This window comes from Nocardioides sp. (genome assembly GCF_044226305.1).
Taxonomy (GTDB): Bacteria; Actinomycetota; Actinomycetes; order Propionibacteriales; family Nocardioidaceae; genus Nocardioides.
Genome location: NZ_JBGAHF010000008.1, coordinates 170,154 through 219,977 on the forward strand (window position 1 = coordinate 170,154; position 49,824 = coordinate 219,977).

Consider the following 49,824-nt stretch of genomic DNA (forward strand, 5'->3'; position numbering starts at 1 on the left):
TCCCAGGCGCGGGCGTCCTCGGGCAGGTCGCCGAGCGGGATGGAGGCCTCGAGCAGGTCCTCGAGCTGTCCGAGGAGCGCGAGCGTCGCCTTCGGGCACGGCGGCTGCGCGACGTAGTGGGGGACCGCCGCCCAGTAGGACACCGCCGGCACGTCGATCTGGATGCAGGACTCCTGGAACACGCCGACGATGCCGGTCGGACCCTCGTAGGTGGACTGCTCGAGCTTGAGCCGGTCGACCAGCTCGGGCTCGGTCGCGGTCCCGGTGACCGGGATCGGGCGGGTGTGGGGGGTGTCGGCCAGCAGGGCGCCGATGGTGACGACCAGGGTGCCGCCGAGCTCCTCGCAGGCCGCCAGCAGCTCGGCGCAGAACTGGCGCCAGCGCATGTTCGGCTCGATCCCGCGGATCAGGACGACGTCGCGGTCCAGCTCCGGAGGCGAGGCGATCGCGATGCTCGTGGTCGGCCAGGTGATCCGGCGGTGACCCAGGGCGTCGGTCCCGACGACGGGCCGGTTGACCTGGAAGTCGTAGAAGTCCTCGGGGTCCACGGCACCGATCGTGCGAGCGCCCCAGACCAGCATGAGGTGGTCGACGACCGCGGACGCGGCGTCCGCCGCGTCGTTCCAGCCCTCGAACGCCGCGATGACGATCGGGTCCACCAGGTCCGGGACGTCCTCCAGCTCGATCACCTCACCCAGCGTAGTCGGCTCCGCGATTTCCGCGGCCGGGATCGCCGGTGTCACGATCTGGGAAGCAGGTCCGGTACGTGGAACGGGTTCCTAGGCTGGGAACCACCGAGAGGAGACCCGTTGTCCCAGAGGCCGTCGTCATCGACCGGGTGGCGTCCCGACGCCACCGAGGAGCTCACGCGCGCCCTGCGCGAGCGGATCCTCGTCATCGACGGAGCGATGGGCACCGCGATCCAGCGGGACCGGCCCGACGAGGCCGGCTACCGCGGGGACCGGTTCCGGGACTGGCACCAGGACCTGGTCGGCAACAACGACCTCCTCACGCTCACCCGGCCGGACATCATCGCCGGCATCCACCGCGAGTACCTCGAGGCCGGCGCGGACCTCATCGAGACGAACACCTTCAACGCGACCGCGGTGTCGCTGGCCGACTACGGCATGCAGGACCTCTCCTACGAGCTCAACCTCGAGTCCGCGCGCCTGGCGCGCCACGAGGCCGACGCCGTCGCGACCGCCGACCGGCCGCGGTACGTCGCCGGGGCCCTCGGCCCGACGACGCGGACCGCCTCGATCTCGCCGGACGTCAACGATCCCGGCGCTCGCAACGTCTCGTTCGAGCAGCTGGTGGCGGCGTACCTCGAGGCCTCCCGTGGCCTGCTCGACGGCGGCGCCGACCTGTTGGTCATCGAGACCGTCTTCGACACCCTCAACGCCAAGGCGGCGATCTTCGCCGTCGAGCAGCTCTTCGAGGAGACCGGTCGCCGCTGGCCGGTCATCGTGTCCGGGACGATCACCGACGCCTCCGGCCGCACCCTGTCGGGGCAGACGACCGAGGCGTTCTGGAACTCGGTGCGGCACGTCCGGCCGCTCGCGGTGGGCCTCAACTGCGCGCTCGGCGCGAAGGAGATGCGTCCCTACATCGCCGAGATGTCGCGGGTCGCGGACACGTTCGTGTCCTGCTACCCGAACGCCGGCCTGCCCAACGCCTTCGGTGAGTACGACGAGGCCGCCGAGGAGACCGCGGCGGTCGTCGGCGAGTTCGCCCGCAGCGGGTTCGTGAACCTGGTCGGCGGCTGCTGCGGCACGACGCCCGCGCACGTCGCGGCGATCGCCCGTGCCGTCCGGGACCAGGCGCCGCGGACCGTGCCCGAGGTCGCCCCGGCGATGCGGCTGGCCGGTCTCGAGCCCTTCACGCTCGACGGGTCGAGCCTGTTCGTCAACGTCGGCGAGCGCACCAACATCACCGGCTCGGCGAAGTTCCGCAACCTGATCAAGGCCGGTGACTACGACAGCGGTCTGGCCGTCGCCGCCCAGCAGGTCGAGAACGGCGCGCAGGTCATCGACGTCAACATGGACGAGGGCATGATCGACGGCGTCGCCGCGATGGACCGCTTCCTCAAGCTGGTCGCCAGCGAGCCCGACATCAGCCGGGTCCCGCTGATGGTCGACTCGTCCAAGTGGGAGGTCATCGAGGCGGGCCTGCGCACGATCCAGGGCAAGCCGATCGTGAACTCGATCTCGCTCAAGGAGGGCGAGGAGAAGTTCCTCCAGCAGGCGCGGCTCTGCCGGCGGTACGGCGCGGCCGCGGTCGTCATGGCCTTCGACGAGGACGGCCAGGCCGACAACCTCGAGCGCCGCAAGGCGATCTGCGAACGCGCGTACCGGATCCTCGTGGACCAGGTCGGGTTCCCCGCCGACGACATCATCTTCGACCCGAACGTGTTCGCGGTGGCCACCGGCATCGAGGAGCACGCGTCGTACGGGCTCGACTTCATCGAGGCGACGCGCTGGATCAAGGAGAACCTGCCCGGCGCGAAGGTCTCCGGCGGCATCTCCAACGTCAGCTTCTCGTTCCGCGGCAACAACCCGGTGCGCGAGGCGATCCACGCGGTCTTCCTCTACCACGCGATCCGGGCCGGCCTGGACATGGGCATCGTGAACGCCGGCGCCCTGGTCCCGTACTCCGAGGTCGAGCCCGAGCTGCGCGACCGGATCGAGGACGTCGTGCTGAACCGGCGGCCGGACGCCGCCGAGCGGCTGCTCGAGATCGCCGAGGAGCACAACCGGACCGGCGAGGCCGTGGAGGCGACCGCCGAGGAGTGGCGCGCGCTGCCCGTGTCCGAGCGGATCACGCACGCGCTCGTGAAGGGCATCGACGCCCACGTCGAGCTCGACACCGAGGAGCTGCGCCAGGAGATCGCCGCGCGCGGCGGGCGGCCCATCGAGGTGATCGAGGGACCGCTGATGGCCGGGATGGACGTCGTCGGCGACCTGTTCGGCTCCGGGAAGATGTTCCTCCCGCAGGTGGTGAAGTCGGCCCGTGTCATGAAGAAGGCGGTCGCCTACCTGATCCCGTTCATCGAGCAGGAGAAGCTCGACAACCCCGAGCTCGCGACGGCCAAGGAGACCAACGGCACGATCGTCATGGCCACGGTCAAGGGCGACGTGCACGACATCGGCAAGAACATCGTCGGCGTCGTGCTTCAGTGCAACAACTACGAGGTCATCGACCTCGGCGTGATGGTGCCGGCCCAGAAGATCCTCGACACCGCCGCCGAGGTGGGCGCCGACCTGATCGGTCTCTCCGGCCTGATCACGCCGTCGCTCGACGAGATGGTCGGGTTCGCGACCGAGATGCAGCGGCTCGGGCTGGAGATCCCGCTGCTGATCGGCGGCGCGACCACCTCGCGCGCGCACACCGCCGTCAAGGTCGACCCGAAGTACGACGGCCCGGTCGTGTGGGTGAAGGACGCCTCGCGCTCGGTGCCGACCACGGCCGCGCTCCTGCACCCGGGTCGCCGGGAGAAGCTGCTCGCCGACGTCCAGGAGGACTACGACGCGCTGCGGGCCCGGCACGCCGCCAAGTCCGACCGCCCGCAGCTGTCCTACGAGGACGCCCGGGCCAAGGCCACCCCGATCGACTGGACCGGCTACGAGCCGCCGGCCCCGCGGCGGCCCGGGGTCCACGTCCTCGAGGACTACGACATCGCCGAGCTGCGTGAGTACATCGACTGGCAGCCGTTCTTCAACGCGTGGGAGATGAAGGGGCGCTTCCCCGACATCCTCAACAACCCCTCCACCGGCGAGGCCGCCCGCCGGCTCTACGACGACGCGCAGGCGATGCTCGACCGGATCATCGAGGAGCGGTGGCTCACCGCGCGCGGCGTCCTCGGCCTGTTCCCGGCGAACGCCGACGGCGATGACGTCGTGGTGTACGCCGACGACTCGCGCTCGGAGACGCGGGCGGTGCTGCACCAGCTGCGCCAGCAGGGCGAGCACCGGCCCGGCGTGCCGAACCGGGCGCTGTCGGACTACGTCGCGCCGGTCGGCACCGGGTTGCGCGACCACGTCGGCGGCTTCGCCGTCACCGCCGGGATCGGCCTCCCGGAGCGGGTCCAGCAGTTCAAGGACGACCTCGACGACTACTCGGCGATCCTGCTCGAGGCGCTGGCCGACCGGCTCGCCGAGGCGTTCGCCGAGCGCCTCCACCAGCGGGTCCGCACCGAGTTCTGGGGGCACGCGGCGGACGAGGAGCTGACCCAGGACGACCTGCTGGCCGAGCGCTACACCGGGATCCGGCCAGCGCCGGGCTACCCGGCCTGCCCCGACCACACCGAGAAGCTGACGCTCTGGGAGCTGCTCGACGTCGAGGCCAGCACCGGGATCCGGCTCACCGAGTCGATGGCGATGTGGCCGGGCGCGTCGGTGTCGGGGGTGTACTACAGCCACCCGCAGGCGCAGTACTTCGTCGTCGGACGCCTCGGCCGGGACCAGGTCGCGGCGTACGCCGAGCGCAAGGGCTGGACCCTCGCCGAGGCCGAGAGGTGGCTCTCGCCCAACCTCGGCTACGACCCCGATGACTGACCCGATGACCGACCCGGCGACCGGGCCGGCCGCCACGTCGCCGGAGCTGCCCCGCGCGGTCCTCTGGGACATGGACGGGACCCTCGTCGACACCGAGCCGTACTGGGTCAGCACCGAGTACGAGCTCGCCGAGCGCCACGGCGGGCGGTGGAACGACGCGGACGCCCTCACCCTGGTGGGCAACGACCTGCGGTCCTCCGCTGTCTACATCCAGGAGCACATGGGGATCGACGTCGGCGTCGACCAGATCGTCGACGAGCTCCTGGACGGCGTCGTGCGCCGGGTGGCGGAGGAGGTCCCGTGGTGCGCGGGCGCCCTCGACCTGCTCGCAAGACTCCGGGAGGACGGCGTCCCGTGCGGGCTGGTGACGTCGTCCCACGACCGGTTCGTCGCCCCGATCGTCGGTCACCTGCCGCCCGAGACCTTCCGGGTGGTGGTCACCGGCGACCGGGTCGAGCAGGGCAAGCCGCACCCAGAGCCCTACCTGACGGCCGCGGCCGCCCTGGGCCTGCACCCGGCCGACTGCCTCGCGATCGAGGACTCCAACACCGGGACGAAGTCGGCCGAGAGCGCCGGCTGCCTGGTCCTCGTCGTCGAGAACCACGTGCCCGTCCTGCCCGGCGAGCGGCGCGTCATGGCCGACACGCTCGAGGGGATCGACCTCGCCTGGGTGTGGTCCCAGCAGTAGTGCAGCCGGACTAGTCATGGTCCTAGTACCAACGGACAATGGCGGTCCACACGCAGGTGGAGAAGGATCGAGTCATCAGGGGGGCAAGTCGTCCCTGGTTCTTCAGGAAGCAGGTTCGATGATCGTCCGGCGCAGTCCCGCCATCGTGCTCATCCTCGCGTTGAGCGCAGCGGCCCTGTCAGGTGCTCCGGCCCTGGCAAAGGATGGCGGGACTGCGAAGGACGTCGACCGCGACACCTGCGATCCGGGATCGGCAAGCCACGCCAAGCTCCGAGTCGACACCCTCGACGACAACTCCTCGCGCCTCATGGTCGTCGGGACCGTCTGGAGCGACGACAGTGACGTGTGGGCCTGGCGCCTCAAGCACAACGGCGACCTGTCGGACGACGGGAAGGCCCGTGGCGACGAGGACACCGACCTCAGCTTCCGGGTCATCAGGTCGATGATCAACTTCAACGGCACGGACGACATCGTGTTCCGCGCCGAGAACCAGCGGACCGGTGAGGTCTGCCGCACGACCGTCTCCTATTGAGCCCTATCCTGGCGGGACCTCGTCGAAAGGTCCCACGGTTGAGATTCCTGAGAAGCCCGGTCACGGTCTTCCTGGTCATCGGTCTCATCACGGCCGCAGCGATCCTCGCCGGGACCAACATCCTGGCCGACCGTGCGGCCTCCGACGAGGCGATCGCGGAGGCGCAGGCGACGACCAAGATCATCGCGCAATCGGTCGTCGGGCCCGCGATCCCGCCGGCGATGGCGGACGCACGCTCGGAGAGCGCGGACGACTACTACGGCATGCTCGACGAGGCCGACCGCGAGATCCAGGCCAGCCTTCACTACACGGACCGACCGTTCCTCATCAACGTCTGGTCCCGTGATGGCCGGCTCATCTACTCCTCCAAGCTCCCCATCCTGCTGGGCCAGGACCAGATCCACCTGAACCTCGACGAGGACCAGCGGCGCGTCCTGCGCGAGGGCGGAACGGGCTACGAGCGCGCCGACCCCGCCCGTCCCGTGGACCGTGCCGCGGCAGGCACCAAGGGCATGGTGCGCATCTACGCCACGGCCGTCCCGTCGGGACCACGAGGAAAGCTCGCGCTCGAGAACACACTGACGAAGCCCAAGCACGTTCTCGTGGAGGCCTACTTCCCCAGCACCGAGCTGGGTGCGCGGAGGGCCCAGATCTTCGACTCGTTCCGATGGATCACGGTCGGCGGCCTCGTGCTGCTGATGATGGTCGCCACCGGCCTGCTCGTGGCGCTGACCCGTCAGGTCCGCCGCGGCGCTCGCGAGCGGGAGCGGCTGCTCCAGTCCGCGATGGACGCCTCCGACGCCGAGCGCCGGCGGATCGCCCGCGACCTGCACGACGGCGTGGTCCAGGACCTGGCCGGCACCGCGTTCTCCGTGGGGGCCGTCTCGCGCATGCCCGACCTGCCCGAGGAGGCCCGGGAGCCGTTGTCCGGGGCGGGGACCTCGCTGCGCGGCAGCCTCAAGTCGCTGCGGTCGCTCCTGGCGGAGATCCACCCGCCGGACCTGCGGGCGGACGGGCTCGCGGCGGCGCTCGGCGACCTGATCGCCCCAGCCGGCACCGTCGGCATCCAGGCCTCCGTCAGCGTCCACGGCACCGAGGGGGCGACCGACGAGCAGGCGGCGCTGGTGTGGCGGGTGGCCCAGGAGGCCGTGCGCAACACCATCCGCCACTCCGAGGCCTCGACGCTGGCCGTCACCGTGCGCGGCGACGGTGACCGGCTGACCCTCGAGGTCGTCGACGACGGGGTCGGGTTCGACCCCAAGGTCGCCCGGCCGGAGAGCTTCGGGCTGCGCGGCCTGCGTAGCCTGGTGGCCGACAACGGGGGCGTGCTCGAGGTGCGCTCCGCCCCGGGGGAGGGCACGACCGTGCGCATGGAGGTGGGGGCCCGATGACCGCGCCCGTGAGAGTGGTCCTGGTCGACGACCACGCCGTCATCCGCGCCGGCCTGCAGCAGCTCCTCAGCGGGACCGACGACATCGAGGTCGTGGGCACGGCGGCCAACGGCGCGGAGGCGCTCGAGGTGGTGCGCCGGATCCGCCCCGACGTGGTCCTCATGGACCTGCAGATGCCCGACGTGGACGGCGTCACCGCGACCCGCAACATCATGGCCCAGCAGCTGGGGGTCGACGTGCTCGTGCTGACGTCGTTCTCCGACAGCGAGCGGATCGTGGCCGCCCTGGACGCCGGCGCCGTCGGCTACCTGCTCAAGGACGCCGACCCCGAGGACGTGCTCCAGGGCATCCGGGCGGTCAGCCGCGGGGAGTCACCGATCCACCCCAAGGCCGCCCGTGCCCTCCTCGGTGTCCGGGCCACCTCCAACCACCAGGTCCAGCTGACCTCGCGCGAGACCGAGGTGCTCGGGCTGGTCCGGGAGGGGCTGGCCAACAAGCAGATCGCCCGGCGCCTCGACATCAGCGAGCGCACCGTCAAGGCGCACCTGACGTCAGCGTTCGCCCGGATCGGCGTCGCGGACCGGACCCAGGCCGCCCTCTGGGCCGAGCGCAACGGGCTCTGACGCGTCGCCGGCGGGCTGCGGCAGCGGCGGGGGAGTGCCGCCGAACGCGGGGCACAGCGCCTGGTGGGCGCACCAGTCGCACAGCCGCCCCGGGCTCGGCTGCCAGTCACCCGACTCCTCCGCCTGCCGGATGGCCCGCCAGATCGCCTCGACCTTGCGCTCGGTGGCCCGCAGGTCGGCCTCGTCGGGCACGTAGCGCAGCATCTCGCCGTTGCCGAGGTAGACCAGCTGCAGCATCGCCGGCACCACCCCGCGGGTCCGCCAGATGACCAGCGCGTAGAACTTCATCTGGAACAGCGCCTTGGCCTCGAACATCTCGCTGGGGCTCGCGCCCGACTTGTAGTCGACGACGCGGATGGCACCGTCGGGCGCGACGTCGAGACGGTCGATGAACCCGCGCAGCAGCAGCCGCGACTCCAGCAGAGCCTCGACGTACAGCTCGCGCTCCGCCGGCTCGAGCCGCCGCGGGTCCTCGAGGGTGAAGTAGCGCTCGAGGACGGTGCGGCACGACGTCAGCCACTCGGTCGCCGCGGCTCCCTCGTCGGGGCCGAACATGGCGCCGAGCTCCGGCTCCTCGGCCACCAGCGCGTCCCACGTCGGCTCGAGCATCCCGTCGGCCTGCTCGGGGGTACGGCGCTCGGCGGGCAGGTCGAAGAGGTCCTCGAGGACCTTGTGCACCAGGGTGCCGCGGACGGCGGCCGGCGAGAACGGCTCGGGCAGCCTGTCGATGGTGCGGAACCGGTAGAGCAGCGGGCAGCTCAGGAAGTCGCCGGCCCGGCTGGGGGAGAGCGCACCGAGGACGTCGACCCCGTCGACCGGGGTGCCGACCCGGGTCGCCGGTGACTCCTGCTCCACACTCACAGGGCCGACCCTAGGACAGCCCGCCGACAGTGCCGCCGCCACTCCCGGCGCACGCCGGTCGGATAGCCTCGAGGAGTGTCCGACAGCCCGCCCCGACCATCCCGGCCGCCCGGGACGCTCCGGGTCGGCTCGATCGCGGGCAGCGACGTCCTCGTCTCGTCGTCGTGGTTCGTCGTCGCGGCCCTGATCGCGATCATCGTCGCACCGGTCGCCGAGGTCGCCCAGCCCGGCCTCGGACCGTGGAAGTACGTCGCGGGGCTCGCGTTCGCCGTGATCCTCTACCTCTCGGTGCTGCTGCACGAGGCGTCCCACGCGATCGTCGCCCGCCGGCTGGGGTTCCCGGTCACCTCGATCACGCTCCACTTCCTCGGCGGGATGACCGCCATCGAGGGTGAGGCGCGCACGCCGCGCCAGGAGTTCCTCATCGCCGTCGTCGGGCCGCTGACCTCGCTCGCGGTCGGCGCCGTCGCCTTCGTCGTCCGCCCGTTCACCCCCGACGGCCTGCTCCTCATGGCGGTCGGCGGCCTGGCGGGTGCCAACCTGCTGGTCGGCCTGCTCAACCTGGTCCCGGGCCTGCCGCTCGACGGCGGCCGGGTCCTCAAGGCCCTGGTCTGGCAGCTCAGCGGCGACGTGCACACCGGGACCATCGTCGCCGGCTGGGGCGGCCGGCTCGCCGCGGTCGGGGTCGTCTTCTGGCCGCTGCTCCAGGAGTCGATCTTCGGGACCGAGCCCGACCTCCTCGACTTCGCGCTGGCGTTCATCGTGGCCGCGTTCCTCTGGGCGGGCTCGACCTCGGCGATGTCGACGGCGCGGATGCGCCGCCGGATCCCGCAGCTGGTCGCGCGCAACCTCGCCCGGCGGACCCTGGCGGTCCCCAGCGACCTCCCGCTCGCCGAGGCGGTACGCCGCGCGCAGGACGCCGAGGCCGGCGGGATCGTCACCGTCACCAGCTCGGGCGTCCCGGTCGGCATCGTCAGCGAGGCCGCCGTCGAGGCCACCCCGCCGGAGCGCCGGCCGTGGGTCGCCACGTCGACGGTCGCCCGCACCCTCGACCGCGGGCTCCAGCTCCCCGCCGACATCACCGGCGAGGAGCTGGTGATGGCGATCAGCCGGACACCGGCCGCGGAGTACCTCCTGGTCGAGACCGACGGCGCCGTCTTCGGCGTGCTCGCGACCGCCGACGTCGACCGGGCGTTCCGCGAAGCCGCCCACTAGGCCCTAGGCTCTCCCGCCGTGCCCGACACCCCCGAAGTCCCCGACGCCAGCGCCACCACCGACGCCCCCGACGTACCGCCGCAGGCCTGGTCAGGTGTCCACCGCGGGCCGCTGCGGGCGGGGGAGTGGGTGCGCCTGCTGGACGGGAAGGGCCGTCGGCACAACATCTGCCTGGAGCCCGGCAAGACCTTCCACACCAACCGCGGCGGGATGTCCCACGACGACCTGATCGGGCGCGAGGAGGGCTTCACGATCGTCTCGTCGTCGGGCGGCGAGTACCTCGTCTTCCGTCCCCTGCTCTCGGAGTTCGTCGTCTCGATGCCGCGCGGCGCCGCGGTCGTCTACCCGAAGGACGCCGCCCAGATCGTGGCGTTCGCCGACATCTTCCCGGGCGCGCACGTCGTCGAGGCCGGCGTCGGCTCCGGTGCGCTGACCTGCTCGCTGCTGCGGGCCGTCGGCCCGTTCGGGAGGGTGTCGTCCTACGAGCGCCGCGAGGAGTTCGCCGAGGTGGCGCGCAAGAACGTCCACCAGTTCTTCGGCGCCCCGGAGGGGCAGACGCACCCCGCCTGGGAGCTGACGGTCGGGGACCTCGCCGAGGCGCTGCCCGCCTCCGGGGAGCGCGCCGACCGGGTCATCCTCGACATGCTCGCGCCGTGGGACTGCCTCGAGGCCACCGCCGACGCGCTGCGGCCCGGGGGGATCGTGTGCGCCTACGTCGCGACCACCACCCAGCTGTCCCGGTTCGTCGAGACGGTCCGCGTGCACGGAGGCTTCACCGAGCCACAGGCGTGGGAGTCGCTCGTGCGCGACTGGCACGTCGAGGGGCTCGCCGTCCGGCCCGGGCACAAGATGATCGGCCACACGGCCTTCCTCGTCACCGCCCGCCGGATGGCGCCCGGCCAGCGGGCGCCGCTGAAGAAGCGCCGCCCCGCCCCCGGCGCCTACGGCCCGGACTACGCCGGGCCCCGGCCGCCCGGCGTCCCGGTCGACGCGCCGGTCGACTGACCGGCCGCCCGACCGCCCGACCGGCGGGCCGACGGACCGGGAAGCCGCCGTCGGTGACCGTCCCGCGTCCTCGCGTGCTGCCAAATCGTGACCAACACCGCGAGATGAGCCCTTCCCTCGGGGGCACTCGCGGGTAGGGTCGACCGCACAGGAGGTGGCGCTGATGTCGACATCGGAGAGCGTTCCCAGCACGGGCGGGTCGAGCCCGGAAGAGCTCGCGGACCAGGTCCGGCTCCTGGAGTCCGAGGTCACCGACCTTCGCCGTCGGCTGGCCGAGGGCCCCACCAGCTCGCGCACCCTCGAGCTGCGGCTCGCGGACGCACACCGCAGCCTCGCCGGGCTGAACTCGCAGAACGAGCGGCTCGCCCAGACGCTGCGCGAGGCACGCGACCAGATCATGAAGCTGAAGGAGGAGGTCGACCGGCTCGCGCAGCCGCCCGCCGGCTTCGGCACCTTCCTCAACCGCAACGACGACGACTCGATCGACGTGTTCACCGGCGGCCGCAAGCTGCGGGTCAACGTCAGCCCGAGCGTCGACCTCGACGACCTGCGCCGCGGCCAGGAGGTCATGCTCAACGAGGCCCTCAACGTCGTCGCCGCCCTCGAGTTCGAGGAGGTCGGCGAGGTGGTGATGTTCAAGGAGCTGCTCGCCGACGGCGAGCGGGCCCTGGTCATCGCCAACGCCGACGAGGAGCGGGTCGTCCGGCTGGCCGACCCGCTGCACCACGAGACCATCCGGGCCGGCGACTCGCTGCTGCTCGACGCCCGCGCCGGCTACGTCTACGAGAAGGTCCCGAAGTCCGAGGTCGAGGAGCTGGTCCTCGAGGAGGTCCCGGACATCGCCTACGAGTCGATCGGTGGCCTCGGCAACCAGATCGAGGCGATCCGGGACGCCGTCGAGCTGCCCTACCTGCACCCCGAGCTGTTCAAGGAGCACGAGCTCAAGCCGCCCAAGGGCGTGCTGCTCTACGGACCGCCGGGCTGCGGCAAGACCCTGATCGCCAAGGCCGTCGCGAACAGCCTCGCCAAGAAGGTCGCCGCGAAGACCGGCCAGGAGGGGAAGTCCTACTTCCTCAACATCAAGGGCCCCGAGCTGCTCAACAAGTACGTCGGCGAGACCGAGCGGCACATCCGCCTGGTCTTCCAGCGCGCCCGTGAGAAGGCGAGCGGGGGCACGCCGGTCATCGTCTTCTTCGACGAGATGGACTCGCTGTTCCGCACCCGCGGCTCCGGGGTCTCCTCCGACGTCGAGAACACGATCGTCCCGCAGCTGCTGAGCGAGATCGACGGTGTCGAGCTCCTCGAGAACGTCCTGGTCATCGGTGCCTCGAACCGCGAGGACATGATCGACCCGGCGATCCTGCGCCCCGGCCGCCTCGACGTGAAGATCAAGATCGAGCGGCCGGACGCGGAGTCGGCTCGCGACATCTTCAGCAAGTACCTCACCCCGAGCCTGCCGCTGCACGCCGACGACCTCGCCGAGTTCGGCAACGACCGCGACGCCACGGTCGGTGGGATGATCCGCGCCACCGTCGAGCGGATGTACGCCGAGACCGAGGAGAACCGGTTCCTGGAGGTCACCTACGCCAACGGCGACAAGGAGGTCCTCTACTTCAAGGACTTCAACTCCGGGGCGATGATCCAGAACATCGTCGACCGCGCCAAGAAGATGGCGATCAAGGACTTCCTCGACCACGACCAGCGCGGTCTGCGGATCTCCCACCTGCTCCAGGCGTGCGTGGACGAGTTCAAGGAGAACGAGGACCTGCCCAACACGACCAACCCCGACGACTGGGCGCGGATCTCGGGCAAGAAGGGCGAGCGGATCGTGTTCATCCGCACGCTCATCACCGGCAAGCAGGGCACCGAGCCGGGCCGCTCCATCGACACGGTCTCCAACACCGGCCAGTACCTCTAGGCCCCCGGGGCGCCGAGCACGTCACGTTTGCCCGCGCGACCGCGCGGGCACCGTGGACCCATGTTCTGGCTCGGAGTCGTCGTGGTCGGTGTCGTGTGCGCTGCGATCAGCTGGCGGGCGACACGTCGCGCCCTTCGGTGACGTCGGCGACCGTCGCACCCAGCGCTGCCAGGAGCTCGGCCGCGTCGACGGTCAGGGCCACGCCCTGGCTGCCGCCGCCGATGCTGACCAGACCCGAGATCGAGGAGTCCGCCACCACCGCGAGCGGCGTGCTGCTGCCCAGCGGCGTGATGGTGCCGCGCCGGTAGCCCGTCACCGCGTGGGCGGCGTCGGCGTCCGGCATCGACAGCCGGTTCACGCCCAGCAGCGCGCGCAGCTTGGGCCAGGCGATCTCCCGGTCGCCCGGCACCAGGACGAAGCGGTGGTCGCCCTCGCGCACCCGCACGACCATCGTCTTGAGCAGCTGGTGGGGCTCGATGCCGCGGGCGGCCGCCGCCTCCTCGAGCGAGCGCACTGGACCGTGCCGGGTCACCTCGACGGCGAGACCGAGCGCCTCGGCGGCCGCGAGGACGCGGGCCGCCCCGTCGGCGTCGCCGCCGGGGCCCGCCTCGGTGCCCGTGCTCATGCCGCGCGGCCGACGTACACGTAGGTCCAGGGGCGCCCTGCGGACGGGCCCGGCAGGTACGACGCCGACACCTCGACCACGTCCAGGCCCGCAGCGGCGACCAGGGCCGGCACGTCGCGGCTGAGGTGGCACCCGCCCGCGACCCGGCGCTGCACCGGGTCGAGCCGCCGCTGCCAGCCCGCCACCCGGGGCTCGGGGGAGAGGCCGTGCTCGAGGAAGTGCAGCGCGGCACCCGGCCGCAGCACCCGTCGTACCTCCGCGAGGGCCCGGAGGGGGTCGGGGATCGTGCACAGGGTGAACGTCGTCAGGGCGGCGTCGTAGGTGTCGTCGTCGGCCTCCAGGCGCTGGCCGTCCAGCCCGACCCGCTCGACCTCGAGCGGCGCGCGGTCGCGGCGCTCCTGCGACATCCGCCAGCCGACGTCCGAGGGCTCGACCGCGTCGACGCGCTCGACCTCGGCGGGGTAGAGCGCGGCGTTCAGGCCGCTGCCGAACCCGATCTCGAGGACGCGCCCGGACAGCCCGGCCACCGCCTCGCCGCGCAGCCGCATCACCGGCCCGGACGAGAGGGACTTGTCGGCGAGCCGCGGGACGACGCGATCGGTCCACATGCCCATGACCCGAGGGTAGAGCGTGTCCGGCTCGCGTACGCTCGGCACATGAGCGTGCGGCGGGTCATGGGGACCGAGGTGGAGTACGGCATCGCCGTGCAGGGCCAGCCGCTGGCCAACCCGATGGTGGCCTCCTCGCAGGTGGTCAACGCCTACGCCTCGGCAACGGTGAAGGCCCGGCGGGCACGCTGGGACTTCGAGGAGGAGTCGCCGCTGCGCGACGCCCGCGGGTTCGACATGTCGCGGCAGGTGGCCGACCCCAGCCAGCTCACCGACGAGGACATGGGGCTGGCCAACGTCATCCTCACCAACGGCGCCCGGCTGTACGTCGACCACGCCCACCCGGAGTACTCCACCCCCGAGGTGACCACGCCCCTCGACATCGTGCGGTGGGACAAGGCGGGGGAGCAGGTGATGCTCGACGCCTCGCGCCGGGCCGGGCAGCTGCCCGGGGGCACGCCGATCGTGCTCTACAAGAACAACACCGACAACAAGGGCGCCTCCTACGGCGCCCACGAGAACTACCTGATGCGGCGGTCGACCCCGTTCGGTGACATCGTGCGGCACCTGACGCCGTTCTTCGTGAGCCGCCAGGTGATCTGCGGCGCCGGGCGGGTCGGCAAGGGGCAGGACGGGCGCGAGCACGGCTTCCAGGTCAGCCAGCGCGCCGACTTCTTCGAGGTCGAGGTCGGCCTCGAGACGACGCTGAAGCGCCCGATCATCAACACCCGCGACGAGCCGCACGCGGACCCCGAGCGCTACCGGCGGCTGCACGTGATCATCGGCGACGCCAACCTGGCCGAGGTGTCGACGTACCTCAAGGTCGGCACGACGGCCCTGGTGCTGGCGATGATCGAGGACCGGTTCATCTCCGTGGACCTGACCGTCGACGGTCCGGTGTCGGGACTGCGGGCGATCTCCCACGACCCGACCCTGCGGCAGACCGTGACGCTCACCGACGGCCGGAAGCTGACCGGGATCCAGCTCCAGCTGGAGTACCTCGACCTGGCGAAGAAGTTCGTCGAGGACCGGTACGGCGCCGACGCGGACCCGCAGACCGTCGACGTCCTCGAGCGCTGGGAGTCGGTGCTCGCCCGGCTCGAGCGCGACCCGATGCTGTGCGCCACGGAGCTGGACTGGGTGGCCAAGCTCAAGCTGCTCGAGCAGTACCGTCAGCGCGACGGCCTGGAGTGGGACGACGCCAAGCTCCAGCTCATCGACTACCAGTACTCCGACATCCGCCCCGAGAAGGGCCTCTACCACCGGCTGGTCGCCGGCGGACGGATCGAGCGGCTGCTCGACGACGCCGCCGTGGACGCGGCGATGCACGACCCGCCGGAGGACACCCGGGCCTACTTCCGCGGTCGCTGCCTGGAGAAGTACGCCGACCACGTCGCTGCCGCGTCCTGGGACTCGGTGATCTTCGACCTGCCCGGGCGTGAGTCGCTGCAGCGGGTGCCGACGATCGACCCGCTGCGCGGCAGCAAGGCCCACGTGGGCGATCTCCTGGACCGTTGCGAGACCGCTGAGGCGCTCTTCACGGCGCTCACCTCGTGAGTGGGCTCCTGCGGCTCCCGCCGAGTGGATAGGGTCGAGGCATGGCACAGGAGCAGAAGCAGCCGCGGAAGTCCTCCGAGGCCGACGAGGCCGTCCAGTCCGCCCCGGAGAGCGACGTCGCCGACCGCAAGGAGTCCCTGGACTCCGACGTCGACGACATCCTCGACGAGATCGACGACGTGCTCGAGACCAACGCCGAGGACTTCGTGAAGTCGTTCATCCAGAAGGGCGGCCAGTGAGCGATCCCCGTCTCCCGGCTGCGTTCCTGCAGCCGGGCACCTCGTCGTTCAGCGACTTCCTCGCCGAGCAGGCTCCCGACCTGCTCCCGGCGCGCCGCGCGGTGCCGCAGGGCCACGCCGGCGACCTCGCCCCGCACGGGACCACGATCGTCGCCGCGACCTACCCCGGCGGCGTCGTGATGGCCGGTGACCGCCGCGCGACGATGGGCAACATCATCGCCCAGCGCGACATCGAGAAGGTGTTCCCGGCCGACGAGTTCTCGGCCGTCGGCATCGCCGGCTCGGCCGGGATCGCGGTCGAGATGGTCCGGCTGTTCCAGACCGAGCTCGAGCACTACGAGAAGATCGAGGGCACCACGCTCTCGGTCGACGGCAAGGCCAACCGGCTCGCCGCCCTGATCCGCTCCAACCTCGCCATGGCGATGCAGGGGCTCGCCGTCGTCCCGCTGTTCGCCGGCTACGACCTGACCTCCGACCGGGGCCGGATCTTCAGCTACGACGTGACCGGCGGCCGCTACGAGGAGACCGCGTTCCACTCGGTCGGCTCCGGGTCGCTGTTCGCGCGCGGAGCGCTGAAGAAGCTCTACCGCGACGACCTCGACCAGATCGGCTGCGTCACCGCGGTCGTCCAGGCGCTGTACGACGCCGCGGACGACGACTCCGCCACCGGCGGACCCGACCTGACGCGGCGGATCTTCCCCGTCGTGCAGGTGATCACCGGCGACGGCGGCCGACGGCTGCCGGACGAGGAGGTCGCGGCCATCGCCGATGACGTGATCGCCGGCCGGATGACGCGGCCCGACGGCCCCTCCGCGCCGCTGACGGGAGGGAGCAGCCGATGAGCATGCCGTTCTACGTCTCGCCCGAGCAGCTGATGAAGGACCGGGCGGACTTCGCCCGCAAGGGCATCGCCCGCGGCCGGTCCGTGGTGGCGGTGCAGTACGCCCACGGCATCCTGTTCGTCTCCGAGAACCCCTCGCAGGCGCTGCACAAGGTCTCCGAGATCTACGACCGGATCGCGTTCGCCGCGGTCGGCCGTTACAACGAGTTCGAGAACCTGCGGATCGCCGGCGTCCGGCTCGCCGACATGCGCGGCTACGCCTACGACCGGCGCGACGTCACCGGCCGGGGCCTGGCGAACGCCTACGCGCAGACCCTCGGCACGATCTTCTCCTCCGGCGGCGAGAAGCCCTACGAGGTCGAGATCTTCGTTGCCGAGATCGGCGACGTCGCCGACGACGACCAGCTCTACCGGCTGACGTACGACGGGCAGGTCGCCGACGAGCACGGCTACGCCGTGATGGGCGGCGCCGCGGACGTGGTGGCGTCCTACCTGGCCGAGCGGTACTCACCCGGCCTGGAGCTCGCGGACGCGCTCGCGCTGGCGGTGGGGGCCCTCGGTCACTCCGCCGACGAGAAGGGGGCCAGCGAGGACCGGGTGATCGCCACCGACGACCTCGAGGTCGCCGTGCTCGACCGCACCCGGACCCAGCCGCGCAAGTTCCTGCGGCTGCGCCCGGCGCGGCTGGAGCAGCTGCTCGGCGACCGGGGCGGATCTGCGGCGGACCAGCCGGCGCCCGATGCCCCGGGCACCTCCGAGGCGGACGGGTCGCCCGCGGCGTCCGATGCCGAGGTGTCCGCCGTCGAGGAGTCGCAGGAGCCTGCCGAGCGCGACGGTCTGGGGCCCGCACCGGCCCCCGGCGACGGACTCGCCGGTCCGCCGGGCGACGAGCCGCCGGTCGCCCCGCCGCTCGGCTGACGTCGTACCTCCCCGACGAATCGTGAGATTCTCGGGCCACATCGGTCGCTGATGAGGCGCAGGCAACCGTGCTGCGCCTAGGCTGAGGCTGTGGACCGGCGGATCTTCGGCATCGAGAACGAGTACGGCGTCACGTGCACGTTCAAGGGCCAGCGCCGGTTGAGCCCCGACGAGGTCGCCCGCTACCTGTTCCGCAAGGTCGTCAGCTGGGGACGCAGCAGCAACGTGTTCCTGCGCAACGGCGCGCGGCTCTACCTCGACGTCGGCAGCCACCCCGAGTACGCCACCCCCGAGTGTGACGACGTCGTGGAGCTCGTCACCCACGACAAGGCGGGGGAGCGGGTGCTCGAGGGCCTCCTGCTCGACGCCGAGCAGCGGCTGCACGACGAGGGCATCGCCGGCGAGATCTACCTCTTCAAGAACAACACCGACTCGGCCGGCAACTCCTACGGCTGCCACGAGAACTACCTGGTGAGCCGCGCGGGGGAGTTCTCGCGCCTGGCCGACGTGCTGATCCCGTTCCTGGTGACCCGGCAGATCATCGTGGGGGCTGGCAAGATCACCCAGACGCCGCGGGGGGCGTCGTACAGCGTCTCGCAGCGTGCCGAGCACATCTGGGAGGGCGTCAGCAGCGCCACCACCCGTTCGCGGCCGATCATCAACACCCGGGACGAGCCGCACGCGGACGCGGAGAAGTACCGGCGCCTGCACGTCATCGTGGGCGACAGCAACATGAGCGAGACCACCACGATGCTGAAGGTCGCCAGCTGCGACCTGGTGCTGCGGATGATCGAGGAGGGCGTGGTGATGCGCGACCTCACGATGGAGAACCCGATCCGGGCGATCCGCGAGATCTCCCACGACGTCACCGGCCGCCGCAAGGTGCGCCTGGCCAACGGCCGGGAGGCGAGTGCCCTCGACATCCAGCAGGAGTACCTCTCGAAGGCGCGCGACTTCGTGGACCGCCGCGAGATCAGCACCCCGGTGATCGAGCAGGCGCTCGACCTGTGGGAGCGGGGCCTCAAGGCGGTCGAGTCGGACGACCTCGGTCTGGTCGACCGCGAGATCGACTGGGTGATCAAGTGGAAGCTGATCGAGCGCTACCGCGCCAAGCACGGCCTGCCGCTCGGCCACCCGCGGATCGCCCAGCTCGACCTGGCCTACCACGACATCCACCGTGGCCGTGGCCTCTACTACCTGCTCGAGAAGCGTGGCGCCGTCGCGCGCGTCACCACGGACCTGAAGATCTTCGAGGCCAAGTCGGTGCCCCCGCAGAGCACCCGGGCCCGGCTGCGCGGCGAGTTCATCCGGCGGGCCCAGGAGCGCCGACGCGACTTCACCGTCGACTGGGTGCACCTGAAGCTGAACGACCAGGCGCAGCGGACCGTGCTGTGCAAGGACCCCTTCCGGGCGTACGACGAGCGGGTGCAGCGGCTCATCGACGGCATGTAGCCGGCCCTGCCCACCCCGCGATCAGGGTCCCCTCAGGCACGCCGGTTATGGTGACGGCGCTGAACACGAACCCTCGACGAACAGGTGAGTCCTCCGTGTCCCGACGTCTCCGACGCCTCCCGCTCCTCCTCCTCCCGATCGCGCTGGCGACCTCGCTCGTCGCGTGCGGCAGCAGTGACGGAGGATCCTCGAGCGACGCGAGCGACAGCAGCGACGCACTGCACGGCATCACGATCAGCGGCGACCTGGGCAAGGAGCCCGAGGTCGACTGGAACGGCAAGCTCGAGGTCGACAAGACCGAGACCACGGTCGTGGAGGAGGGCGACGGCGCCGAGATCAAGAACGGCGACCAGGTCTCGGCCTTCCTGTGGATCGGCAACGGCTACGACCAGAAGAAGGCCTACAGCGACTTCGACGGCGGCGAGCCGGAAGCGGTCACGGCGAGCGACAGCCTCGCGCCGGTGTTCAAGGCCGCGGTGCTCGGGCAGAAGCTCGGCTCCCGGGTGGCCGTGACCACGACCGCCCAGGAGGCGTTCGGCGAGTCCGGCAACCCCCAGCTCGGGATCAGCAACGGCGACAGCGTGCTCATCATCGTCGACCTGATGGGTCCCTACGAGACGCCCAAGCCGAAGACCGTGCCGTCCTCGCAGCTGCCGTCGGTGATCGAGAAGGGTGGCGTCCCCACGGCCCTCGACTTCACCGGGGTACCGAAGCCGCAGGCCGACGGTGACCTGGAGCGGGCGATCCTCAAGCAGGGTGACGGCGAGACCGTCACCTCGGACATGACCCTGACCGTCAACTACCTCGGTCAGGTCTACGACGCGCCCAAGCCGTTCGACGAGAGCTACTCGAAGAAGCCGGCGACCTTCTCGCTCTCACAGGTGGTCAAGGGCTGGACCTACGGCCTCACCGGCGTCAAGGTCGGCAGCCGCGTGGTGCTGGCGATCCCGCCGGACCTGGGCTACGGCTCGAGCGAGCAGTCGGGCATCCCGGCGAACAGCACGCTGTACTTCGTGGTGGACGTCCTCAAGGCGGAGAAGGCGGCACAGTAGCCTCCTCCAGAGCACTCGGGACGAGGGAGGCGGCATGGCGGTGCAGAAGAGCGAGCGACTGCTCAACCTGCTCATCATGCTGCTTGTGCAGCGGCACTACGTCTCGAAGGACCGGATCCGGGCGATCCTCTACCCGGACTCCAGCACGGACGCCTTCGAGAAGATGTTCGAGCGGGACAAGGAGGAGCTGCGCAGCCTCGGCGTCCCGATCGAGGTGGGCAACATGGACGCCTACTTCGACGACGAGCCCGGCTACCGGATCCGTCCCGACGAGCTCGCGCTGCCCGACATCGCCCTGACCTCCGACGAGGCGGCCGTGATCGGCCTGGCCACCCGGGTGTGGGAGCACGCCCGGCTGGCCGAGGCGACCACCGAGGCGGTCCGCAAGCTGACCGCGCTCGGGGTGCCCACCGACGTCAGCGCGCTCGACATCGCCCAGCCCCGGCTGAGCGCCGACGAGCCGTCGTTCGACGTCTTCTGGGAGGCCGTCCAGGAGCGCACCCCGGTCGAGTTCGGCTACCGGCGCTCCGGCGCCACGAGGTCCGCGACGCGGCACCTCCAGCCCTGGGGCGTGGTGCGCTACTCCGGACGCTGGTACGTCGTCGGCTTCGACACCGACCGCGGCGAGGAACGGGTGTTCCGGCTCTCGCGGGTCCAGGGCGACGCGCGCAAGGTGGGCCGTCCCGGCTCCTACGAGGTGCCCCCCGGCACCGACGTGCGCGCGACCACCGTCCGGCTCGCGCCGGTGCCGACGACCACGAGGGTCGTGGTGCTCGTCCGCGAGGGCGCGGGGCTCGCGCTGCGCCGCGACGCGGAGTCGGTCGAGACCGGCGTCTCCGGGCCGGACGACCGCACCGCCTGGGACCGGCTGGTCCTCGACCGCCGCAGCGACGCCGCCGACGAGCTGCTCGGCTACGCCGACGACGTGTACGTCGAGCAGCCGGTCGCCTGGCGCGAGGAGATCGTGCGTCGGCTGACCGCGGTCGTGGAGCGTTCGGCATGAGCCCCCCACGACGTCCTTCGACCCCGGCACCGGCGTCCACCGTCGCCGGGGGCTCCGGGACCTCCCTCTCCGGGGCCAAGGACCAGGTCGCGCGGCTGCTCACCCTGGTGCCCTACCTCCACGCCCACGGGCAGGTCCGGCTCGACGACGCGGCGGCCGTCCTCGGCGTGACGCCCGAGCAGCTCCTCGGCGACCTCAAGGTGCTGCTGATGTGCGGGCTGCCCGGTGGCTACCCCGACGACCTCATCGACGTCGACCTGGACGCGCTCGAGGGTCCCGAGGCCGATGGCGTCGTCCGGGTCTCGAACGCCGACTACCTGGCCCGGCCGCTGCGCCTGACCCCGACCGAGGCGACCGCCATCATCGTCGCGCTCCGCGCCCTGCGCGGCAGCGCCACCGAGGACACCCGGGAGGTGGTCGACCGGGCGCTCGCCAAGCTCGAGGCCGCCGCGGCCGAGGGCTCGGCCGTCCCGCAGATCGACCCCGGGGAGGAGTCGCCGCAGCGCCTGGACCAGGTGCGGCTGGAGGACACCCTGCGCGACGCCGTGGCCCGCCGCCGGCAGGTGCTGCTCACCTACTTCGTCCCCTCGCGCGACGAGGTCTCCGAGCGCACCGTGGACCCCCGGGGCGTCGTCACCGCCCACGGCTTCCGCTACCTCGACGCCTGGTGCCACAGCGCCGAGGCGCCGCGTCTGTTCCGGCTGGACCGGATCCAGGCCGCCGAGGTCCTCGACCAGCCGATCGCGACCGCCCCGGAGCCCCCGCGCGACCTCGGCGACGGCCTGTTCACCCGGTCCGACGACACGACGCCGGTCACCCTGCTCCTCGACCGGGAGGCGCGCTGGGTCGTCGAGTACTACCCCGTCGAGGCGGTCCGCCAGCGTCCGGGCGGCCGCCTGGAGGTCGACCTCCTCATCGCCGACCAGCGCTGGCTCCAGCGGCTGCTGCTCCGGCTCGCCCCCCATGCCCGCGTCGGCAGCCCGGCCGACCTGGAACAGGCCTTCGTCGACTCGGCCCGGTCCACCCTCGGTCTCTACACCTGAGCGCGTACGATGGCCACGTCACCCACTCGCCCGTGAGGAACACCATGCTCCCGCTCATCGGCAGCCTCGGCACCACCGAGCTGCTCATCATCCTCGGCATCGTCATCCTGCTCTTCGGCGCGACCAAGCTCCCCGACCTCGCTCGGGGGAGTGGTCGTGCGCTGCGGATCTTCAAGGCCGAGACCAAGGGGCTCATGGACGACGAGGAGACCCCCGAGGCCACCAAGACCGTCGAGCAGCGCGAGCTCGAGGCGCGGCAGGCCGACCTCGAGCGCCGGCAGGCCGAGATCGACGCCGAGCGCGAGCGGTTGAACCGCCCCGACGGCGCCTGACGCGCCCGCACCCGCTCGGCAGCCTTGTCCCTCAGCGGCGTCTTCGACTACTTCTCCGGCCGACCCCAGCACCCGGTCGGGCCCGACGGGCGGATGGCGCTCTCCGACCACGTCCGCGAGCTGCGTGCCCGCCTGCTGAAGTCCGTGCTGTGCCTGGTCGTGGCGTTCTTCGTGGCGCTGGCCTTCTACGACCAGCTCTTCGACCTGGTGATGGCTCCCTACAACGACGCGCGGGAGATGCTGGGGGAGTCCACCGAGACCAAGGCGTACGTCGCGGGAGCGACCGGCGCCCTGATGCTGCAGCTCAAGCTCTGCGGCATCGCGGCGATCGTCGTGTCGAGCCCGTACTGGCTCTACCAGATCTGGGCGTTCGTGGTGCCCGGCCTGCACTCGAACGAGAAGAAGTGGACCCGGATCTTCACCGCGATCGCCGGGCCGCTGTTCATCGTCGGCGTGCTCACCGGCTACTACGTGCTGCCCCGCGGGCTCGAGGTCCTCATCGGGTTCACCCCGGCCCAGCTGGAGAACCTCGTCGAGTTCAACGACTACTTCAGCTTCCTCACCCGGATGCTGCTGGTCTTCGGGATCGCCTTCGAGATCCCGCTCTTCGTCATCATGCTCAACCTCGCCGGCGTCGTCACGGGCAAGCAGCTCGGCCGCTACCGGCCGTGGATCATCCTCGGGACGTTCGTCTTCGCCGCGGTCGCCACCCCCTCGACCGACCCGTTCTCGATGTGCTTCCTCGCCGCCCCGATGCTGCTGCTCTTCCTGGTCGCCGAGGTGATCGCCCGGCTGGTCGACCGCTCCCGCGGCCGCAGCGGCCGGCTCGAGGAGATCGGGGACGACGAGGTGTCGCCCCTGTGACGGCCGGAGCGATGCGGCGGGTCGACCCGTTCGACCTGCCCGAGTGGCTCGGTGAGGAGCAGGTGACCTGGGCCGCCGAGAGCGGCCTGCGCGGCGGTCACGCCGTCCCGGGCCGGCTGACCGGCGGGGCCCACGACCCGGTCCCGTGCGACCTCCTCGCCGTCGACGAGGCCTACCCGGTGCCGGTCGCGGAGCAGGACGTCCGTCACGACGCCCACCAGGCGTGGCGGCACGGCCAGGTCCTGCTCGTCGGGCCCGGTGACCGGCTCACCCTGGCGGTCCCGGGCACCCGGTTCACCGCCGACCTGGTCCTCGACGCGATGTCCCGGCTGGCCAAGGCCGTGGGCGCGTCGCCGGACCACTACTCCGTCCTGCTGCGGATCGGCGCCGACACCCGCTGAGACCCGGCTAGTCTCGCGCCGTGGACGTCCGCGAGATCGTGCTGCTCACCAACCCGACCGCAGGGAAGGGCCGTGGTGCCCGCGCCCGCGACGCGGCCTCCGCGAGGTTGCAGGCGGCCGGCGTCCGGGTCCGCACCATCGAGGGCCGCGACGCCGACGAGGCGCTCGACCTGGCCCGCTCGGCCGTCGCCGACGGCACCGACGCCCTGGTCCTGTGCGGGGGAGACGGCCTGGTCCACCTCGGCATCCAGGCGGCGGGTGGCACCAGCACGCCGATCGGCATCATCCCGGCCGGCACCGGCAACGACGTGGCGCGCTACTTCGACATCCCGCGCAAGGACCCGGTGGCCGCCGCCGAGCAGCTCCTCGCCGGCACCGGCCGGACCGTCGACCTGGCGCGCAGCGGGTCCACCTACTTCGTCACGGTGCTCGCTGCCGGCTTCGACGCGATCGTCAACGAGCGCGCGAACCGGATGACCTGGCCCAAGGGCCAGATGCGCTACAACATCGCCACCCTCGCCGAGCTGCGCACCTTCGAGCCGCTCCCGTACACCCTCGAGCTCGACGGGGTGACGCACACCCTGGACGCGATGCTCGTCGCGGTCGGCAACGGGCCCTCCTTCGGAGGTGGCCTGCGGATCACCGAGGGCGCGATCCTGGACGACGGCCTCCTCGACGTGGTGATCATCAAGCCGATGTCGAAGATGGGCCTGGTCCGCACCTATCCGAAGCTCTTCAAGGGCACCCACGTCACCCACCCGGCCTACGAGCACCACCGCGTCCGCACGGTCACCGTCGCGGCGCCGGGCATCGTCTCCTACGCCGACGGCGAGCGCTTCGGGCCGCTCCCGCTGACGGTGGAGTGTGCGGCAGGAGCGCTGACCGTCCTCGCGTAGGTTGGGAGCATGACGACCTCGGACGACCTGAGCCCGTCCGAGCGGTACGCCGACTACCGGCGGCACCGCCAGCACCCGGTCCTCCGCGACTTCGCGGCTCTCTACGACTTCCCGCTCGACGAGTTCCAGCTCGAGGGCTGCCGCGCCATCGAGGAGGGTCGCGGCGTGCTCGTCGCCGCGCCCACCGGGTCCGGCAAGACGGTCGTCGGCGAGTTCGCCGTCCACCTGGCGATGCAGACCGGCCGCAAGTGCTTCTACACCACGCCGATCAAGGCGCTCTCGAACCAGAAGTACAACGACCTGGTGGCCCGCTACGGACCGGAGCAGGTGGGCCTGCTCACCGGCGACAACGTCGTCAACGGCGAGGCGCCGGTCGTGGTGATGACCACCGAGGTGCTGCGCAACATGCTGTACGCCGGCTCACGGACGCTCCTGGGCCTGGGCTTCGTGGTGATGGACGAGGTGCACTACCTCGCCGACCGCTCGCGCGGCGCGGTCTGGGAGGAGGTCATCATCCACCTGCCCGAGTCGGTCTCCCTCGTCTCCCTGTCGGCCACCGTCTCGAACGCCGAGGAGTTCGGTGAGTGGCTCGAGACGGTGCGCGGCGACACCGCCACCATCGTCGAGGAGCGGCGACCGGTGCCGCTCTACCAGCACGTCATGGTCGGGCGGCGCGTGCTCGACCTCTTCGCGTCCTCCGACGTCGACGCGGCCGCCGGCTTCGTCAAGGAGGGCGCGCCCGTCAACGACGAGCTGATCAAGGTCGCCCGCGACGACTGGGCGAGCACCCGGGTGCGGGACCGGCGCTCGCCGCGCGACCGCAACCGCCGCGGGACCAGCAAGCACGCCGTCGGCAACGGCCGTCGGGTCTGGGTCCCGAGCCGTCCCGACCTGGTCGCCCAGCTCGACCGCCAGGGGCTGCTGCCCGCGATCGACTTCATCTTCAGCCGGGTGGGCTGCGACGCGGCGGTCACGCAGTGCCTGAGCGCCGGGATCCGGCTCACGTCCCCGGAGGAGCGGGACGCGATCTACGAGCACGTCGAGGCGGCCTGCGCCCACCTGCCGTCCGAGGACCTGCACGTGCTGGGCTACCACGACTTCCTCGACGGGCTCACCCGCGGCGTCGCCGCCCACCACGCCGGCATGCTGCCGGCGTTCAAGCAGGTCGTCGAGGAGCTGTTCGTCCGGGGCCTGTGCAAGGTCGTGTTCGCCACCGAGACCCTGGCACTCGGCATCAACATGCCGGCCCGCACCGTCGTCATCGAGAAGCTCTCGAAGTGGAACGGCGAGAACCACGCCGACATCACGCCGGGGGAGTACACCCAGCTCACGGGACGCGCCGGCCGCCGCGGGCTCGACGTCGAGGGCCACGCCGTCGTGCTGTGGCAGGCCGGCATGGACCCGCGCCAGGTCGCCGGGCTCGCCTCCACGCGGACCTACCCGCTGCGCTCGTCGTTCCGGCCGTCCTACAACATGGCCGTCAACCTCGTGCACCAGTTCGGGCGCGCCCGGTCCCGGGAGCTCCTCGAGCAGTCGTTCGCGCAGTTCCAAGCCGACAAGGCCGTCGTCGGCCTGGCCCGCCAGCTGCGCAAGGCCGAGGACGCGCTCGCCGGCTACCGGGAGGCGGCCACGTGCGACCGCGGCGACTTCATGGAGTACGCCGACCTGCGCCGACGGATCAACGAGGCCGAGAAGGGAGCCAGCCGCGCGCGGAAGGCGGACCGGCGCGAGGAGGCGGTGGAGTCGCTCCGCGCGCTCCGGCCCGGCGACGTCATCTCGGTGCCGACGGGCAAGTTCGCCGGCTGGGCCGTGGTGGTCGACCCCGGTTGGTCCCCCGAGGGACCGCGCCCGTACGTCGTCACGGCCGACCGCCAGGCCCGTCGGCTCGCGATGATCGACTTCCCGACACCGGTGGCGGCGCAGGCGCGGCTGAAGATCCCGAAGACCTTCAACGGCCGCAACCCGCAGATGCGCCGTGACCTGGCCTCGGCGCTGCGCACCCGCACCCGCGACCTGGACCCGGTGGTGCCCCCGGGAGCGTCGGACCGCGGCGACCGGAGCCGCGGCCACGTCGACGAGGAGATCTCCCGGCTGCGCGCCGCCCTCCGGGCGCACCCCTGCCACGACTGTCCCGACCGCGAGGACCACGCCCGCTGGGCCGAGCGGCACGCCAAGCTCGACCGCGACGCGCGCACCCTGCAGCGACGGGTCGAGCAGCGCACCAACACCGTGGCCCGGCAGTTCGACCGGGTCTGCGAGGTGCTGACCGCGCTGGACTACCTCGACGGCGAGCAGGTCACCGACCGCGGCGCCCACCTGATGCGGCTCTACTCCGAGCTCGACCTGGTGGCGGCCGAGTGCATCCGGGTCGGCCTGTGGGACGACCTGGACGCCTCCGGCCTGGCCGCGGCGCTGTCGGTGCTGGTCTTCGAGGCCCGCCGGCCCGACGACGCGTCGTCCCCGCGGATCCCGGGCGGTGCCGTCCGCGAGGTGATCGCCGAGATGGTCCGCCTGTGGGGGACCCTCGACGCCCTCGAGCGCGAGCACCGCCTCGACTTCCTCCGCCAGCCCGACCTCGGCTTCGCCTGGGTCGCCTACCGCTGGGCCGAGGGCGACGAGCTCGACGACGTGCTGATGGTCAGCGACCTGGCCGCAGGCGACTTCGTCCGGTGGGTCAAGCAGCTGATCGACCTCTGTGGGCAGGTCGCGGACGCCGCCGGCGCGACGCCGCTGCGCGAGACCGCGCGCGAGGCCGTCCGGCGGCTGCGTCGCGGCGTGGTCGCCTACTCCTCCCTCGCCGACGACGAGTAGGACGCCTACGCGAGCGCGCGCACGGCCTCGTCGACGGGCACCTCGCCGTTGACGAGGTTCCACTGCGAGCGCGACCCGGCCGGTCGCCGGCTCGTCGGTGAGCCGGCCCGGGCGGATGATCGTCCACGCCAGGTCGCTGGCCCGCAGCGCGGCGTCGGCGTCCCGCTTGGCCTCGACGTAGGCCCGCCACACGTCGCCCGTGTCGGGCGGCAGCGGGTCGTCGACGCCGATCGCCGACACCTGGACGAACCGCTCGATGCCGGCCGCGCGTGCACCCTCGATCGACTTCAGCGAGCCCTCGAGGTCGACGGTGCGCTTGCGCTCGATGTTGCCGTCCGGCCCGCCGCCGGCGGCGAAGACGACCGCCTCGCAGCCGGCGAACGCGGCGGCGAAGGCCGCGGCGTCGTCCCGCTCGATGTCGAGCATCCGCACCTCGGCGCCGCGCTCCTCGAGCTCGGCGCGGTGGGTCTCCCGGCGCACCAGCGCGACCACGTCGTGGTCGGAGCGGCGGAGGACGTGGATGAGATGGCGGGCGATCTGGCCGTGGCCGCCGACGATCGCGATCCGGGTGATGGGGGTGCTCATGCCTCCACCGTACGGACCGGCCGGAACCCACAGGGCCGGCCGTTGCGGCTGGATCGGCTGCAGCGCCCGAGTGCCGCGATCCGCCGCGGGAGCGCCGACCGGCGGGTTAGCGTGCCCCATGAGCACCGCTCGGAAGGATCTGCTCGTCATCGGCGCCGGGCCCTACGCGTACTCCGCGGCGGCGTACGCCCGCGACCGCGGCCTCGACACCACCATGGTGGGCCGGCCGATGTCGTTCTGGCGCGACCAGATGCCGCAGGACATGTACCTGCGCTCGGGACCGGACTGGCACCTCGACGCCACCGGCGAGCACACGTTCGCCGCGTTCTTCGAGGACCGCGGTCTCGACCCGGCCGACCACGACCCGATCCCCATCGGGCTGTTCCTCGACCACACCGACTGGTTCGCCGAGCGGACCGGTCTCGCCGTCGACGAGCGGATGGTCGAGGACCTGACCAAGCCCGACGGCGTGTTCGTGGCGAGCATGGCGGACGGCACGACCATCGAGGCGACCTCGGTGCTCGCCGCCCCGGGGGTCGGTTACTTCGCCCAGCTCCCGCCGTGGCACGACCGGGTCCCCGAGGACCGGCGGGCGCACACCGTGGACCTGGTCTCCTTCGACGACCTCGCCGGCGCCCGGGTGGCCGTCATCGGCGGCCGCCAGAGCGCCTACGAGTGGGCCGCGCTGCTGTGCGACCACGGCGCCGAGCGGGTCGACGTCGTGCACCGGCACCCGGTGCCGGCGTTCGACAAGGTGAGCTGGCGGTTCGTCGACGCGTACGTCGACCAGACCCTCGCCCAGCGCGGCTGGTGGCGCGCCCTCACCGCGGACCAGCGCGCCGGCATCGCCCGCGAGTTCTGGGAGGTCGGGCGACTCACCCTCGAGCACTGGCTGGTGCCGCGGCTGCGGCCGGAGGTGGTCCACCGGCACCCGGAGACGGAGGTCGTCGACGTCGCCGGGGACGGTCCGGTCACGCTGACGCTCTCGGACGGTGAGGTCCTCGACGTCGACCACGTCGTGTTCGCCTCCGGGTACCGACCTGACGTGGCGCGGGTGCCCTACCTCGCCGGGGTGCGCGACCGCATCGACGCGACCGACGGGTTCCCCGACCTGTCCGAGGGCTTCGAGACGAGCCTGCCCGGCCTCTACACGGTCGGCTTCCTGGCCACCCGCGACTTCGGCCCGTTCTACGGCTTCACCAAGGGGTGCCCGTCGGCGGCCCGGATCGTGGTCGACGAGATGCTGCGCTGACCGCCGTCGTCAGCCGGCGCAGAGCACGTCGGTCAGCCGCTGCACCGGGCTCTCGATGCCCCACCGGGTCCCGAGCTCGGCGACCCGGGCGAGGTCGCGCGGCTCCGCAGGCAGCCGCGTGTCGGGGGACCCGAGGTCCAGGTCCCGGGCGACCGCCACGACCTGCGGTGCGACCTCGAGGTACGCCGCGGCGGCCTTGATCTTGCCGCGTGGGCCCGGCCCCATGTCGGCGTCCGGGTCGGCGGCCGCTGCGATGATCGCGTCCATGTCGGGGAACCGGCCGAGCAGCGTCGCCGCGGTCTTCTCGCCGATGCCCGCGACGCCGGGGAGGCCGTCGGAGGCGTCGCCGCGCAGGGTCGCGAAGTCGGCGTACTGGCGGGCGTCGATGCCGTACTTGGTGCGCACCCAGTCGTTCGTGACGCGCTCGTGGTTGCCGACCCCGCGCGCGATGTAGAGGACGCGCACGTCGCGGTCGTCGTCGACGAGCTGGAACAGGTCCCGGTCGCCGGTGACCACGTCGACCGGCTGGCGCGCCTGGGTGGCGAGGCTCCCGATGACGTCGTCGGCCTCGTAGCCGGGCGCCCCCACGACGCAGATGCCGAACGCGTCGAGCACCTCGCGGATGATCGGCACCTGCACCTCGAGCGGGTCGGGCACCTCCTCGACGTCCGGCGCGCCGGCGCGCTCGGCGACCACCCGGTGGGCCTTGTAGGTGGGCAGCAGGTCGACCCGCCACTGCGGCCGCCAGTCGTCGTCCCAGCAGCAGACCAGGTCGCTGGGGCGGTAGTCGCCCACGAGCCGGGAGATGAAGTCCAGCAGGCCCCGGACCGCGTTGACGGGCGTCCCGTCCGGCGCCGTGATCTCGGGGACGCCGAAGAACGCCCGGAAGTAGAGCGAGGCGGTGTCGAGGAGCATGAGTCGTCCGGGACGTTCGGTCACAAACCCGATCCTCGCACGGGCGGACATGCCCTAGCCTGTGCGCGTGACCCCGTCAGAGCTCGAAGGCACCGATCGCCGGATCATCGAGCTGCTCGCCCGCGACGGACGGATGTCGTTCACCGACCTCGGCAAGGCGACCGGGCTCTCGACGTCGGCCGTGCACCAGCGGGTCAAGCGGCTGGAGTCGCGCGGCCTGATCACGGGCTACGTCGCCACGGTCGACCACGAGGAGCTCGGGCTGCCGCTCACCGCGTTCATCTCGATCCGCGCGATCGACCCCTCCCAGCCCGACGACTCACCGGAGCGGGTGCGCGGCATCCCGGAGATCGAGTCCTGCTGGTCGGTCGCCGGCGACGAGTCGTACATCCTCAAGGTACGAGTAGCGAGCCCGAGTGCCCTCGAGGACCTGCTCGCCCGGATCCGGGCCGCCGCGAACGTCTCGACCCGCACCACGATCGTGCTGTCCACGCCCTTCGAGGGGCGCCCGGTCAGCTGAGCCCAGCCGCGCGGTGCAGCACGGCGTCGCTCGCCGCCAGCAGCCGCGCCGCCTCGGCCAGCCCGGACCCCGGCGGCCCGCCCGCGCGTGCGGCGGGTGCCCGGTCCGGGACCGAGGGCGGGCGGGGGACCGCCGGCGCCGGCCCCTCGAGCCGCGCCGGCGCGACCAGCACGGTGCCGTCGACCCTCAGCACCCGGAGCCCCAGCACGCGCCCGAGGAGCTGGGCCTGCACGACGACGCCGTCGGAGAGGTCACTCCCGGGATCGCTGCGCAGCGGGGCGGGTCCACCCGTGGTCGACCTGCGCCGCCAGTGATCCGTCCGCGCCGTACGACTCCATTCGCTTCGCGGCCGCCTGGGCCACCGTCCGGATCTGCTCATAGCGTTCCCTTCCCGCCCGGGCACCGAGCACGTACGCGACCCCGATGGCGCCCAGGGTGGTGAGCTTCATCGCCGCTCCGCCCGCCGTCGGAGGGCGGAGGTCGCAGCGCTCGCCGCGGACATCGCCACCACGGTGGCCGCCGCGGTCACCCCGGTCGCCGCGATCCGGCGTACCGGCACACCCGCCAGCGGGGCCACCGGAGTCGGCGCCGGGACCGGCGCCTTGCGGAACAGCGCGGTCGCCTTGCTCATCGTGCTCATGACTGCTCCTGACGGTGCTTGCGGCCGTTGCGGTTGATCGCGGTCGTCAGCTCCTTCTTCGTCATCGACGTCCGCCCCGCGACCCCCTCGGCCGCCGCCAGGTCGAGCAGCTCGGCCTTGGTCAGGTCGGTCAGCCGGTCCACGCCCGGGCGCTCGCCCGTGCTCGCCGCGACCTCGGCCGCCGTCCGCGCCGTCGTCGCCTGCACGGCCTCGGCACGCTGGACCGCCGTCTCGGCGCTCTCGGCGCTCCGTCGGGCGTCCAGGGCGATCCGGTCGGCCTGCGCGCGAGCGCGCTCGGCCGCCTCCGCGGCCGCCGCGGCCGCCTCGTCCGCACGGTGGCGGGCCTCGGCGAGCTCCTGGGTGGCGTCGGCGTAGCGCTGCTGCGCGTCCTGCTGGGCGCGCTCGGCGGCCTGCCGGGCCTCGGCGACGCGGGCCTCGGCCGTCTGCTGCTCCTTCGCCACGGCGGCGTCAGCGCGCTGCTGCGCCGCGTCCTGCGCACGCGCGACGCGGGCATCGGCCTCGCGGCGGGCCTCCTCGACCTGGTCGCGGACCGCACGGTCCTGCTCGTCGCGCACCTGCTCGAGCCGGGCGCGCTCGGCCTCGGCGACCCCGTCGGCGGCCTCGGCGAGCTCGTGGGCCCCTCGGGCGGCCTCGAGCGCCGTCCGCTCGGACTCCTGCGCCCGGGCTGCGGCCGCGTCGGCGCGTGCCAGCCGGGCCTCCACCGAGTCCTGCCCGGGCAGCGCGTCCTGGACCGTGACGCGCGCGCCACGCAGGGTGTCACGCAGTCCGGAGCCGGGCGGGCTGCCGTCCGGTCCCTCGTGGTTCGACCCTGGTGCCAGGGCCCGGCCGATCAGCCACGACGCGTTGCGGGGGATGTCCTTCATCCCGCCGGCGAGCGTCGCGACCACTCCTCCTCGGCTGTCGCTCATCGAAGCTCCCTCCCTTGCCCGCCTCCCTGACGGGGTGACGTGCGTCACGTCACAAGGAGTCCACTACCCGATGCAGCGCCGGCCATGCCCCGACCGGGCCGTCCGCGCCCCGAGGACGGACGACCCGACTGAGTCCGTCTCAGGGCGCCGTCACCGTCCAGATGCCGTCGACGTACGGCTGGTTGCCGGTCACCGGGACGTAGAGGCCGATGCCCACCGAGACCGGGAGGTCGGCGTACGGGCTGCCGGTGCTGTAGCCGTAGATCTCACCCACGTTGGAGCGGGCGTTCGAGTAGAGGCACAGGTAGCCCGGGGCCGCCTGGCCGGGACTCGGGCAGTGCGCCGGGTCGGCGGTGTCCGCGGTGTCGATGATGTTGCTCTCGTCGATCGCCGTGGCGAGCGGCCGGGGGAAGTTGATGGCGAACCCGAGCCAGCCGCCGGCGGCGGAGTCGCCGGCTGCGGCGCTGAACGCGCCGGACTGGGTCTGGCCGGAGCCGAGCGTCGCGAGCTTCGCTGCCGACGGGACGGTGCCGAGGCTGCTCTCCTTGACGTCCTTCCCGGTGACGGTGTTGTCCTTGATCTGCTTGCCGGTGATGAGCTTGCCGGCCTCGGCGGCGACAGGTGTGGTCGACAGGAGGACGGCGGCCAGCACCACGGTGATGGCCACCACGATCTTCTTGCGCATGCTCGAACCTTTCGGAGTCGGACGCTCGGGGTATGTCCGCTCCTCGGATTCTGACCGCACCGGGCGGGCAGCGGGATGGTCCGGACGGGCCAGGTTCGAGGCGCATCCGGGGCAGCCCGTCGGTGCCAGTCGGCACTCGGGCCCACCCGACGGGGTGGGCCCGACTGCGTCACCAGGCCTGCAGGGCCGCCGTGCGCCGCGACGCCTCCGCGACCTCGGCCGCCTTCAGGGCGACGTCGTCGAGGTCGGAGTGGGCGGCCCACCACTCCTGCCCGGCGGCGGGGAGGGTGTGGATCGGGTCGTAGTACTCGTAGGTCCGCGAGAGGGCCTCGGCGTCCGCGGCCTCGATCGAGGTGCGGTAGTTCTTGGTCCAGTACGAGATGCCGCGCTCGGTGTCGTAGCCCGCCACCTGGTGCACCCAGCGCTTCCCGACGAACGGCACGTCGCAGACGATGCGCGGCGTCGCGAAGCCGGGGAGGTAGCCCATGATGTGGTGCTGGAGCCGCTGGGCATCGGCGACCGAGACCCGCCAGTGCTCCGAGAACGGGATCATGTCGCACATGTAGAAGTAGTAGGGCATGATCTGCGCGCCGTCGAGCAGCCGGAAGCACAGGTCCAGCAGCGCGTGCGGGTCGGCGTTGACGCCGTTGAGCAGCACGCCCTGGTTGCGCACGTCCCGCACGCCGGCCTCGAGCATCGCGCTCGAGGCGCGGGCCACCAGCGGGGTGATCGAGTTCGCGTGGTTGGCGTGGGTGTGGATCGCGATCGAGACGCCGCGCGAGCGTGCCGTGCCGGCGACCCGCTCCATGCCGGCGCGGACCTCGTCCTGGAGCCAGTGGTGGGGGAGACCCACGAGCGCCTTGGTGGCCAGGCGGATGTCGCGGATGTTGTCGATCTCCAGCAGTCGCGTCAGGAAGTCCTCGAGCCGCGGCCAGGGCATGTTCGCCACGTCGCCACCGGAGACGACGACGTCGCGCACCGACGGGGTGCGCCGCAGGTAGTCGAGCATCGCCCCGAGCCGGTCGTTGGGCTTGCCGACGAACTTGAGCTTGTCGACGGTCGGGGTCGAGTTGCCGACCAGGTCCATGCGGGTGCAGTGCCCGCAGTACTGCGGGCAGGTCGGGAGCAGCTCGGCCAGCACCTTGGTCGGGTACCGGTGGGTCAGCCCCTCGGCCACCCACATGTCGTGCTCGTGCAGCGAGTCGCGGGTGGCGTGCGGGTGGGAGGGCCAGTCGGTGCGCCGGTCGCTGAAGACCGGGATCATGTAGTGGCGCACCGGGTCGGCGTACAGCGCCTCGGTCAGCGAGCCCGGGCCGGCCGGGACCGCGTGCGGGACCATCGTGTTCATCATCTGGGGCGGCACGAGCATCGACATGGTCGCCCGCTCGGCCTGGTCGCGCTCGAGGTCGGCGTAGAACCGCTCGTCAACCAGGTCGCCCAGGAGGTCGCGCAGCTGCTTGACGTTCTTCACGCAGTGGGCGCGCTGCCACTGCACCGACTCCCACTCGGCGGTGGTCACGTGCTTCCACCCCGGGAACCGGGTCCAGTCGGGCTCGACCAGCTCGACCTGGCGGTAGGGATAGGGCTGGCCGGTCTCGCCTTCGACCAGCGAGGCGATGGACGTCTCGATGCTCATGGTGTGGTCCTCTCAGGGCGCGCCGGTTGTGTGGGTCCCGACGGTTCTGCCAGAGTAAGAGAAGATAATCCGGCCTGTCGAATGCCACACCGCATCATTTTCGGCAAAGGTCACCTTTCCTCGGAGGACGAACTGTGCACACCCCCAGCGATCCCACCGGCCTGCACCGCGTGCTCGACGGTGTGGTCCGGCTGCCCCAGGCCGCCGAGCGCCTCGACACGCGCCGCGAGCTGTGGCCCGACGAGGTCCGGGTCCGGGTGGAGCGGCTCAACCTCGACGCCGCCTCGTTCCGCCAGCTCGAGCGCAAGCACGACGGCGACGGCGACGCCGTCCGCGCCGAGGTCCTGGAGATCGTCCGGACCCGCGGCAAGATGCAGAACCCCGAGACCGGCTCGGGCGGCATGCTCGTCGGCACCGTCGAGGAGGTCGGGCCGGACTCGCCGCTCGGCCTCGCCGTCGGCGACCGGGTCGCCACGCTGGTCTCCCTCACGCTCACGCCGCTGGTCGTCGAGGACGACCTGGCGCACTGGGACGGCCGGGGGGAGCAGGTCCCCTGCGACGGGTACGCCGTGCTGTTCGGTCGCTCGGTGGCCGCGGTGCTCCCCGACGACCTGCCCGCCGAGCTCAGCCTGGCCGTCATGGACGTCTGCGGCGCGCCCGCGCTGACCGCCCGCGTCGTCGAGCAGTACGCCGACCCGGTGGTCGCCGTCGTCGGCGGAGCCGGCAAGTCGGGGTCGTTGAGCCTGGCCGCGGCCCGGCGGGCCGGTGCCAAGCACACCGTCGGGGTCGTCCCGCACGACGCCGAGGCGGAGCTGCTCCGTGCGTCCGGGCTGGCCGACGAGGTGGTCGTCGCCGACGCCCGCAACCCGATCGCGCTGCGCGACGCCGTGGTGGCCGCAGGGGGACCCGCCGACGTCACCGTCGTCTGCGTCGACGTCCCCGGCTGCGAGGGTGGCGCGATCCTGGCGACCGCCGACCGGGGCACGGTCGTGTTCTTCTCGATGGCGACCTCGTTCTCGGCTGCCGCCCTGGGGGCCGAGGGCCTCGCCGCGGACGTCACCATGCTGGTCGGCAACGGCTACGCACCCGGCCACGCGGCGTACGCCATCGAGCTCCTGCGGGAGTCCGCGGGCGTCCGTCGGCTCTTCGAGCGGAGGCTCTGATGGCGCGCGACCGGGGCAAGCTCGACCTCGACCCCGCCACCGTCCGGCACGCGCGCTCGCTGGCCCGCAAGGCCGGACGCCCGATCGTCACCATGGCCAAGCGGCACACGACGGTCGCCGTCGAGCGGGCCACGCTCCGGCTGGCCGGGCTCGAGGGCGCGGACGCCGAGGGGACCCCCTGGGTGAACCGGCTCCTCGACGTCGTCCGTGCCGACCTCGCCCAGGACGGCGGCCTCGCGCACGGTGTGTCGCTGCCGGTCTGGGACGCGCTGGTCCGCGGCGAGGCCGACGACCTCGCGACCCTGGCCCAGAAGGCGTCCAGCGGCTCGGTGCACTTCCGGCTGCCCGAGGGCAAGGACGCCGAGCGGGCCCGCCGCGCCGCGAAGCGGCAGGTCGGTCAGGGCATCCGGCTCATCGACGCCCGCCGTGCGGAGCGGGAGCGGCTGGTCAAGCGCATCGGCGACGCCCCGAGCAAGCCGTGGATCTACCTGATCGTCGCCACCGGCGACATCTACGAGGACATCCCGCAGGCGCAGGCGGCCGCCCGCGAGGGCGCGGACGTGATCGCGGTGATCCGGTCCACCGGCCAGAGCCTGCTGGACTTCGTGCCCGAGGGACCCACCCGGGAGGGCTTCGCCGGCACCTACGCCACCCAGGAGAACTTCCGGCTGATGCGGGCGGCGCTCGACGACACCAGCCGCGAGCTCGGCCGCTACGTGCGGCTGACCAACTACGCCTCCGGCCTGTGCATGCCGGAGATCGCGGCGCTGGCCGGGCTCGAGCGGCTCGACATGATGCTGAACGACTCGATGTACGGGATCCTCTTCCGCGACATCAACCCGGTGCGCACCTTCGTCGACCAGCGCTTCAGCCGCCAGGTGCACGCCCGGGCGGGGATCATCATCAACACCGGCGAGGACAACTACCTGACGACGGCCGACGCGCTCGACGCGGCGCACACGGTCACCACCAGCCAGCTGCTCAACGAGTACTTCGCCAAGGAGGCCGGTCTCGAGGACTGGCAGCTGGGCCTGGGGCACGCCTTCGAGATCGACCCCGACGTCCCGGACTCCTTCCGGCTCGAGCTCGCGCACGCCCTGCTCGCCCGCGAGCTGTTCCCCGACGCGCCGCTGAAGTGGATGCCGCCCACGCGGCACATGACCGGTGACGTCTTCCGGGGCTTCCTCCTCGACGGCTTCTTCAACCTGGCCGGCGCACTGACCGGGCAGGGCATCCTGCTCGTGGGGATGATGACGGAGGCCGTCGTCACGCCGTGGCTCTCCGACCGCGACCTCGCGCTCCAGAACGTGCGCTACGTCCTGAACGCGGCCGGCAGCCTGCACGAGGACTTCCGACCGGCGCCGGACGGCGTGATCGCCCAACGGGCGCGACAGGTCCTGGCCGAGACCATCGAGCTGCTGGACCAGATCGTGCACGACAGCGACGAGGCCGGCGACCCGCCGCTGCTCGCGGCGATCGCCGACGGCACGTTCGGGCTGATGAAGCGCCCGCCCGACGGCGGCCGCGGCCTGGACGGCGTGGCCCGGAAGTCGCGCGCCTACTACAACCCGGCCAGCGAGATCCTGGAGGCGCGATGAGCTCGATCGTGCGCCCGTACGGCGACACCACCGGTGACGGCATGGTGCAGGTGAGCTTCACCCTGCCGGTGCCGCACTCCAAGGTGGCCGAGGGGGCCGCCGCCCAGCTCGCCAACAAGATGGGGATCGACCCGGCGCTGGTGGTGCACGCCAAGCCGATGGGGCCGGACTTCACCTTCTTCGTCGTCTACGGGCGGGTCAACCACCTCGTCGAGCTGGACAAGGTCGAGGTCGTCGAGCGCGACTTCCCGCTGCTGACGCCGAAGGAGGTGAACGCGGCCGTCAAGCGGGCGCTGCGCCGCCGCCTCGTCGTCGTCGGTGCCTGCATCGGCAGCGACGCCCACACCGTCGGCATCGACGCGATCCTCAACGTCAAGGGGTTCGCGGGGGAGAAGGGCCTGGAGTACTACCGGGAGCTGAAGGTCGTGAACCTGGGGGCCCAGGTCTCGGTGCCCCAGCTGGTCGAGCGGGCCCGGGCCGAGAAGGCCGACGCCGTCCTCGTCTCGCAGGTCGTGACCCAGCGCGACGCCCACCTGCTCAACACCCGTGAGATGTCGGCCGCCTTCCGCGAGTCCTACCCCTCCGACCGGCGTCCGCTGCTGGTCGTGGGCGGCCCACGCTTCGACGAGACGATGGCGTCCGAGCTCGGCGTCGACCGGGTCTTCACCCGGGGGACGACGCCCGGCGAGGTCGCCTCCTTCCTGGTCCACCGACTCGCACCGACGGGAGCAGCACGATGACCCCAGCCGCAGGATCCGCACCGCAGTCGACGGCCGAGGTGGGCCTCACCGTGCTGCACCGCCGGTACGTCCCGTACTCGCACGCGCACTACGCCGGCAACCTCGTCGACGGCGCCTACAGCCTGGGCCTCTTCGGCGACGTGGCCACGGAGATGTGCATCCGCACCGACGGGGACGAGGGACTGTTCGCGTCCTACTCCGACGTCCAGTTCCGCGCCCCGGTGCGCGCCGGCGACGTGCTCGAGGTCAGCTGCGAGCTGGTCCGGGTCGGGACCCGGTCACGGGTGATGGACTTCGAGGTGCGGGTGGTCGCGCGGGGCGCTGCGACCGCCGACCGGCCGGGCGCCGCGGAGGTGCTGGCGGAGCCGGTCCTGGCCACGACCGCCACCGGGACCGTCGTCGTCCCCGGCTGACGGCCTCCCTTCCAGACCACCGGCGGCGCGTCGGGCGCGACACGCCGGTGCCGTCGGGAAAATCTCGGGACTTTTCGGCCCCGGGACGGGCGACCTGACCTGCACTTTCTCGCGTTCTCGCAGGTCATGAGGGGCTTGACGACAGCGGTCGGCCGGATCCAGTCTGTGCGCCGTTCGCCCATGCAGATCGTGGTCGGCGAACCGACGTCCGAGTGGCCGTGTCGGAGGGTGGGAGTGCCAGCCATCCGTCCGACCTGGTTCGCGGAGGTCGGTCCGCCCCCGAGGGTGGACTCGGGAGGGAACCGCGTCCCCTAGACAACAGCCCGGTCCCGGCAGCCGGCCGTGGGAGGGTTGGTCCGAAGGGTGCGGTTCCCTCCCGAACACCGCAGTCCTGCCTCGCCCGTAGGTGGCGCCCGGTATTTTCGACGTGTGCCGCTGCGTGTGCTCTTCGCCTTCACCTCCGGGGTGGCACTGTCGCTCGCGTTCGAGCCCGTGGCCCTGCCGGTGCTCATCCCGTTCGCGGTGGCCGGCCTGGTGCTGACCTGCCGCGGGCTGAGCGCGCGCACCGGGTGGATCCCGGGGCTGGCGTTCGGCGTCGGGTTCCAGTTCGTCCTGCTGTACTGGATGCGCGCCGTCGGCACCGACGCCTGGTTGGCGTTGGCCACCGGCGAGGCGATGTTCCTGGGTGTCCTCGGCTCCCTCGTCGCGGTGCTCACCCGGCACCGGTGGTGGCCGCTGTGGGTCGCGGCCGCCTGGACGACGGTCGAGGTCTGGCGCAGCGGCTGGCCGTTCAGCGGCATGCCGTGGGGCCGGCTCGCGTTCGCCCTGGTGGACACGCCGGTCGCCGGTGCGCTGCCGTGGATCGGCGTCGTCGGGGTCAGCTTCCTGCTGGCGCTCAGCGGCACGCTGCTGGCCTGGACCGTGGTGGCCCGGGGGAGGGAACGGCTGGTGGCCGCCGGTGCCTTGGCCGCCCTCGTCGTGGTGTCGGTGATCCCGCTGGCGGTGCCCTGGCAGCCGAGTCCGGAGTCGGAGGTGACGGTCGCCGCGATCCAGGGCGACGTCCCCGGCAACGGCGACGACATCCTCTACGACTTCCGGCAGGTGACGCAGAACCAGGTGGACGTGACCACCCGCCTGGCGGCCGACGTCGCGGCCGGGCGCGAGCTGGAGCCGGACTTCGTGGTCTGGCCGGAGAACTCCACCGCCATCGACCCGTTCCGCGACGTGCAGACCAACAGTGCGATCTGGGCGGCCAGCGAGGCGATCGGCGTCCCGATCCTGGTGGGGGCGATCGTCGACGCCGGTCCTGAGCACGTGCTCAACCAGGGCATCGTCTGGGACCCCGTCACTGGCGCGGGGGACCGCTACACCAAGCGCCACCCGGTCGCGTTCGGCGAGTACATCCCGGCACGGGCGATCTTCACCCGGCAGTTCGGTCGGCTCGCCGAGATCGCGCGCGACATGTCCAGCGGCACGCGCAAGGAGCCGCTCCAGGTCGCCGGCGTCCCGGTCGCCGACGCGATCTGCTTCGACGTCGCCTACGACGACGGGCTCTTCGACCAGGTCTCGCGCGGAGCCCAGCTGGTGACCGTGCAGACCAGCAACGCCACGTTCATCCACACCGACCAGATCCAGCAGCAGTTCGCGATCACCCGGTTGCGGGCCCTGGAGACCGGTCGCTGGGTCGTGGTCGCCTCCACGAACGGCGTCACCGGCGTGATCGCCCCCGACGGGTCGGTGGTGGCCAGCGCCGCGCCGCGCAGCCAGGCCGCGCTCGTGGAGCGGGTCGGGCTCGACTCGAGCATCACCCCCGCGGTCCGCATCGGGCCGTGGTCCGGCTGGTTCCTCGTCGGGCTGACCGCTGTCGGCCTCGTTGTCGCCCTGCGGGCCTCCGGGCTCCCGTATCGTCGGTCCCGGGAGCGGCAGCAGGCCGAGGACGGCTCGGCCGGCTCCGACCTCGCCGTCCCCGCCAGGTCAGCGAGCGAAGGACGGAACCCCGGTGAGTGAGCTCCCAGGCACCGAGCACCGCGTCGACGGGCTCGGGCGCGTGGTCGTGGTCATCCCGACCTACAACGAGGCGAACAACCTCGAGTGGATCGTCGGGCGTCTGCGCGCGGCGCAGCCGGACATCGACGTGCTCGTCGTCGACGACGCCTCCCCGGACGGCACCGGGGCGATCGCCGACCGGCTCGCGGCCGCCGACCCCGCGGTGTCGGTGCTGCACCGCACGAGCAAGGCCGGGCTCGGCGCGGCGTACCTCCACGGGTTCCGGGTCGCGCTCGCCGAGGGCTACGACGTGGTCGGCGAGATGGACGCCGACGGCTCCCACCGCCCCGAGCAGCTCGGACTGCTGCTGGCCGCCCTGCAGGACGCGGACCTGGTGATCGGGTCGCGCTGGGTGCCGGGCGGGTCGGTCGTGAACTGGCCGCTGCGCCGCGAGCTGCTCTCGCGGGGCGGCAACCTCTACGTGCGGCTGCTGCTCGGCATCCCCGTCCGCGACGCCACCGCCGGGTTCCGGCTGTTCCGTCGCGCGACCCTGGAGAAGATCGACCTGGACGCGGTGCGGTCGACCGGCTACGTCTTCCAGACCGACATGGTCGCGCGCACCCTCGCGGCGGGCCTGGTCGTGCGCGAGGTCCCGATCGAGTTCGTCGAGCGGGTCCGGGGTGACTCCAAGATGAGCGGAGCGGTGGCCACCGAGTCGCTCAAGCGGATCACCGCGTGGGGCCTGAGCGAGCGGCGGGCGCAGGTGCGCCGCGCCTGGCGGAGCCGTCGATGAGCACCCGACGACGGGCCGTCCCGGCCGTGCTGTTCACGGTCTTCGTCCTGCTGCCCCTGCTCGAGATCTACGTGATCGTCCAGGTCGGGCAGGTCATCGGCGCCTGGTGGACGATCCTGCTGCTCGTCGCCGACAGCCTGTTCGGTGCGTGGCTGCTCAAGCACGAGGGCGGCCGGGCGTGGCGCAACCTGCGCGACTCGCTGCAGGACGGCCGGGTGCCCTCGACGGAGATCGCCGACGGCGGACTCATCCTGGTCGGCGGGACGCTCATGCTGGCGCCGGGCTTCATCACCGACGTGCTCGGCATCCTGCTGATCCTGCCGCTCACCCGGCCGGTCTTCCGGGGGGTGCTGGCCGGTGCGGTCGCCCGCCGGCTGCTCGTGGACGTGACTCGCCCCGGAGCCGGGCCGCAGGGTCCGGTCGTCCGGGGCGAGGTGGTCGACGACTGAGGTCGTCGGCGGTCGTCAGAGCCTCAGGCCGAGGCCTTGCGCTTCTTCTGGTTGACCCGGTGCAGGTGCGCCGGGCCGATCTCACCGTCGCGCAGGAGCTGGAGCCGCTCCTTGAGGATGTCCTCGAGCTCCTTCTCCGAGCGCCGCTCGAGCAGCATGTCCCAGTGGGTGCGGGCCGGCTTCTCGGCCTTCACCTCGGGGACGATGCCGGAGACGCTGAGCGACTCCGCGCCGCAGCGCGGGCACTCCCAGATCGCCGGCACGTCGGCCTCGACCGACATCGTGATCTCGAACTCGTGCCCCTGCGGGCACCGGTATCCGACCTGCTGACGAGCCGCGAACTCGATCCCGCGCTCGTCCTCGAAACTCTGGCCCCCGAGCCTCGCTCCACGCAGCGTGCGCTCCGCCATGAGCCACCTCCCGATCTTGTGTTCCCCCGTGTGCCTGTCCGAGACGGACTCGCACGGCCTTCGTGACGGCCTTCCTGCGCGTCACGACACCGCATCCCGGTACGGGTCGTACCCGGATCGCCGGCGTCTCAATCCCTCCAACGGTAGGGACCGGTCGAAGATTCCGAGAATCCCCGGACCGTCCCACTTCACAGCATGCTCTCAGGAGCTGAGCTGGTTCAGACCACCGCCGGGACCTGGTTGCCGGCCTCCTCGATCCCACGTCGCGGGTCGACCCGCACCAGGAAGCCGATGCCGATCACGAAGAGCACCACCAGCGCGAGGAGGGCGGGTCGGTAGGAGTCGGTCCACTGGTGGACCAGGCCGAAGACCAGGGTGCCGATCCAGCTCGTGCCGCGCTCGCAGGCCTGGTAGAGCGAGAAGTACTCCGCCTCCCGCCCGCGGGGGATGAGCTGGCTGTAGAACGACCGGGACAGCGCCTGCGTGCCGCCGAGCACGACCCCGATCCCGATCGCCAGCAGCAGGAAGAGCGGAAGGCTGCCCTCGGGGGTGAGCCAACCCGCCACCACGACGAGCAGCCAGACGAACAGACCGACCAGGATCACCCGGTAGGCGCCCCGACGCCGGGCGACCCGCCCGAACCACAGCGCGCCGCCGATCCCGACGAACTGGACGACGAGGAACGCCAGCAGCACGGTGCTCTTCTCGAACCCGAGCTGCTTCTCGCCGTACACCGACGCGGCGTAGATCACCGTCTGGATGCCGTCGTTGTAGAACAGGTAGGCGACCAGGAACGTCAGCGTGACCGGGTAGCGGCGCAGGTCGCGCAAGGTGTGCCAGAGCTGGCCGAAGCTCGCCTGGAGCAGGCCACCGCTCTCGACGTCCGGGGCGACCGGCGGGCGAGCACGGATGCCGCGGACCGGGATGATCGTGAACACCGCCCACCACACGCCGGCGCTGAGCAGGCAGATCCGCACGGCCAGCTCGGTGTGGTCGCTCATCACGGTCAGTAGCACGAAGTTGAGCGCGAGCAGGATGCCGCCGCCGAGGTAGCCGAGCGCCCAGCCCCGCGAGGAGACCCGGTCCCGGTCGTCGGGGTCCGCGAGGTCGACGAGCAGCGAGTCGTAGACGACCAGGCTCGCGCCGAGGAAGAGGGTGGCGAGCAGCAGCAGGACGGCCCCGAGCTGCCAGCTCGAGCCGGCGACGAAGAACATCGCCATCGCCATCGCGCTGCCGGCCCAGGCGAACCCGCCGAGCAGCCGCGGCTTGTCGGAGCTGCGGTCGGCGATCGCGCCGACCACCGGGAGCACGATCGCCGACAGGATCGTGCTGACGGTGACGATGTAGAACACCAGCGAGCCGGCGGACACGCCGAGCCCGAGCACGTGCAGGTCGGTCGTGCACTTGTAGCCGGCGTCCTCGTCGGTCGCCCGGCCGCAGGCGGCCTTCTCCGCGACGGAGGTCAGGTACGGCGAGAACAGCACCGCCGCGGTGGTCGTGACGAAGGCGCTGTTGGCCCAGTCGTACCAGTACCAGGCCTTCTGCTCCTGCGCCCGGCGCAGGGGGCCCAGGTCGGCGACGCCCTCGACGCTCATCGGCTACCTCCCCGGGACCCGCCACAGTCCACGCCGGACCAGGACGTCCCTGAGTATGTCGGTCCGGTCGGTGAAGATCCCGTCGACGCCCCGGTCCAGCAGCTCGCCGATCTCCTCGGCCTCGTCGATGGTCCACACGTGCACCTGCCGGCCGGCCGCGTGGGCGCGGCGGACGAAGCCGGGGGTGACGATGCGCACCCGGGACCGCCGGTGCGGCACCTGGAACGCGGCGAACCCGCGTCCCGCGACCAGGGCGGCCAACCGGGCGCTCGGGAGCAGCCGGAAGGCGGCGATCTCCACGGGCGTCGCGCAGGTCGGCACCCGGCCGCCGGTCAGCGACCGGAACCGCGCCGTACGCCGCCGGGAGAACGAGCCCACCAGCACCCGGTCCCACGCCTCACGGGCGGAGATGAAGTCGGCGAGCACCGGCACCGCGCCCTCGGCCTTGAGGTCGATGTTGAAGCGGGCCTCGGGGAAGGCGTCGAAGAGCTCGGCGAGGGTCGGCACGGACTCGCGGCCGCCGACCAGGGCCTCCCGGACCTCGGCGAGGGTCAGGGCGGCGATCTCGCCGCGCCGGTCGGTCACCCGGTCGAGCACCGTGTCGTGGAAGGCGAGCAGCACGCCGTCGCGCGTGACGTGGACGTCGGTCTCCAGGTAGCGGTAGCCGAGCGAGGCGGCGTGCCGGAACGCGGCGAGGGTGTTCTCCAGGCCCTCGACCTCCGGGTGGTAGGCGCCACCGCGGTGGGCGAAGGCCAGGACGGGGCCGGGGTCGTCGAGGTAGGCGAACCCGGTGCGCGGCGTGACCACGGGTGCAGTATTCCCGCCGGTCGTCCGACCGCCCGCACCGGCCGGGCGGTAGCGTCGTCGCATGGAGACTCTGACCTGCCCTCGTTGTGGATCCGAGATGGTCACCCGGGCGCTGAGCGCCTCGCTGGGCGACGGCGAGCTCAGCCAGTGCCCGGACGGCCACGGGGTCTTCCTGGCCCGGGCGGACCTCGGTGCGCTGATCGAGTCCGAGAACGACTGGCACCGGCACGCCGGCCAGCACACCGCCCCGATGCCGCGCATCACCGCCGACATGACCGCCCCGCCGGCCGGCAAGGCGCCGGCCCGCGCGTGGGTGGAGACGCTGTTCGAGTAGGCGCTCCGGCGGGCCGCCGGCGCGTCAGATGTCTCGGAACGTCTCGATCGTCGCGCCGAGCTGGTTGAGGCGCTCGGCGAGGTCCTCGTAGCCGCGGTGGATGACGTAGGTCGACCGCAGCACCGAGGTGCCCTTCGAGGCGAGCATCGCGAGCAGGATGACCACGGCCGGGCGCAGCGCGGGAGGGCAGACCAGCTCGGTCCCGGTGAAGCTGGTGGGGCCCTCGATCATCACCCGGTGCGGGTCGAGGAGCTTCACCTTGGCGCCGAGCTTGTTGAGGTCGGTGAGGTAGATCGCCCGGTTCTCGTAGACCCAGTCGTGCAGCAGGGTCTGGCCCTCGGCGACCGCGGCGATCACCGCGAAGAACGGCAGGTTGTCGATGTTGAGGCCGGGGAACGGCATCGGGTGGATCTTGTCCAGCGGCGCGTGCAGCTCCGACGGCTTGGTCGTGAGGTCCACCAGCCGGGTGCGGCCGTTGCTGGCGACGTACTCCTCGGACCGCTCGTAGCGGAAGCCCATCTCCTCCAGCAGCGCCAGCTCGATCTCGAGGAACTCGATCGGCACCCGGCGGATCGTGATCGACGACTTCGTCACGATCGCGGCCGCGAGCAGCGACATCGCCTCGATCGGGTCCTCGCTGGGGGCGTAGTCGACGTCCACGTCGATGTCGGCCTGCCCGGTCACGGTCAGCGTGGTGGTGCCGACGCCCTCGACCTGGACGCCGAGGAGCTGCAGGTAGAAGCACAGGTCCTGGACCATGTAGTTCGAGGACGCGTTGCGGATCACGGTGGTCCCGGGGTGCAGGGCGGCCGCCATCAGCGCGTTCTCGGTGACGGTGTCGCCGCGCTCGGTCAGCACGATCGGGCGGACCGGCTCGATCGCCCGGTTGACGGCGGCGTGGTAGCTGCCGTCGGTCGCCTTCACCTCGAGGCCGAACGGACGCAGGGCCGCCATGTGCGGCTCGACCGTGCGGGTGCCGAGGTCGCAGCCGCCGGCGTACGGCAGCTCGAAGACGTCGGCGCGGTGCAGCAGCGGGCCGAGGAACATGATGATCGACCGGGTCCGTCGGGCCGCCTCGGCGTCGACGTGGTCGAGGTCGAGCTCTCGGGGCGGGACGATCTCGAGGTCGTTGTCGTCGTTGAGCCAGCGGCACTGGACGCCCAGGCTGGTCAGCACCTCGATGAGGCGGTTGACCTCCTCGATCCGGGCGACCTTGCGCAGCGTCGTCCGGCCGCGGTTGAGCAGCGTGGCGCACAGCAGCGCGACGCCGGCGTTCTTGGAGGTCTTGACGTCGATCTCGCCCGACAGGGTGGTCGGGCCGGAGATGCGCAGGTGCGTCGGACCGGCACCGAGCGCCACGATCTCCGAGTCGAGCGCGGCGCCGATCCGGGCGAGCATCTCCAGGGACAGGTTCTGGTGCCCCTTCTCGATCCGGTTGATGGCGCTCTGGCTGGTCCCGAGGAGGTCGGCGAGCTGGTGCTGGGTCAGACCACGGTGCTTGCGTGCGTCGCGGATCAGGTTCCCGATGCGGTTCTTGTAGCCCTCGCTCATGTCCGCCACGGTAACTCATATATGAGATAACGCAACTCAGCCCGGTCCGGCGCGTCGCACCGCGGGAGGACTGCCGGGGGAGCGGGCTGGCCCCGCCTGGGAGGATGGCGGCCATGCGAGCAACCACGATCCACGGTACCCGTGACATCCGCGTGAGCAACGTCCCCGACCCGGCCATCGAGGCCCCCACGGACGCGGTGGTCCGCGTCGTCGCCGGCTGCATCTGCGGCTCCGACCTGTGGCCGTACCGCGGCGAGAACCCGATCACGGCGGGCGACACGATCGGCCACGAGTGCGTCGGGATCGTCGAGGAGGTCGGGGCGGACGTGCGCTCCTTCCGGCCCGGCGACTTCGTCGTGGTGCCGTTCGACCACTGCGACAACACCTGTCCCCACTGCCTGGCCGGCGCCCACAACGCCTGCGTCAACCTCGGCTTCACCGCCAGCGGGCAGGCCGAGTACACCCGGGTGACCCAGGCCGAGGGCAGCATGGTGACGACCGGGGGCGTCCCGGACGCCGCACTGCTGCCGTCGGTGCTCTCGATCTCCGACGTGATGCCGACCGGCTGGCACGCGGCCGTGTCCGCCGGCGTCCGCGAGGGCGGTACGGCGGTCGTGGTCGGTGACGGCGCCGTCGGGCTGTGCGGCGTGCTGGCCGCCCGGGTGCTCGGCGCCGAGAAGATCGTCGCGATGTCGCGTCACGAGCCGCGCCAGGAGATCGCCCGCGCCTTCGGCGCCACCCACGTGGTCGCCGAGCGTGGCGACGAGGGGGTCGAGGCGATCATGGAGATCACCGGGGGAGTGGGGGCCGACGCGGTGCTCGAGTGCGTCGGCACCGGCCAGTCGATCGAGACCGCCTTCTCGATCGCCCGGCCCGGCTCGACGGTGGGCTTCGTCGGTGTCCCACACGGGGTCGAGCTGCCGGTGCGCCGGATGTTCCAGAAGAACATCGGGCTGGCCGGCGGCATGGCGCCGACCCGCCGCTACATGCCCGAGCTGCTCGCCCTGGTCCTGGACGGGACGATCGAGCCCGGCCGGGTCTTCGACAGCACGGTGCCGCTCGACGACGTGGCCGAGGGCTACCGGGCGATGGACGAGCGCCGGGCGGTCAAGGTGCTCGTCGAGCCCTGAGGCTCGTCCGAGGGGCGGTCGCAGGTCAGCGGCGGCTGCCGGCGCCGTACAGCAGGGCGCCGGCGATCAGGACCCCGCCGCCGACCAGCTCGGTCACGAAGATCGTCGTCGGGTCGTCGAGGAACACGGCGAGGAACACCATCAGCGCACCGCACAGGGCGATGACGCCGAGGAACGGCTTCGCCGGCAGCGTCGTGGGCAGCGCCATCGCGCAGACGAGCGCGATCGTGGCCATGAAACCGTCGCGGTAGCCGGCCCACATGCCGGTCGCGTCGATCGGGTAGAGCGTCCAGGTCGCGATGATGATCCCCACCGAGGCGAGGACGATCAGGACCAGCCCCAGCGGCGCGACGACCGGGACCGGCTCGAGCGGCGTGGCGGGTGCGACCGGGACGGCCGGGGTGCCGTCGGGACGCTTCACGGGAGTCGACATGGGAGAAGAGTATTAGGTTCTCACCATGCTTCTCCTCGGACCTCTCCTCCGGTACGTCGACGCCGACTCCGCCACCATCTGGGTGGAGACCGCGGACGCGGCGACCGTCACGGTGACGGCGGGGGAGCGGACCGGGTCGGCGCGCACCTTCGCCGCCCACGGGCACCACTTCGCGCTCGTCGAGGTGACCGGGCTCGAGCCCGGCAGCAAGCCGCCGTACACGGTCGCCGTCGACGGCACGCAGGTCTGGCCGTCCGACGATCCCGAGCTCGCGCAGCTCCCGCCGTCGGTGATCCCGACCCTGCAGCCGGGCAAGCCGCTCCGGCTGGCGTTCGGCTCGTGCCGCGTGAGCCGCTCCCACGACGCCGAGGGCACCGCCGACTTCGGCGTCGATGCCCTGCGTGCCTACGCGCTGTTCATGGCCGGGCTCACCGAGAGCGGCTCGGACGACGACGAGCGCTGGCCGGACCTGGTGCTGTTCCTCGGCGACCAGGTGTACGCCGACGAGACCAGCCCCAGGATGCGCGAGTTCATCGAGCGGCGTCGCGACCCCGAGCAGGCGCCGTGGTACGAGCTGAAGGACTTCGAGGAGTACGCCCACCTCTACTCGCTGGCCTGGTGCGACCCGGCCAACCGGTGGCTGCTGTCGACGCTGCCCAGCGCGATGATCTTCGACGACCACGACATCCGCGACGACTGGAACACGAGCTGGAGCTGGAAGCAGCGGATGGACGCGACCGACTGGTGGCGCGACCGGGTGGTCGGCGGGCTGGGGTCGTACTGGGTCTACCAGCACCTGGGGAACCTGGGCCCGAAGGCCCGCGCCGATGACGAGCTGTGGCAGCGGGTGGCGTCGTACGACGGTCCGGGCGAGCTCGACCTCACCGCGGACCTCGACGCCCTGGCCGAGCGCGCCGACCAGCACCCCGACACCTACCGGTGGAGCTACGCGCGCGACTTCGACACCCAGGCCCGCCTGGTCGTCATCGACTCCCGCGCCGCCCGGGTGCTCGAGCCGGACCGCCGGTCGATGCTCGACCCCGAGGAGCTCGCCTGGGTCGACGAGCACCTGCAGGGCGACGTCGACCACCTGCTGGTCGGCACCTCGCTGCCCTACCTCCTGGCGCCCGGGCTGCACCACATCGAGTCCTTCAGCGAGTCGATCGCCGAGGGCGCCTGGGGACGGCCGGGGATGTGGCTGGGGGAGAAGTCGCGCCAGATGGCCGACCTCGAGCACTGGGCGGCGTTCCAGCAGGGCTTCCGCGACCTCTCCGAGATGGTCCTCGAGGTGGCCTCGGGGCGTCGCGGCCGAGCGCCGCGGACGATCACGTTCCTCTCCGGCGACGTGCACCACAGCTACGTCGCCGAGGCGTGGCCGCGCGAGGGCGAGGTCGCCAGCCGCATCCTCCAGGCGGTGTGCTCGCCGATCCGCAACCCCCTGCCGAAGGTGATGCGGGGCTTCACCGCGGGTGCGGCGAAGCGGACGACCGGCCTGGTCGGCCGGCTGCTCTCCCTGTCCGGCCGGGTGCCGCTGGAGCCCGTGCGCTGGGCGGTCACGTCCGGACCCTGGTACGACAACAACCTCGCGGTCCTCGAGCTCGACCCCGAGGGCCTGCGCATGTGGTGGACCGCCGGCGAGGCCGACGGCGACCCGGAGCTGCCGGACCTCACGCGGGTCGCGACGGTCGGGCCCTTCGGCTGATATGTACCCCCGGTGTGTCAAGGGGCAGGGTGAGGCGCCGTCGGCACTGGGTGTGTCGGCGGCGCCTCTCTTGGCCTGGCGTCGCGGTGGTGCCTGTCGCAGCGTGTCGTTGTCGACGCGCGGTCGATGC

49 protein-coding genes and 1 pseudogene (1 of these 50 cut by a window edge) are annotated in these 49,824 nt (G+C 72.0%); 33 read left to right on the forward strand and 17 right to left on the reverse strand.

The genetic code is table 11. From position 1 onward, the window contains the following. Positions 1 to 689: the 5' portion of a PAC2 family protein gene (locus tag ACILQ5_RS10785; protein WP_395657999.1), read on the reverse strand. Its footprint begins 160 nt before the window's first position; only the first 689 of its 849 coding nucleotides appear in the window; its start codon is at positions 687 to 689; its stop codon lies beyond the left edge, outside the window. Between the two features lie 219 nt (positions 690 to 908). On the opposite strand from ACILQ5_RS10785, the gene metH reads away from it, so the two are divergent. The 5 genes from metH (at position 909) to ACILQ5_RS10810 (ending at position 7,787) form a co-directional block, all read left to right on the forward strand. Continuing rightward, positions 909 to 4,553 (forward strand): methionine synthase, encoded by a 3,645-nt coding sequence (metH, locus tag ACILQ5_RS10790; protein WP_395658049.1) that lies wholly within the window; start codon positions 909 to 911, stop codon positions 4,551 to 4,553. 4 nt (positions 4,554 to 4,557) lie between these two features. Then, the gene (locus ACILQ5_RS10795) at positions 4,558 to 5,241 is read left to right on the forward strand and encodes an HAD family hydrolase (protein ID WP_395658000.1); all 684 of its coding nucleotides are present in this window, start codon (positions 4,558 to 4,560) and stop codon (positions 5,239 to 5,241) included. 118 nt (positions 5,242 to 5,359) lie between these two features. Then, on the forward strand, positions 5,360 to 5,773 hold the full coding sequence (locus tag ACILQ5_RS10800) for a hypothetical protein (RefSeq protein WP_395658001.1): 414 nt from the start codon (positions 5,360 to 5,362) through the stop codon (positions 5,771 to 5,773). A gap of 38 nt (positions 5,774 to 5,811) precedes the next feature. Next, positions 5,812 to 7,164, forward strand: a complete 1,353-nt coding sequence (locus ACILQ5_RS10805; protein WP_395658002.1) for a sensor histidine kinase — start codon at positions 5,812 to 5,814, stop codon at positions 7,162 to 7,164. Continuing rightward, positions 7,161 to 7,787 (forward strand): response regulator, encoded by a 627-nt coding sequence (locus tag ACILQ5_RS10810; protein ID WP_395658003.1) that lies wholly within the window; start codon positions 7,161 to 7,163, stop codon positions 7,785 to 7,787. The genes ACILQ5_RS10805 and ACILQ5_RS10810 overlap by 4 nt, the downstream gene beginning before the upstream one ends. Here the strand turns inward: ACILQ5_RS10810 and ACILQ5_RS10815 are convergent. Continuing rightward, the gene (locus ACILQ5_RS10815; protein ID WP_395658004.1) at positions 7,716 to 8,648 is read right to left on the reverse strand and encodes a RecB family exonuclease; all 933 of its coding nucleotides are present in this window, start codon (positions 8,646 to 8,648) and stop codon (positions 7,716 to 7,718) included. The two genes, ACILQ5_RS10810 and ACILQ5_RS10815, sit on opposite strands and share 72 nt — an antisense overlap. 75 nt (positions 8,649 to 8,723) lie before the next feature. On the opposite strand from ACILQ5_RS10815, the gene ACILQ5_RS10820 reads away from it, so the two are divergent. From ACILQ5_RS10820 to arc, 3 genes are all read left to right on the forward strand, one after another. After that, positions 8,724 to 9,863: a site-2 protease family protein gene (locus ACILQ5_RS10820; protein ID WP_395658005.1), complete on the forward strand. Its 1,140-nt coding sequence runs from the start codon at positions 8,724 to 8,726 to the stop codon at positions 9,861 to 9,863. An 18-nt stretch (positions 9,864 to 9,881) separates the two neighbouring features. Beyond that, a complete protein-coding gene (locus tag ACILQ5_RS10825; RefSeq protein ID WP_395658006.1) occupies positions 9,882 to 10,868 on the forward strand; it encodes a tRNA (adenine-N1)-methyltransferase in 987 nt (328 codons plus the stop codon). 163 nt (positions 10,869 to 11,031) lie between these two features. Further along, positions 11,032 to 12,786, forward strand: coding sequence for a proteasome ATPase (gene arc / locus ACILQ5_RS10830; protein WP_395658007.1), 1,755 nt, complete (start codon positions 11,032 to 11,034; stop codon positions 12,784 to 12,786). 106 nt (positions 12,787 to 12,892) lie between these two features. Here arc and ACILQ5_RS10835 read toward each other — a convergent pair whose 3' ends face one another. Both ACILQ5_RS10835 and ACILQ5_RS10840 read right to left on the reverse strand, forming a co-directional pair. Further along, complete coding sequence (locus ACILQ5_RS10835) at positions 12,893 to 13,411, reverse strand: aminoacyl-tRNA deacylase (protein ID WP_395658008.1); 519 nt, start codon at positions 13,409 to 13,411, stop codon at positions 12,893 to 12,895. Further along, positions 13,408 to 14,025 carry a class I SAM-dependent methyltransferase gene (locus ACILQ5_RS10840; RefSeq protein ID WP_395658009.1) on the reverse strand — a complete coding sequence of 206 codons (618 nt, stop codon included), beginning with the start codon at positions 14,023 to 14,025 and terminating at the stop codon, positions 13,408 to 13,410. Before ACILQ5_RS10840 ends, ACILQ5_RS10835 begins: the two co-directional genes overlap by 4 nt. A 42-nt stretch (positions 14,026 to 14,067) precedes the next feature. Between ACILQ5_RS10840 and dop the strand changes: the two genes are divergently transcribed. The 13 genes from dop (at position 14,068) to ACILQ5_RS10905 (ending at position 27,428) form a co-directional block, all read left to right on the forward strand. After that, a complete protein-coding gene (dop, locus tag ACILQ5_RS10845; RefSeq protein ID WP_395658010.1) occupies positions 14,068 to 15,576 on the forward strand; it encodes a depupylase/deamidase Dop in 1,509 nt (502 codons plus the stop codon). A gap of 41 nt (positions 15,577 to 15,617) precedes the next feature. Beyond that, on the forward strand, positions 15,618 to 15,815 hold the full coding sequence (locus ACILQ5_RS10850; RefSeq protein ID WP_395658011.1) for a ubiquitin-like protein Pup: 198 nt from the start codon (positions 15,618 to 15,620) through the stop codon (positions 15,813 to 15,815). Beyond that, positions 15,812 to 16,657, forward strand: a complete 846-nt coding sequence (prcB, locus tag ACILQ5_RS10855; RefSeq protein WP_395658012.1) for a proteasome subunit beta — start codon at positions 15,812 to 15,814, stop codon at positions 16,655 to 16,657. The genes ACILQ5_RS10850 and prcB overlap by 4 nt, the downstream gene beginning before the upstream one ends. Then, the gene (gene prcA, locus ACILQ5_RS10860) at positions 16,654 to 17,574 is read left to right on the forward strand and encodes a proteasome subunit alpha (protein WP_395658013.1); all 921 of its coding nucleotides are present in this window, start codon (positions 16,654 to 16,656) and stop codon (positions 17,572 to 17,574) included. Before prcB ends, prcA begins: the two co-directional genes overlap by 4 nt. A 90-nt stretch (positions 17,575 to 17,664) precedes the next feature. After that, the gene (gene pafA, locus ACILQ5_RS10865; RefSeq protein ID WP_395658014.1) at positions 17,665 to 19,026 is read left to right on the forward strand and encodes a Pup--protein ligase; all 1,362 of its coding nucleotides are present in this window, start codon (positions 17,665 to 17,667) and stop codon (positions 19,024 to 19,026) included. A 95-nt stretch (positions 19,027 to 19,121) separates the two neighbouring features. Then, positions 19,122 to 20,078 (forward strand): FKBP-type peptidyl-prolyl cis-trans isomerase, encoded by a 957-nt coding sequence (locus ACILQ5_RS10870; protein ID WP_395658015.1) that lies wholly within the window; start codon positions 19,122 to 19,124, stop codon positions 20,076 to 20,078. 34 nt (positions 20,079 to 20,112) lie between these two features. After that, positions 20,113 to 21,081: a helix-turn-helix transcriptional regulator gene (locus ACILQ5_RS10875; protein ID WP_395658016.1), complete on the forward strand. Its 969-nt coding sequence runs from the start codon at positions 20,113 to 20,115 to the stop codon at positions 21,079 to 21,081. Further along, entirely contained in the window at positions 21,078 to 22,124 is a 1,047-nt protein-coding gene (locus ACILQ5_RS10880; protein ID WP_395658017.1) for a helix-turn-helix transcriptional regulator, read from the forward strand. Before ACILQ5_RS10875 ends, ACILQ5_RS10880 begins: the two co-directional genes overlap by 4 nt. A 32-nt stretch (positions 22,125 to 22,156) precedes the next feature. Beyond that, on the forward strand, positions 22,157 to 22,456 hold the full coding sequence (gene tatA, locus ACILQ5_RS10885; RefSeq protein WP_395658018.1) for a Sec-independent protein translocase subunit TatA: 300 nt from the start codon (positions 22,157 to 22,159) through the stop codon (positions 22,454 to 22,456). A 24-nt stretch (positions 22,457 to 22,480) separates the two neighbouring features. Further along, positions 22,481 to 23,320, forward strand: a complete 840-nt coding sequence (tatC, locus tag ACILQ5_RS10890) for a twin-arginine translocase subunit TatC (protein WP_395658019.1) — start codon at positions 22,481 to 22,483, stop codon at positions 23,318 to 23,320. Beyond that, positions 23,317 to 23,721 carry a hypothetical protein gene (locus ACILQ5_RS10895; RefSeq protein WP_395658020.1) on the forward strand — a complete coding sequence of 135 codons (405 nt, stop codon included), beginning with the start codon at positions 23,317 to 23,319 and terminating at the stop codon, positions 23,719 to 23,721. The genes tatC and ACILQ5_RS10895 overlap by 4 nt, the downstream gene beginning before the upstream one ends. A 20-nt stretch (positions 23,722 to 23,741) precedes the next feature. Further along, on the forward strand, positions 23,742 to 24,617 hold the full coding sequence (locus ACILQ5_RS10900) for a diacylglycerol kinase (RefSeq protein WP_395658021.1): 876 nt from the start codon (positions 23,742 to 23,744) through the stop codon (positions 24,615 to 24,617). A gap of 9 nt (positions 24,618 to 24,626) precedes the next feature. Then, entirely contained in the window at positions 24,627 to 27,428 is a 2,802-nt protein-coding gene (locus ACILQ5_RS10905) for a DEAD/DEAH box helicase (protein ID WP_395658022.1), read from the forward strand. A 114-nt stretch (positions 27,429 to 27,542) separates the two neighbouring features. Here ACILQ5_RS10905 and ACILQ5_RS10910 read toward each other — a convergent pair. After that, positions 27,543 to 28,163, reverse strand: a pseudogene (locus tag ACILQ5_RS10910) (NAD(P)H-binding protein); the annotation flags it as partial. On the opposite strand from ACILQ5_RS10910, the gene ACILQ5_RS10915 reads away from it, so the two are divergent. After that, the gene (locus ACILQ5_RS10915) at positions 28,132 to 29,265 is read left to right on the forward strand and encodes an FAD-dependent oxidoreductase (RefSeq protein WP_395658023.1); all 1,134 of its coding nucleotides are present in this window, start codon (positions 28,132 to 28,134) and stop codon (positions 29,263 to 29,265) included. The pseudogene ACILQ5_RS10910 and the gene ACILQ5_RS10915 sit on opposite strands and share 32 nt — an antisense overlap. A gap of 9 nt (positions 29,266 to 29,274) precedes the next feature. On the opposite strand, the gene ACILQ5_RS10920 is transcribed toward ACILQ5_RS10915, so the two are convergent. Continuing rightward, positions 29,275 to 30,180: a 5'-3' exonuclease H3TH domain-containing protein gene (locus ACILQ5_RS10920; protein WP_395658050.1), complete on the reverse strand. Its 906-nt coding sequence runs from the start codon at positions 30,178 to 30,180 to the stop codon at positions 29,275 to 29,277. 67 nt (positions 30,181 to 30,247) lie between these two features. Between ACILQ5_RS10920 and ACILQ5_RS10925 the strand changes: the two genes are divergently transcribed. Then, the gene (locus tag ACILQ5_RS10925) at positions 30,248 to 30,700 is read left to right on the forward strand and encodes an Lrp/AsnC family transcriptional regulator (protein ID WP_395658024.1); all 453 of its coding nucleotides are present in this window, start codon (positions 30,248 to 30,250) and stop codon (positions 30,698 to 30,700) included. On the opposite strand, the gene ACILQ5_RS10930 is transcribed toward ACILQ5_RS10925, so the two are convergent. The 6 genes from ACILQ5_RS10930 to ACILQ5_RS10955 all read right to left on the reverse strand — a co-directional run bounded on the left by ACILQ5_RS10930 (position 30,693) and on the right by ACILQ5_RS10955 (position 34,590). Next, positions 30,693 to 30,932: a hypothetical protein gene (locus ACILQ5_RS10930; RefSeq protein ID WP_395658025.1), complete on the reverse strand. Its 240-nt coding sequence runs from the start codon at positions 30,930 to 30,932 to the stop codon at positions 30,693 to 30,695. The two genes, ACILQ5_RS10925 and ACILQ5_RS10930, sit on opposite strands and share 8 nt — an antisense overlap. 19 nt (positions 30,933 to 30,951) lie before the next feature. Beyond that, the gene (locus ACILQ5_RS10935) at positions 30,952 to 31,149 is read right to left on the reverse strand and encodes a hypothetical protein (protein ID WP_395658026.1); all 198 of its coding nucleotides are present in this window, start codon (positions 31,147 to 31,149) and stop codon (positions 30,952 to 30,954) included. Beyond that, the gene (locus ACILQ5_RS10940; RefSeq protein ID WP_395658027.1) at positions 31,146 to 31,340 is read right to left on the reverse strand and encodes a hypothetical protein; all 195 of its coding nucleotides are present in this window, start codon (positions 31,338 to 31,340) and stop codon (positions 31,146 to 31,148) included. The genes ACILQ5_RS10935 and ACILQ5_RS10940 overlap by 4 nt, the downstream gene beginning before the upstream one ends. Next, complete coding sequence (locus ACILQ5_RS10945; RefSeq protein ID WP_395658028.1) at positions 31,337 to 32,269, reverse strand: hypothetical protein; 933 nt, start codon at positions 32,267 to 32,269, stop codon at positions 31,337 to 31,339. Before ACILQ5_RS10945 ends, ACILQ5_RS10940 begins: the two co-directional genes overlap by 4 nt. 139 nt (positions 32,270 to 32,408) lie before the next feature. After that, positions 32,409 to 32,954 carry a hypothetical protein gene (locus ACILQ5_RS10950; protein WP_395658029.1) on the reverse strand — a complete coding sequence of 182 codons (546 nt, stop codon included), beginning with the start codon at positions 32,952 to 32,954 and terminating at the stop codon, positions 32,409 to 32,411. 169 nt (positions 32,955 to 33,123) lie between these two features. Beyond that, positions 33,124 to 34,590, reverse strand: a complete 1,467-nt coding sequence (locus ACILQ5_RS10955; RefSeq protein ID WP_395658030.1) for a KamA family radical SAM protein — start codon at positions 34,588 to 34,590, stop codon at positions 33,124 to 33,126. Between the two features lie 134 nt (positions 34,591 to 34,724). Between ACILQ5_RS10955 and ACILQ5_RS10960 the strand changes: the two genes are divergently transcribed. The 7 genes from ACILQ5_RS10960 to ACILQ5_RS10990 all read left to right on the forward strand — a co-directional run bounded on the left by ACILQ5_RS10960 (position 34,725) and on the right by ACILQ5_RS10990 (position 41,732). Beyond that, positions 34,725 to 35,753 carry an L-erythro-3,5-diaminohexanoate dehydrogenase gene (locus tag ACILQ5_RS10960; protein WP_395658031.1) on the forward strand — a complete coding sequence of 343 codons (1,029 nt, stop codon included), beginning with the start codon at positions 34,725 to 34,727 and terminating at the stop codon, positions 35,751 to 35,753. Next, positions 35,753 to 37,351: a lysine 5,6-aminomutase subunit alpha gene (locus ACILQ5_RS10965; protein WP_395658032.1), complete on the forward strand. Its 1,599-nt coding sequence runs from the start codon at positions 35,753 to 35,755 to the stop codon at positions 37,349 to 37,351. Before ACILQ5_RS10960 ends, ACILQ5_RS10965 begins: the two co-directional genes overlap by 1 nt. Further along, complete coding sequence (locus ACILQ5_RS10970) at positions 37,348 to 38,091, forward strand: OAM dimerization domain-containing protein (RefSeq protein WP_395658033.1); 744 nt, start codon at positions 37,348 to 37,350, stop codon at positions 38,089 to 38,091. The genes ACILQ5_RS10965 and ACILQ5_RS10970 overlap by 4 nt, the downstream gene beginning before the upstream one ends. Next, positions 38,088 to 38,504, forward strand: a complete 417-nt coding sequence (locus ACILQ5_RS10975; protein WP_395658034.1) for a hotdog domain-containing protein — start codon at positions 38,088 to 38,090, stop codon at positions 38,502 to 38,504. Before ACILQ5_RS10970 ends, ACILQ5_RS10975 begins: the two co-directional genes overlap by 4 nt. Before the next feature lie 429 nt (positions 38,505 to 38,933). Further along, positions 38,934 to 40,511, forward strand: a complete 1,578-nt coding sequence (gene lnt / locus ACILQ5_RS10980) for an apolipoprotein N-acyltransferase (RefSeq protein ID WP_395658035.1) — start codon at positions 38,934 to 38,936, stop codon at positions 40,509 to 40,511. Next, entirely contained in the window at positions 40,504 to 41,283 is a 780-nt protein-coding gene (locus tag ACILQ5_RS10985; protein ID WP_395658036.1) for a polyprenol monophosphomannose synthase, read from the forward strand. Before lnt ends, ACILQ5_RS10985 begins: the two co-directional genes overlap by 8 nt. Beyond that, entirely contained in the window at positions 41,280 to 41,732 is a 453-nt protein-coding gene (locus ACILQ5_RS10990; protein ID WP_395658037.1) for an FxsA family protein, read from the forward strand. Before ACILQ5_RS10985 ends, ACILQ5_RS10990 begins: the two co-directional genes overlap by 4 nt. Before the next feature lie 23 nt (positions 41,733 to 41,755). Here the strand turns inward: ACILQ5_RS10990 and ACILQ5_RS10995 are convergent, their stop codons facing one another. The 3 genes from ACILQ5_RS10995 to ACILQ5_RS11005 all read right to left on the reverse strand — a co-directional run bounded on the left by ACILQ5_RS10995 (position 41,756) and on the right by ACILQ5_RS11005 (position 44,544). Next, positions 41,756 to 42,142: an RNA polymerase-binding protein RbpA gene (locus ACILQ5_RS10995; protein ID WP_395658038.1), complete on the reverse strand. Its 387-nt coding sequence runs from the start codon at positions 42,140 to 42,142 to the stop codon at positions 41,756 to 41,758. Positions 42,143 to 42,360: 218 nt separating this feature from the next. Next, positions 42,361 to 43,737, reverse strand: a complete 1,377-nt coding sequence (locus ACILQ5_RS11000; RefSeq protein WP_395658039.1) for an MFS transporter — start codon at positions 43,735 to 43,737, stop codon at positions 42,361 to 42,363. A gap of 3 nt (positions 43,738 to 43,740) precedes the next feature. Next, positions 43,741 to 44,544, reverse strand: coding sequence for a glycerophosphodiester phosphodiesterase (locus tag ACILQ5_RS11005; RefSeq protein WP_395658051.1), 804 nt, complete (start codon positions 44,542 to 44,544; stop codon positions 43,741 to 43,743). A gap of 61 nt (positions 44,545 to 44,605) precedes the next feature. Between ACILQ5_RS11005 and ACILQ5_RS11010 the strand changes: the two genes are divergently transcribed. Continuing rightward, entirely contained in the window at positions 44,606 to 44,878 is a 273-nt protein-coding gene (locus ACILQ5_RS11010) for a zf-TFIIB domain-containing protein (protein WP_395658040.1), read from the forward strand. A gap of 24 nt (positions 44,879 to 44,902) precedes the next feature. On the opposite strand, the gene ACILQ5_RS11015 is transcribed toward ACILQ5_RS11010, so the two are convergent. Next, the gene (locus tag ACILQ5_RS11015) at positions 44,903 to 46,429 is read right to left on the reverse strand and encodes a helix-turn-helix domain-containing protein (RefSeq protein WP_395658041.1); all 1,527 of its coding nucleotides are present in this window, start codon (positions 46,427 to 46,429) and stop codon (positions 44,903 to 44,905) included. Between the two features lie 113 nt (positions 46,430 to 46,542). On the opposite strand from ACILQ5_RS11015, the gene ACILQ5_RS11020 reads away from it, so the two are divergent. Continuing rightward, complete coding sequence (locus ACILQ5_RS11020) at positions 46,543 to 47,559, forward strand: zinc-dependent alcohol dehydrogenase family protein (protein WP_395658042.1); 1,017 nt, start codon at positions 46,543 to 46,545, stop codon at positions 47,557 to 47,559. A 25-nt stretch (positions 47,560 to 47,584) separates the two neighbouring features. Here the strand turns inward: ACILQ5_RS11020 and ACILQ5_RS11025 are convergent, their stop codons facing one another. Further along, the gene (locus ACILQ5_RS11025; protein WP_395658043.1) at positions 47,585 to 47,992 is read right to left on the reverse strand and encodes a hypothetical protein; all 408 of its coding nucleotides are present in this window, start codon (positions 47,990 to 47,992) and stop codon (positions 47,585 to 47,587) included. Between the two features lie 25 nt (positions 47,993 to 48,017). Between ACILQ5_RS11025 and ACILQ5_RS11030 the strand changes: the two genes are divergently transcribed. Next, on the forward strand, positions 48,018 to 49,694 hold the full coding sequence (locus tag ACILQ5_RS11030) for an alkaline phosphatase D family protein (protein WP_395658044.1): 1,677 nt from the start codon (positions 48,018 to 48,020) through the stop codon (positions 49,692 to 49,694). Positions 49,695 to 49,824: the final 130 nt, after the last annotated feature.

What these genes read in the sequence shown, in the direction of transcription:
- ACILQ5_RS10840 (WP_395658009.1), bottom strand. Translation starts at nt 14,025, where the DNA reads ATGGGCATGTGGACCGATCGCGTCGTCCCGCGGCTCGCCGACAAGTCC.
- ACILQ5_RS10970 (WP_395658033.1), top strand. Translation starts at nt 37,348, where the DNA reads ATGAGCTCGATCGTGCGCCCGTACGGCGACACCACCGGTGACGGCATG.
- ACILQ5_RS10915 (WP_395658023.1), top strand. Translation starts at nt 28,132, where the DNA reads ATGAGCACCGCTCGGAAGGATCTGCTCGTCATCGGCGCCGGGCCCTAC.
- ACILQ5_RS10880 (WP_395658017.1), top strand. Translation starts at nt 21,078, where the DNA reads ATGAGCCCCCCACGACGTCCTTCGACCCCGGCACCGGCGTCCACCGTC.
- ACILQ5_RS10795 (WP_395658000.1), top strand. Translation starts at nt 4,558, where the DNA reads ATGACCGACCCGGCGACCGGGCCGGCCGCCACGTCGCCGGAGCTGCCC.
- ACILQ5_RS10810 (WP_395658003.1), top strand. Translation starts at nt 7,161, where the DNA reads ATGACCGCGCCCGTGAGAGTGGTCCTGGTCGACGACCACGCCGTCATC.
- ACILQ5_RS10995 (WP_395658038.1), bottom strand. Translation starts at nt 42,142, where the DNA reads ATGGCGGAGCGCACGCTGCGTGGAGCGAGGCTCGGGGGCCAGAGTTTC.
- ACILQ5_RS10975 (WP_395658034.1), top strand. Translation starts at nt 38,088, where the DNA reads ATGACCCCAGCCGCAGGATCCGCACCGCAGTCGACGGCCGAGGTGGGC.
- ACILQ5_RS10965 (WP_395658032.1), top strand. Translation starts at nt 35,753, where the DNA reads ATGGCGCGCGACCGGGGCAAGCTCGACCTCGACCCCGCCACCGTCCGG.
- ACILQ5_RS11015 (WP_395658041.1), bottom strand. Translation starts at nt 46,429, where the DNA reads ATGAGCGAGGGCTACAAGAACCGCATCGGGAACCTGATCCGCGACGCA.
- ACILQ5_RS10905 (WP_395658022.1), top strand. Translation starts at nt 24,627, where the DNA reads ATGACGACCTCGGACGACCTGAGCCCGTCCGAGCGGTACGCCGACTAC.
- ACILQ5_RS11025 (WP_395658043.1), bottom strand. Translation starts at nt 47,992, where the DNA reads ATGTCGACTCCCGTGAAGCGTCCCGACGGCACCCCGGCCGTCCCGGTC.
- metH (WP_395658049.1), top strand. Translation starts at nt 909, where the DNA reads ATGGGCACCGCGATCCAGCGGGACCGGCCCGACGAGGCCGGCTACCGC.
- ACILQ5_RS10850 (WP_395658011.1), top strand. Translation starts at nt 15,618, where the DNA reads ATGGCACAGGAGCAGAAGCAGCCGCGGAAGTCCTCCGAGGCCGACGAG.
- ACILQ5_RS10800 (WP_395658001.1), top strand. Translation starts at nt 5,360, where the DNA reads ATGATCGTCCGGCGCAGTCCCGCCATCGTGCTCATCCTCGCGTTGAGC.
- ACILQ5_RS10990 (WP_395658037.1), top strand. Translation starts at nt 41,280, where the DNA reads ATGAGCACCCGACGACGGGCCGTCCCGGCCGTGCTGTTCACGGTCTTC.
- ACILQ5_RS11000 (WP_395658039.1), bottom strand. Translation starts at nt 43,737, where the DNA reads ATGAGCGTCGAGGGCGTCGCCGACCTGGGCCCCCTGCGCCGGGCGCAG.
- ACILQ5_RS10875 (WP_395658016.1), top strand. Translation starts at nt 20,113, where the DNA reads ATGGCGGTGCAGAAGAGCGAGCGACTGCTCAACCTGCTCATCATGCTG.
- ACILQ5_RS10955 (WP_395658030.1), bottom strand. Translation starts at nt 34,590, where the DNA reads ATGAGCATCGAGACGTCCATCGCCTCGCTGGTCGAAGGCGAGACCGGC.
- ACILQ5_RS11020 (WP_395658042.1), top strand. Translation starts at nt 46,543, where the DNA reads ATGCGAGCAACCACGATCCACGGTACCCGTGACATCCGCGTGAGCAAC.
- ACILQ5_RS11030 (WP_395658044.1), top strand. Translation starts at nt 48,018, where the DNA reads ATGCTTCTCCTCGGACCTCTCCTCCGGTACGTCGACGCCGACTCCGCC.
- ACILQ5_RS10835 (WP_395658008.1), bottom strand. Translation starts at nt 13,411, where the DNA reads ATGAGCACGGGCACCGAGGCGGGCCCCGGCGGCGACGCCGACGGGGCG.
- ACILQ5_RS11010 (WP_395658040.1), top strand. Translation starts at nt 44,606, where the DNA reads ATGGAGACTCTGACCTGCCCTCGTTGTGGATCCGAGATGGTCACCCGG.
- ACILQ5_RS10935 (WP_395658026.1), bottom strand. Translation starts at nt 31,149, where the DNA reads ATGAAGCTCACCACCCTGGGCGCCATCGGGGTCGCGTACGTGCTCGGT.
- ACILQ5_RS10920 (WP_395658050.1), bottom strand. Translation starts at nt 30,180, where the DNA reads ATGCTCCTCGACACCGCCTCGCTCTACTTCCGGGCGTTCTTCGGCGTC.
- ACILQ5_RS10945 (WP_395658028.1), bottom strand. Translation starts at nt 32,269, where the DNA reads ATGAGCGACAGCCGAGGAGGAGTGGTCGCGACGCTCGCCGGCGGGATG.
- prcA (WP_395658013.1), top strand. Translation starts at nt 16,654, where the DNA reads ATGAGCATGCCGTTCTACGTCTCGCCCGAGCAGCTGATGAAGGACCGG.
- ACILQ5_RS10950 (WP_395658029.1), bottom strand. Translation starts at nt 32,954, where the DNA reads ATGCGCAAGAAGATCGTGGTGGCCATCACCGTGGTGCTGGCCGCCGTC.
- arc (WP_395658007.1), top strand. Translation starts at nt 11,032, where the DNA reads ATGTCGACATCGGAGAGCGTTCCCAGCACGGGCGGGTCGAGCCCGGAA.
- dop (WP_395658010.1), top strand. Translation starts at nt 14,068, where the DNA reads ATGAGCGTGCGGCGGGTCATGGGGACCGAGGTGGAGTACGGCATCGCC.
- ACILQ5_RS10940 (WP_395658027.1), bottom strand. Translation starts at nt 31,340, where the DNA reads ATGAGCACGATGAGCAAGGCGACCGCGCTGTTCCGCAAGGCGCCGGTC.